51 protein-coding genes (1 of these 51 running past the window's edge) are annotated in these 57,671 nt (G+C 48.7%); 30 read left to right on the plus strand and 21 right to left on the minus strand.

Annotated features, from left to right (window positions below; genetic code table 11):
- Positions 1 to 341: formylglycine-generating enzyme family protein (locus AC6R03_RS06470; RefSeq protein WP_500653650.1), on the plus strand; the 341-nt coding region annotated here is incomplete at its 5' end.
- Between the two features lie 96 nt (positions 342 to 437).
- On the opposite strand, the gene pdxH is transcribed toward AC6R03_RS06470, so the two are convergent.
- The gene (gene pdxH / locus AC6R03_RS06475) at positions 438 to 1,073 is read right to left on the minus strand and encodes a pyridoxamine 5'-phosphate oxidase (RefSeq protein WP_500630220.1); all 636 of its coding nucleotides are present in this window, start codon (positions 1,071 to 1,073) and stop codon (positions 438 to 440) included.
- A gap of 210 nt (positions 1,074 to 1,283) precedes the next feature.
- On the opposite strand from pdxH, the gene AC6R03_RS06480 reads away from it, so the two are divergent.
- The 4 genes from AC6R03_RS06480 to AC6R03_RS06495 are packed head-to-tail and all read left to right on the plus strand — an operon-like array spanning position 1,284 to position 7,429.
- Positions 1,284 to 2,675: an HlyD family type I secretion periplasmic adaptor subunit gene (locus AC6R03_RS06480; protein WP_500630221.1), complete on the plus strand. Its 1,392-nt coding sequence runs from the start codon at positions 1,284 to 1,286 to the stop codon at positions 2,673 to 2,675.
- 42 nt (positions 2,676 to 2,717) lie between these two features.
- Positions 2,718 to 3,380, plus strand: a complete 663-nt coding sequence (locus AC6R03_RS06485) for a transglutaminase-like cysteine peptidase (protein ID WP_334552823.1) — start codon at positions 2,718 to 2,720, stop codon at positions 3,378 to 3,380.
- Positions 3,381 to 3,385: 5 nt separating this feature from the next.
- Positions 3,386 to 5,296 carry a bifunctional diguanylate cyclase/phosphodiesterase gene (locus AC6R03_RS06490; protein ID WP_334552825.1) on the plus strand — a complete coding sequence of 637 codons (1,911 nt, stop codon included), beginning with the start codon at positions 3,386 to 3,388 and terminating at the stop codon, positions 5,294 to 5,296.
- Between the two features lie 15 nt (positions 5,297 to 5,311).
- The gene (locus AC6R03_RS06495) at positions 5,312 to 7,429 is read left to right on the plus strand and encodes a type I secretion system permease/ATPase (RefSeq protein WP_500630222.1); all 2,118 of its coding nucleotides are present in this window, start codon (positions 5,312 to 5,314) and stop codon (positions 7,427 to 7,429) included.
- A 140-nt stretch (positions 7,430 to 7,569) separates the two neighbouring features.
- On the opposite strand, the gene AC6R03_RS06500 is transcribed toward AC6R03_RS06495, so the two are convergent.
- Positions 7,570 to 8,967, minus strand: coding sequence for a tryptophanase (locus AC6R03_RS06500; RefSeq protein ID WP_500630223.1), 1,398 nt, complete (start codon positions 8,965 to 8,967; stop codon positions 7,570 to 7,572).
- A gap of 520 nt (positions 8,968 to 9,487) precedes the next feature.
- On the opposite strand from AC6R03_RS06500, the gene AC6R03_RS06505 reads away from it, so the two are divergent.
- The 6 genes from AC6R03_RS06505 to sstT all read left to right on the plus strand — a co-directional run bounded on the left by AC6R03_RS06505 (position 9,488) and on the right by sstT (position 13,823).
- Positions 9,488 to 10,120: a DUF2057 family protein gene (locus AC6R03_RS06505; protein ID WP_500630224.1), complete on the plus strand. Its 633-nt coding sequence runs from the start codon at positions 9,488 to 9,490 to the stop codon at positions 10,118 to 10,120.
- 51 nt (positions 10,121 to 10,171) lie between these two features.
- A complete protein-coding gene (locus AC6R03_RS06510) occupies positions 10,172 to 10,705 on the plus strand; it encodes a GNAT family N-acetyltransferase (RefSeq protein WP_500630225.1) in 534 nt (177 codons plus the stop codon).
- Positions 10,706 to 10,812: 107 nt separating this feature from the next.
- Complete coding sequence (locus tag AC6R03_RS06515) at positions 10,813 to 11,274, plus strand: hypothetical protein (RefSeq protein ID WP_500630226.1); 462 nt, start codon at positions 10,813 to 10,815, stop codon at positions 11,272 to 11,274.
- Positions 11,271 to 11,882, plus strand: coding sequence for an SCO family protein (locus AC6R03_RS06520; RefSeq protein WP_500630227.1), 612 nt, complete (start codon positions 11,271 to 11,273; stop codon positions 11,880 to 11,882). Before AC6R03_RS06515 ends, AC6R03_RS06520 begins: the two co-directional genes overlap by 4 nt.
- A gap of 22 nt (positions 11,883 to 11,904) precedes the next feature.
- Positions 11,905 to 12,351: a copper chaperone PCu(A)C gene (locus AC6R03_RS06525; protein WP_500630228.1), complete on the plus strand. Its 447-nt coding sequence runs from the start codon at positions 11,905 to 11,907 to the stop codon at positions 12,349 to 12,351.
- A 251-nt stretch (positions 12,352 to 12,602) separates the two neighbouring features.
- Positions 12,603 to 13,823, plus strand: coding sequence for a serine/threonine transporter SstT (gene sstT, locus AC6R03_RS06530; protein WP_500626198.1), 1,221 nt, complete (start codon positions 12,603 to 12,605; stop codon positions 13,821 to 13,823).
- A gap of 84 nt (positions 13,824 to 13,907) precedes the next feature.
- On the opposite strand, the gene AC6R03_RS06535 is transcribed toward sstT, so the two are convergent.
- Positions 13,908 to 15,131, minus strand: a complete 1,224-nt coding sequence (locus tag AC6R03_RS06535; RefSeq protein WP_500630229.1) for a tetratricopeptide repeat protein — start codon at positions 15,129 to 15,131, stop codon at positions 13,908 to 13,910.
- A 536-nt stretch (positions 15,132 to 15,667) separates the two neighbouring features.
- Here AC6R03_RS06535 and AC6R03_RS06540 point away from each other — a divergent pair.
- From AC6R03_RS06540 to AC6R03_RS06555, 4 genes are all read left to right on the plus strand, one after another.
- A complete protein-coding gene (locus AC6R03_RS06540) occupies positions 15,668 to 17,413 on the plus strand; it encodes an ABC transporter substrate-binding protein (RefSeq protein ID WP_500630230.1) in 1,746 nt (581 codons plus the stop codon).
- A gap of 202 nt (positions 17,414 to 17,615) precedes the next feature.
- On the plus strand, positions 17,616 to 18,605 hold the full coding sequence (locus AC6R03_RS06545) for an ABC transporter substrate-binding protein (RefSeq protein ID WP_500630231.1): 990 nt from the start codon (positions 17,616 to 17,618) through the stop codon (positions 18,603 to 18,605).
- Between the two features lie 80 nt (positions 18,606 to 18,685).
- Positions 18,686 to 19,585: an ABC transporter permease gene (locus tag AC6R03_RS06550; protein WP_500630232.1), complete on the plus strand. Its 900-nt coding sequence runs from the start codon at positions 18,686 to 18,688 to the stop codon at positions 19,583 to 19,585.
- Positions 19,578 to 20,810, plus strand: a complete 1,233-nt coding sequence (locus AC6R03_RS06555) for a quaternary amine ABC transporter ATP-binding protein (protein ID WP_500630233.1) — start codon at positions 19,578 to 19,580, stop codon at positions 20,808 to 20,810. The genes AC6R03_RS06550 and AC6R03_RS06555 overlap by 8 nt, the downstream gene beginning before the upstream one ends.
- A 132-nt stretch (positions 20,811 to 20,942) precedes the next feature.
- On the opposite strand, the gene AC6R03_RS06560 is transcribed toward AC6R03_RS06555, so the two are convergent.
- The 3 genes from AC6R03_RS06560 to AC6R03_RS06570 are packed head-to-tail and all read right to left on the minus strand — an operon-like array spanning position 20,943 to position 22,686.
- On the minus strand, positions 20,943 to 21,779 hold the full coding sequence (locus AC6R03_RS06560; RefSeq protein WP_334552853.1) for a CsgG/HfaB family protein: 837 nt from the start codon (positions 21,777 to 21,779) through the stop codon (positions 20,943 to 20,945).
- A 14-nt stretch (positions 21,780 to 21,793) separates the two neighbouring features.
- The gene (locus AC6R03_RS06565) at positions 21,794 to 22,198 is read right to left on the minus strand and encodes a curli assembly protein CsgF (RefSeq protein WP_500630265.1); all 405 of its coding nucleotides are present in this window, start codon (positions 22,196 to 22,198) and stop codon (positions 21,794 to 21,796) included.
- Between the two features lie 23 nt (positions 22,199 to 22,221).
- Positions 22,222 to 22,686, minus strand: a complete 465-nt coding sequence (locus AC6R03_RS06570; RefSeq protein ID WP_500630234.1) for a curli production assembly/transport protein CsgE — start codon at positions 22,684 to 22,686, stop codon at positions 22,222 to 22,224.
- A 409-nt stretch (positions 22,687 to 23,095) separates the two neighbouring features.
- Here AC6R03_RS06570 and AC6R03_RS06575 point away from each other — a divergent pair, with 409 nt between their 5' ends.
- Genes AC6R03_RS06575 through AC6R03_RS06585 form a run of 3 tightly spaced genes read left to right on the plus strand, consistent with a single transcriptional unit; the run spans position 23,096 to position 24,885 of the window.
- A complete protein-coding gene (locus tag AC6R03_RS06575; protein WP_500630235.1) occupies positions 23,096 to 23,713 on the plus strand; it encodes a curlin subunit CsgB in 618 nt (205 codons plus the stop codon).
- A gap of 54 nt (positions 23,714 to 23,767) precedes the next feature.
- Positions 23,768 to 24,526 carry a hypothetical protein gene (locus AC6R03_RS06580; RefSeq protein WP_500630236.1) on the plus strand — a complete coding sequence of 253 codons (759 nt, stop codon included), beginning with the start codon at positions 23,768 to 23,770 and terminating at the stop codon, positions 24,524 to 24,526.
- Between the two features lie 8 nt (positions 24,527 to 24,534).
- On the plus strand, positions 24,535 to 24,885 hold the full coding sequence (locus AC6R03_RS06585; RefSeq protein ID WP_500630237.1) for a hypothetical protein: 351 nt from the start codon (positions 24,535 to 24,537) through the stop codon (positions 24,883 to 24,885).
- Between the two features lie 153 nt (positions 24,886 to 25,038).
- Here AC6R03_RS06585 and pstB read toward each other — a convergent pair whose 3' ends face one another.
- The 4 genes from pstB to AC6R03_RS06605 form a co-directional block, all read right to left on the minus strand.
- Positions 25,039 to 25,788, minus strand: coding sequence for a phosphate ABC transporter ATP-binding protein PstB (gene pstB / locus AC6R03_RS06590; protein ID WP_334552864.1), 750 nt, complete (start codon positions 25,786 to 25,788; stop codon positions 25,039 to 25,041).
- 33 nt (positions 25,789 to 25,821) lie between these two features.
- On the minus strand, positions 25,822 to 26,685 hold the full coding sequence (gene pstA, locus AC6R03_RS06595) for a phosphate ABC transporter permease PstA (RefSeq protein WP_487902911.1): 864 nt from the start codon (positions 26,683 to 26,685) through the stop codon (positions 25,822 to 25,824).
- 16 nt (positions 26,686 to 26,701) lie between these two features.
- On the minus strand, positions 26,702 to 27,634 hold the full coding sequence (gene pstC, locus AC6R03_RS06600; protein WP_500626208.1) for a phosphate ABC transporter permease subunit PstC: 933 nt from the start codon (positions 27,632 to 27,634) through the stop codon (positions 26,702 to 26,704).
- Positions 27,635 to 27,726: 92 nt separating this feature from the next.
- Positions 27,727 to 28,548 carry a phosphate ABC transporter substrate-binding protein gene (locus AC6R03_RS06605; RefSeq protein ID WP_487902909.1) on the minus strand — a complete coding sequence of 274 codons (822 nt, stop codon included), beginning with the start codon at positions 28,546 to 28,548 and terminating at the stop codon, positions 27,727 to 27,729.
- Positions 28,549 to 28,923: 375 nt separating this feature from the next.
- Between AC6R03_RS06605 and AC6R03_RS06610 the strand changes: the two genes are divergently transcribed.
- Complete coding sequence (locus AC6R03_RS06610) at positions 28,924 to 30,567, plus strand: methyl-accepting chemotaxis protein (RefSeq protein ID WP_500630238.1); 1,644 nt, start codon at positions 28,924 to 28,926, stop codon at positions 30,565 to 30,567.
- Positions 30,568 to 30,631: 64 nt separating this feature from the next.
- Here AC6R03_RS06610 and AC6R03_RS06615 read toward each other — a convergent pair whose 3' ends face one another.
- The gene (locus AC6R03_RS06615) at positions 30,632 to 31,975 is read right to left on the minus strand and encodes a DEAD/DEAH box helicase (protein ID WP_500626249.1); all 1,344 of its coding nucleotides are present in this window, start codon (positions 31,973 to 31,975) and stop codon (positions 30,632 to 30,634) included.
- 394 nt (positions 31,976 to 32,369) lie between these two features.
- Here AC6R03_RS06615 and AC6R03_RS06620 point away from each other — a divergent pair, with 394 nt between their 5' ends.
- The gene (locus AC6R03_RS06620; RefSeq protein WP_334552872.1) at positions 32,370 to 32,618 is read left to right on the plus strand and encodes an Lpp/OprI family alanine-zipper lipoprotein; all 249 of its coding nucleotides are present in this window, start codon (positions 32,370 to 32,372) and stop codon (positions 32,616 to 32,618) included.
- A 148-nt stretch (positions 32,619 to 32,766) separates the two neighbouring features.
- Here the strand turns inward: AC6R03_RS06620 and AC6R03_RS06625 are convergent, their stop codons facing one another.
- The 4 genes from AC6R03_RS06625 to AC6R03_RS06640 are packed head-to-tail and all read right to left on the minus strand — an operon-like array spanning position 32,767 to position 36,816.
- Positions 32,767 to 33,672, minus strand: coding sequence for a L,D-transpeptidase family protein (locus AC6R03_RS06625; RefSeq protein WP_500630239.1), 906 nt, complete (start codon positions 33,670 to 33,672; stop codon positions 32,767 to 32,769).
- On the minus strand, positions 33,673 to 35,088 hold the full coding sequence (phrB, locus tag AC6R03_RS06630) for a deoxyribodipyrimidine photo-lyase (RefSeq protein ID WP_500630240.1): 1,416 nt from the start codon (positions 35,086 to 35,088) through the stop codon (positions 33,673 to 33,675).
- The gene (locus AC6R03_RS06635) at positions 35,085 to 35,876 is read right to left on the minus strand and encodes a MerR family transcriptional regulator (RefSeq protein ID WP_500630241.1); all 792 of its coding nucleotides are present in this window, start codon (positions 35,874 to 35,876) and stop codon (positions 35,085 to 35,087) included. The genes phrB and AC6R03_RS06635 overlap by 4 nt, the downstream gene beginning before the upstream one ends.
- Positions 35,866 to 36,816 carry a YbgA family protein gene (locus AC6R03_RS06640; protein ID WP_487903027.1) on the minus strand — a complete coding sequence of 317 codons (951 nt, stop codon included), beginning with the start codon at positions 36,814 to 36,816 and terminating at the stop codon, positions 35,866 to 35,868. Before AC6R03_RS06640 ends, AC6R03_RS06635 begins: the two co-directional genes overlap by 11 nt.
- Before the next feature lie 355 nt (positions 36,817 to 37,171).
- Here AC6R03_RS06640 and deoD point away from each other — a divergent pair, with 355 nt between their 5' ends.
- The 6 genes from deoD (at position 37,172) to AC6R03_RS06670 (ending at position 44,304) form a co-directional block, all read left to right on the plus strand.
- Positions 37,172 to 37,882, plus strand: a complete 711-nt coding sequence (gene deoD / locus AC6R03_RS06645; RefSeq protein ID WP_334552881.1) for a purine-nucleoside phosphorylase — start codon at positions 37,172 to 37,174, stop codon at positions 37,880 to 37,882.
- A gap of 55 nt (positions 37,883 to 37,937) precedes the next feature.
- Entirely contained in the window at positions 37,938 to 39,407 is a 1,470-nt protein-coding gene (locus AC6R03_RS06650; RefSeq protein ID WP_500630242.1) for a transposase, read from the plus strand.
- A gap of 139 nt (positions 39,408 to 39,546) precedes the next feature.
- Positions 39,547 to 41,001 carry a hypothetical protein gene (locus AC6R03_RS06655; protein WP_500626215.1) on the plus strand — a complete coding sequence of 485 codons (1,455 nt, stop codon included), beginning with the start codon at positions 39,547 to 39,549 and terminating at the stop codon, positions 40,999 to 41,001.
- 12 nt (positions 41,002 to 41,013) lie between these two features.
- A complete protein-coding gene (locus AC6R03_RS06660; protein WP_500630243.1) occupies positions 41,014 to 42,594 on the plus strand; it encodes a diguanylate cyclase in 1,581 nt (526 codons plus the stop codon).
- 205 nt (positions 42,595 to 42,799) lie between these two features.
- Entirely contained in the window at positions 42,800 to 43,174 is a 375-nt protein-coding gene (locus AC6R03_RS06665; RefSeq protein WP_500628891.1) for a DUF3302 domain-containing protein, read from the plus strand.
- Complete coding sequence (locus tag AC6R03_RS06670) at positions 43,174 to 44,304, plus strand: HlyD family secretion protein (RefSeq protein WP_334552891.1); 1,131 nt, start codon at positions 43,174 to 43,176, stop codon at positions 44,302 to 44,304. Before AC6R03_RS06665 ends, AC6R03_RS06670 begins: the two co-directional genes overlap by 1 nt.
- A gap of 79 nt (positions 44,305 to 44,383) precedes the next feature.
- Here the strand turns inward: AC6R03_RS06670 and AC6R03_RS06675 are convergent, their stop codons facing one another.
- Complete coding sequence (locus AC6R03_RS06675; RefSeq protein ID WP_334552893.1) at positions 44,384 to 44,740, minus strand: acyl-CoA synthetase; 357 nt, start codon at positions 44,738 to 44,740, stop codon at positions 44,384 to 44,386.
- Between the two features lie 183 nt (positions 44,741 to 44,923).
- Between AC6R03_RS06675 and AC6R03_RS06680 the strand changes: the two genes are divergently transcribed.
- Entirely contained in the window at positions 44,924 to 45,829 is a 906-nt protein-coding gene (locus AC6R03_RS06680) for a DMT family transporter (RefSeq protein WP_500630244.1), read from the plus strand.
- Between the two features lie 45 nt (positions 45,830 to 45,874).
- Here the strand turns inward: AC6R03_RS06680 and AC6R03_RS06685 are convergent, their stop codons facing one another.
- Positions 45,875 to 46,330, minus strand: coding sequence for a GNAT family N-acetyltransferase (locus AC6R03_RS06685; RefSeq protein WP_500626218.1), 456 nt, complete (start codon positions 46,328 to 46,330; stop codon positions 45,875 to 45,877).
- Between the two features lie 346 nt (positions 46,331 to 46,676).
- On the opposite strand from AC6R03_RS06685, the gene AC6R03_RS06690 reads away from it, so the two are divergent.
- The gene (locus AC6R03_RS06690; protein ID WP_500630245.1) at positions 46,677 to 48,110 is read left to right on the plus strand and encodes a methyl-accepting chemotaxis protein; all 1,434 of its coding nucleotides are present in this window, start codon (positions 46,677 to 46,679) and stop codon (positions 48,108 to 48,110) included.
- Between the two features lie 101 nt (positions 48,111 to 48,211).
- Here the strand turns inward: AC6R03_RS06690 and AC6R03_RS06695 are convergent, their stop codons facing one another.
- Complete coding sequence (locus AC6R03_RS06695; RefSeq protein ID WP_500630246.1) at positions 48,212 to 48,976, minus strand: ferredoxin--NADP reductase; 765 nt, start codon at positions 48,974 to 48,976, stop codon at positions 48,212 to 48,214.
- A 173-nt stretch (positions 48,977 to 49,149) separates the two neighbouring features.
- Between AC6R03_RS06695 and AC6R03_RS06700 the strand changes: the two genes are divergently transcribed.
- Positions 49,150 to 49,590, plus strand: coding sequence for an acyl-CoA thioesterase (locus AC6R03_RS06700; RefSeq protein WP_500630247.1), 441 nt, complete (start codon positions 49,150 to 49,152; stop codon positions 49,588 to 49,590).
- A gap of 81 nt (positions 49,591 to 49,671) precedes the next feature.
- Here the strand turns inward: AC6R03_RS06700 and glgB are convergent, their stop codons facing one another.
- The 3 genes from glgB to AC6R03_RS06715 form a co-directional block, all read right to left on the minus strand.
- Positions 49,672 to 51,846 (minus strand): 1,4-alpha-glucan branching protein GlgB, encoded by a 2,175-nt coding sequence (gene glgB / locus AC6R03_RS06705; RefSeq protein ID WP_500653655.1) that lies wholly within the window; start codon positions 51,844 to 51,846, stop codon positions 49,672 to 49,674.
- Between the two features lie 208 nt (positions 51,847 to 52,054).
- Entirely contained in the window at positions 52,055 to 54,235 is a 2,181-nt protein-coding gene (gene malQ / locus AC6R03_RS06710) for a 4-alpha-glucanotransferase (protein WP_500630249.1), read from the minus strand.
- Between the two features lie 100 nt (positions 54,236 to 54,335).
- Positions 54,336 to 56,789, minus strand: a complete 2,454-nt coding sequence (locus tag AC6R03_RS06715; RefSeq protein WP_334552905.1) for a glycogen/starch/alpha-glucan phosphorylase — start codon at positions 56,787 to 56,789, stop codon at positions 54,336 to 54,338.
- Positions 56,790 to 57,345: 556 nt separating this feature from the next.
- Here AC6R03_RS06715 and malT point away from each other — a divergent pair.
- Positions 57,346 to 57,671, plus strand: the beginning of a protein-coding gene (malT, locus tag AC6R03_RS06720; RefSeq protein WP_500630250.1) for an HTH-type transcriptional regulator MalT. 2,383 nt of this gene lie beyond the right edge of the window; 326 of the gene's 2,709 nt are visible here — the first part of the coding sequence; the start codon lies at positions 57,346 to 57,348; its stop codon lies off the right edge, out of view.

Below are 57,671 nucleotides of genomic sequence, written 5' to 3' on the forward strand. Positions count from 1 at the left end.
TGCCAACCGAAGAAGAGTGGGAAGTGGCCGCGAGAGCAGGCAGTCAAGATCGTTACTGGTGGGGAGATAAGTTTGTTCCCGGTCAAGCGAATACCGGCTGGAGTGGCACCCCTTGGGCAAACAAGAGCACGTCACCAGTCAGCGCCTTTAAGCCTAACCCACTCGGTTTGTATGACGCTGTGGGCAACGTATGGCAGTGGACAAACAGCGCTCGTCACATCGCTAAGGGTGGCGCTTGGAACTTTGCTCCGGATATGTCCGCCGCTCATCAGCAGCTTTATTTGTCCGACTCTACCGCCACCAACTATGTCGGCTTTCGAGTGGTGCGAGACATTAACTAACGCTGAAGCCAAGTCTGTTGAGCTCGAGTAGCAATAAAAAATGCCACAATTGTGGCATTTTTTGTGTCTCTTACACTGAATGTTTTGTGTAGACGGCTACGGCGCTAAACGATCCACCAGCCAATTGTCTTGCTGTTTCGAAAACAAGAAACGATCATGCAGACGATGCTCACCCCCCTGCCAAAACTCGATGCTCTCTGGGCGAATGCGGTAACCACCCCAAAAGCTGGGCACCGGAATTTCACCCTTTTCGAACTTCTTTTTTAGCTCTAGGTATTTACCTTCTAGGATGCCGCGTGCCGAAATACGGCTACTCTGCTTACTGGCAATGGCCGCAATTTGACTCTCTTTGGGTCTTGAAGAGAAGTATTTCATGTTCTCCACAACACTCAGCTTCTCCGCCACGCCAGTAACGTGCACTTGGCGCTCGAGTGGGTGCCAAGGAAAGTGGAGGCTGACTCTCGCATTGCCCTCAATGTGCTGAGCTTTGCGACTGCCTAAATTGGTGTAAAAGACAAACCCTTGTTGGTCGACATGCTTAAGCAACACAATGCGCTGAAAAGGTTGGCCGTTGGCATCTACTGTCGCGACGGTCATGGCGGTAGGGTCGGTGAGCTTGGCGTCTACCGCTTGCTTTAACCACAGATCAAATTGCTCAATCGGGTCCGCAGACAAATCTTTACGGCGCAGACCTCCTTTAGTGTACTCACGACGAATGTCTTCCAGTTCCATCTTTTCTCCTCATCGACCGCGACGATAAATTTTTGCTGATTGTGCGCCCATAAATCGTATAACTCAAGTGAAACACCCGATGAAGGAACTAAACTTAATGGCAAGGACTCAAAAAACATATAAAGCACGACATTCTATAAGCATTTTCTTAACATTTTGCTGGTTGAGTAATAAAATCAATTAAATAACCAAGATTGAAAAGGATAGCGAATGAGTAAGAGCGGTTACAACAAGCTCACTCCGGATGAGTTGGATTACGTCGATGATAAAACCGCGGCGCTCCTACTCAACACCCCGAGCAGCGCACGTATTATGCTCTGGGTCATGGTGCTGTTTTTTATTTTGGCCGGTGTGTGGGCCTCTTGGGCACAGATCGATCAAGTGACCGTAGGTCAAGGCAAAGTCGTTCCCTCTTCTCAAGTCCAAATCGTGCAAAACCTTGAAGGCGGCTTGGTGAAAGAAATCCTCGTTCGAGAGGGACAAATTGTCCAAAAAGGCCAACAACTGCTACTCATCGATGACACCCGTTTTCGCTCTGACTTCCGCGAGCGAGAGCAGCAAGTCGCCAACCTGACCGCCAGTGTTCTGCAGCTCTCTGCATCCATTACCAGTGTTGAAGTGAATGAAGAGTTCGACGACAGCAACTGGCAAAGTAACGTTCAACTCGACTTCAGTAAGCTCGCCTTCCCTCCGATTCTGGAAGAGCGTCAGCCTCAACTCGTCGCTCGTCAACGGGCTGAATACCGTCAGGATCTCAATAATCTGCGCAACCAAATTTCTGTCATCGATCAGCAGGTTAAGCAGAAGCAGCAAGACTTAGTGGAAATACAAGCGCGTGTAAGAAACCTGCGAGACAGCTATGACTTTGCACGCAAAGAGCTCGAAATCACCGAACCACTAGCGGAAGAAGGCGTAGTACCTCGCATTGAGCTGCTCAAACTGCAACGCCAGGTAAACGATACGCGCAGAGAGTTGACCTCAAGTGAACTGAAAGTACCTGTTCTACGTTCATCCATTCGCGAGTCGATGTTGGCACGCATAGACGCGGCGCAGAAATTTCGCTCCGAGCAACAAGAAAAACTCAATGAGGCGCAAGACCGACTCTCCTCTTTGACCGAGTCGACCGTTGGCCTCGAAGACCGAGTCAATCGCACCATTGTCACGTCACCCGTTACTGGTACCGTCAAAACGCTCAATATCAACACCGTCGGTGGCGTAATCCAACCCGGCATGGACATCGTTGAAATAGTACCGAGTGAAGATACCTTGTTGGTCGAGGCCAAAATTGCGCCACAAGACATCGCTTTCCTCAGGCCAGACCTCAACGCGATTGTGAAATTTTCTGCTTATGATTTTACCAAGTACGGCGGATTAGAAGGCTCTCTTGAGCACATCAGCGCGGATACCACTACCGACGAAGAAGGCAATAGCTTCTATTTGGTGCGTGTGCGGACCAGTGAAACGTCATTAAACAAAGATGAGTCACTGCCGATCATCCCTGGGATGACAGCGTCGGTCGATATCATTACCGGTAAGCGCACTGTGCTGGAATATCTGCTCAAACCGATCATGAGCGCGAAAAGTAACGCACTAAAGGAATAGTGAATGCACAACTCTAACGCACACAAAAGCGGCCTGTAATCGATGAAGTATTGTTGGGCCTTAGTGCTTATGCTTATAAGCTCCGCCACGTCGTTTGCTCTGAATACATCAGAGCAACGTTGGGTGTCGGCTGTGCATAAAGTCTATGGCCCAAGAGCTGCTAAGCGCGTAGAAACCTGGCGCAACGAAATCTCACAATATCAATCGCTACCGGAGACAGAACAACTTGAAAAAGTAAACAACTTTTTTAATCAGCTTCACTTCGTTAACGATGACAGACTGTGGGGCAAAGCCGACTATTGGGCGACGCCGCTCGAATTTTTAGGCGCGAACGCCGGGGATTGCGAAGATTTCACCATTGCCAAATATTTTTCACTGCTCGAACTTGGCGTCTCAGACAGAAAATTGAGGCTAGTGTATGTTAAAGCCATCGAGCTGAATCAATTTCATATGGTTCTCGCCTACTATTCATCACCCAGTGCGGAACCTTTACTTCTCGACAACATTAACCCGCAGATTCGCCGCGCTTCCACCCGCCGCGATCTACTACCGATCTACAGTTTCAATGGTAAAAACCTCTGGTTAATGAAGTCGAAAAACGGACAGTTAGCAGGAAAATCGTCCCGACTTAGCTTATGGAACGATCTCCGTGCGCGAGAAAAATCGCTCAAACTCAATAAACCAATAGTCAATTATGATGAGTAGGCAATATGACGTTATATAAACAACTTGTCGCGGGAATGATTGCGGTCTTTTTGATGTTAATGATCTCGGTCTTTATCATTGAATTCAACACCACGCGAAACAACTTAGAGCAGCAACAGCGCTCAGAAGTGAATAACACCATCAACACGGTCGGCTTGGCTTTGGCTCCTTATTTGGAGAATAAGGACCAAGTCGCGGTGGAATCCGTTATCAATGCGCTGTTTGATGGCAGTAGCTACTCTATTGTTCGTCTGATTTTCCTCGATACTGGCGATGAGATATTGCGCGCCTACCCTATCAAACCCGTCAATGTTCCAACTTGGTTTACCGATCTTAAGCTGTTCGACACTATTCACGATCGACGTGTGGTCACCAGTGGCTGGATGCAGTTGGCGGAAGTCGAAATTGTCAGCCACCCTGGGGATGCCTACACCCAGCTATGGCTTGCCTTCGAACGTTTGGTTTATGCGTTCTGCTTTATCTTCCTCATTGGCTTGTTTGCGATCTCTTTCATCTTGCGCCGCGCATTAAAGCCGCTCCAGCTCATCGTCACCAAAATGGAGCAAGTGGCGAAGAATCAATTCGGCGAACCTCTTCCCCGCCCAGCGACCAAAGATCTCATCTACGTGGTCGATGGCATCAACAGCATGTCTGCACAAGTAGAAAAATCGTTTAAAGCACAAGCTCAAGAAGCACAGCAATTGAGACAACGTGCCTACATCGATCCCGTGTCTCAATTAGGCAACCGCGCTTACTACATGAGCCAATTAAACGCATGGTTGACCGAAGGCGGAATGGGTGGCGTTGCTATCTTAGAGGCGAGCTTTATCCGTGAACTGTATGAGGAAAAAGGCTATGAAGCGGGTGATGGCATGGTCAGAGAGCTGGCCGATCACCTAAAAGTCTCTATCTCCTCGCCGGAAGCGACATTGGCGCGCATCTCGTCTGAAGAGTTCGGTTTTATCCTTCCGAACATTGATGACAGTGAACTCAAACTGATGGCGGACAGCATCATTACCTTTGTGCAAGATGTCAGTGCCGATCCTACCGGCATGGCGACCGCTAATGTGTCACTGGGTGTGGTGTACAGCAAAACATCGCGCGGTACGTCTGAAATTCTCACCATGCTTGATAACGCGTTGGCAGCGGCCAAAGCAAACCCAGATTCCAATTATGGCTATGTGACCGGTGAAAACACTGAAAATCTCATGGGCAAACAGCAATGGAAAAACTTGGTTGAAGAGGCGATCAGCAACGATTGGTTCTCCTTTAGGTTCCAAGCCGCGAACGACTCCTGGGGACAGACATACCACCGCGAGGTGTTCTCTGCGATTGAGAAAGGCGATGAGCGTTATACCGCCAACCAATACCTGTTTGCGCTTGAACAATTGGGCGCAAGCCACATCTTTGATGAGTACGTCATTCAATCGGTGGTGGACAAGCTAAGCCGCGGCGAATTCAAAGAACCCGTTGCCATCAATATGTCGCAAAGCAGTATTTCCCAGCCAAGCTTCATTCGCTGGATATCTCAATATTTAGCCAAGCACAGCAAAGTCGCCCCTCTGCTCCACTTTGAGATCCCAGAAAACTGCTTTATCAACGCACCACACCACACTGCGCTATTTTGTAATGCCATTCGTACGGCTGGCGCCGACTTTGGTGTCGATAATTACGGCCGGAATTTCCAATCGCTCGATTACATCAACGAGTTCCGTCCTGCGTACGTGAAACTGGATTATCTCTACACTCACCACCTTGATGATGAAAAGCAGAAGTTCACATTGACGTCTATCTCGCGCACTGCGCATAATTTGGGTATCAAGACCATCGCCTCGCGCGTGGAAACACAAACGCAGCTTGATTTCCTATCTGAACACTTTATTGAAGTCTTCCAGGGCTTCATCGTAGATAAATAACGACAAAGGGTTAGCATGCAGGATCCGCTATTAAATTCGCTTATCTACGTCAGTCGCTACTATGGTTTAGCGAACTCTCCAGAGGCACTCATTAATGGGCTGCCTCTTGCTGACGGGAAGCTCACACCTTTCCTATTTCCGCGCTCGGCTGAACGGGCTGGTCTAGTCGCGAAAGAAAACCGCTCAAAGCTGAGCGACATTCCCCAATTGGTATTGCCCGTTGTACTGCTGCTTAAAAGCGGTGACGCTTGCGTTCTCAACAGCATCAATGACGAAGGCAGCGAAGCGGAAATTGTTACGGGTGAATCCGGCCTTGTGCCGATTTCTATCAGCATGGATGAACTCGAAGCGCTCTATATTGGCCGCTACTTCTTAGTCAAAAAGCAATTCCGTTACGATGAGCGCTCACCCGAAGTACTCAATACTAAAAAGGGCCACTGGTTCTGGAGTACCATTTGGCAATCGAAACGTATTTATCGAGATGTGTTAATTGCGTCTATTCTCATTAACCTGTTCGCCGTAGCCGCGCCAATGTTTACCCGCTTGGTGTACGACAAAGTGGTCCCCAACTTGGCGTTTGAAACCTTGTGGGTGTTGGCGAGCGGTATCTTTGTCATCTTCTTGTTTGATTTGGTGCTCAAACTACTTAGAAGTTACTTCATTGATGTAGCGGGTAAAAAGTCGGACATTCTCATCTCCTCCAAACTCTTTAGCAAAGTGATGGGGATCCGAATGGAGTCTCGCCCCCCTTCCGTGGGTGCGTTTGCTCGTCACTTACAAGAGTTTGAATCGATTCGTGAGTTCTTCACCTCTGCAACCATAGGCTCGTTGATTGACTTGCCTTTTGCGCTGCTGTTTTTGCTTCTGATTTGGCTAATGGCCGGTAATTTGGTGCTGGTACCGATTGTCGGGGTGGTGATCCTGGTCATCTACTCACTGCTGATTCAAGGGCCTTTGCGTCATACCATCGAAGAGGGTTCAAGACTCGCATCGCAAAAATACGCGAACTTGATTGAGAGTTTGGCTGGGCTGGAAACCGTGAAATTGTTTGGCGCCCAAAGCCAATTTCAGTTCCGCTGGGAAGAAGCCGTTGCCCACATGGCCAACTGGAACATCAAAAGTCGCCGAATTACCGATGGCATTCAAAACACAGCGGGATTTGTTCAGCAAGCGTCGAACGTTGGGATGATCATTCTTGGCGTTTATTTGATCTCTGAGGGTGAATTGACCATGGGTGGTCTGATTGCTGCCACCATGTTGAGCGGTCGAGCAATTGGCCCTATGGTGCAGCTTTCACTGCTCTCGACTCGATACAACCAAGCCAAATCCTCAATGACCATCATTGAGCAAGTGATGTCGATGCCTGACGAACAAGAAGAAGGTAAACGCTACATTCACCGCCCAATCGTACACGGTAAAATTGAGCTTGATAAAGTCACCTTTCACTACCCTGACTCACCCATCGCGTCGATTCGAGATCTCAGTTTAGTTATCAACCCAGGAGAAAAAGTGGCGATCATAGGTCGAATTGGCTCAGGCAAGACCACACTTGAGCGCTTGATCATGGGCTTGTACAAACCCACTGAAGGACACGTGCGTATCGACGATACGGACATAGACCAAATGCACCACATCGACGTAAGACGCAACATTGGCTGTGTGCCGCAAGACAGTCAGCTATTCTACGGCTCGATTCGCGATAACATTACGCTTGGCAAACCGCTAGCCGATGATCGCGATGTGATGGATGCGGCTAACCGCGCTGGCGTGACCGTGTTTACTCAACAAGACCCTGCCGGGCTAGAAAGGCAAGTGGGTGAAGGAGGAATGCTGCTGTCCGGCGGTCAAAGACAATCCGTCGCCATCGCGCGAGCCTTACTTGGCCGCCCACCCGTTTTGCTGATGGATGAACCCACCAGCGCAATGGATAATCGCTCTGAGATGCATATCAAGCAGCAGCTCTCTCAATTGAAATCGAGCGAGACGCTGATCCTTATCACGCATAAAACCTCAATGCTTGATGTCGTCGATAGAGTCATCGTGATGGAAAAAGGCAATATTATCGCTGACGGCCCTAAAGCTGAGGTACTGAGCAGCTTGAAACAAGGTAAAGTGCGCGCGGTCAATCACTAAACCACGCTCTGATAACGCAACGCGCCACTCGGTGTTAAACCGTTTGGCGCGTTGTTGTTTATGTGAATAGTTACCTAGGCAAATAGTTATCTAAGTGACTAGATCTGTACGCGAATGGCTCTTTAGCCAAATAGACTCCATTACTTAGAGCGAAAACGCGCCGTAAAGTGACGCAGCACTGGCGGCTCGTAATCGAACGTCAATCCTTTGAGTTCATGTGCGCGCTCTTTCAAGGCAATAATCGCATCGGCAATATAATCCATGTGATCATTGGTGTAGACGCGGCGCGGAATGGTCAAACGCATCAACTCCAAATCAGAGGCTTTTTGCTCCACCGTTTGAGGATCTCGACCAAGCAACAAAGAGCCAATCTCAACCGCGCGAATACCCGCTTCTAAATAGAGCGCATTACAGAGCACTTGGGCAGGAAACTCATCCGCTGGAATGTGAGGCAAGATTTTCGCCGCATCGACAAACACCGCATGGCCGCCCGTTGGCGTTTGGATCGGAATACCGCCTTCTTGCAAACGTTCACCAAGATACTCAACCTGAGAGATGCGGTAGTGAAGGAAATCTTCGTCTGCCCCTTCATAGAGACCACGAGCGAGCGCTTCCATGTCACGGCCCGCCATACCACCATAGGTGACAAACCCTTCCATCGGCACACATCGGGTGCGCACTGCTTGGAATAACTCCTCATGATCTCGAATGCAGCATAAACCACCAATGTTCACCATTGGGTCTTTTTTCGCCGACATAGTCAACATGTCCCCGTACTGGTACATCTCACGGATGATCTCAAGTATCGACTTATCTTGATAGCCGGGATCACGTTGCTTAATAAAGTAGGCGTTTTCACAGTAACGCGCGGAATCGATTACCACTGGAATGTCATTTTTCGAAGCAATCTCGTACACCGCGCGCATGTTGGCCATGGAAACAGGTTGCCCACCCGAGCTGTTACACGTCACCGTCGTGATGATCGCACAGATATTGTTGGCACCATGAGCCTCTATGGTGGTTTGCAGTTTATCGAGGTCAAAGTTGCCCTTCCAGTCATACGGCGTGGTAGTATCAAACGCGCGATCATCGACAACGTTAATCGCTTTGCCGCCGTTTAGCTCGATATGACCTGCGGTCGTATCAAAATGGTAGTTGGAGATAAAGACAGGCTCAGTACCACCGCGTACCACTTTCATTCTTTCAATCAACGCGGGGAAGAGGATCTGCTCAGCACCTCTACCTTGGTGTGCGGGAACCGTAAGTTTATAGCCAAAAAAATGCTCTACTGCCGCGCAAAGGTTGTAGTAGTTGCGGCTGCCCGCATAAGACTCATCCCCCAGCATCAAGCCTGCCCATTGGTTGTCACTCATCGCTCCGGTACCGGAGTCGGTGAGCAAGTCGATGTACACATCGTCACTTCTAAGCAAAAACGGGTTAAGTCCAGCCTCATTGAGCGCTTCAACTCGGTCTTGGTAGGTGGTCATTTTAATCGGTTCCACCATCTTAATACGGAACGGTTCTGGAATGCGTTTCATCTTTTGATCCTTTGATTGATCGCCAGCACTCGCGATACGCAAGCGTGCCAGAGCAGCATGCATATGCGGCATCACGCAGTGACGATCTTAAAATGTATTTAACGGTTGTGTTTCTCGCAGCGCATGGCGCTGACAAAGGGGATCAAAGTGATGAGGATTCTTTGCTGAGCAGGGAAAGGCAGTAGTCCAAGTTGTACCACGACGACAACACGAGTTTGCTGTCTAATGCTGATTGTCGCACGAAAAAGTCGACCAGCATGCTGCTTGTCATAGCGTTATCCTCCGGTTGAATTGAACATTCCTACACTATAGCGAAAACCTTTTTGAGATTACCGTGAAGTACGCCGCACAATAAACCATACAGAATCTGGTCTAATCGGTGTGCGACCTTTACGCCAATGAAGATTGTGTTAAATTTTCAAACTTCTCACATAAGGTTATTGAAATCGACGCCCGATACGCGCGATGATGCATGAGTTAAGTGCCTGTTTCATAGGCTACTCTGTAATTAGGGAATACCATGAAAAATCAATTTTGCCTTTTCGCTGCGACCGCATTGATCAGTAGCGCAGCCTTTGCCGATGTCACCCTTTCAATTCCTGATACCATTAATGTATTAGTGGTCAATGACGCTAGCCCTAAACTAGAAGGCGGGTTTTTCTCTGCGTCGAAAACCCTGACCCTACCAGATGGTGAGAACCAAATTTTGTTCCAGTACCAACCCTATTTTGACCAAGGTAATGATCGCGTCATTTTAGAAAGCGATCCGCTCGTTGGCACCTTCAACGCTTCAAACACTAAGCTAGAATTTGCTCTGCCTAAATACCGCAATGAAAACCAGGCGCGCAAGCAAATCAGTCATGTCGAGTGGTCACTTGTAGATGAGAGTGGCAACATGCTGGAGACCAAACAAGATAAATTGGTCAAAGATGGCTTTCAACTTGGGCGCAACCACCAAATCGAACTGGCCGAGTACAACCGCCAAGGTGGTGTCGCAGCACTCTCTACCGTCGCTGCTACGGCTGCAGTTGCCACGCCAGCCCCTACCACACAAGTTGACAGCAATACGGCCGAAGAAATGCTCCATTTTTGGTACAACAAAGCTGACGCAGAAACTCAAGCTCGTTTCAAAGCGCACATCAACAACCAATAATCACCCACGCGCTCAAACGAGCGCGTTATTTCTTTGCAAAGGAGTGCAAGCATGTTTCGTTATGAGGTTGATGACGAAGTCTCATTAGCACTGGTTCATGAGTCGTTCGCGGCCCACTATGCTCAGTTGGTCACAGAGCAACTGCCCTACCTAACACAATGGCTAGCTTGGCCTGCCCATTGCCAAACAGAGCAAGATTTTCGCCTGTTCATTCAACGCTCCTTACATGATTACGCCGATGGCAAATCCATGACCTGCGCCATCCTCTACAATAGCGATATTATTGGTAACTGCAGTTTCAATAGCATCAACCATGACACGAAATGTGTTGAAGTGGGCTACTGGGTAAGCCAACACCATCAAGGTAAGGGGATTGCCACGCGAGTGGTTCAAGCGCTGACGCACATCGCCTTTGACCAATACCAGATGGAAAAAGTCCAACTGAGCGCTGCGGTCGACAATCACGCGAGCCGCGCCGTCGCCACACGTTGCGGTATGACCCTTGAGGGAATCTTAAGCCATCAGGAAAATATTGATGGCCGCTTATTAAGCCACGCTATCTACGGTTTGCTTAAAAAGCCTTGATTTTGCGCACAAATCCTTGCCAGCCATACAGCGTTCACGTTGAGCTGTGGTAACATCCCGCCACTCTTGTTTGTCGATGTGACAATTTTTATGTGAGAGGCGGTTCGATGACATCAAGCTTTTCGATACACGGGAAAGGCCGTTGGCAGTGCCTACTGATCCTCGTAGCGCTCATGGGCGGTTACTTTGCCAGTGACATTTATCATTGGTTGAGCACAGCCCGCCACCAACACACTTCCATTGACTTAAGTGAGTACTGCGCGCTCACCACCTCTTCGTGTCAATTGGGCAAGGTCTCGATTCACGCGGATAAAGACACCAGTAAGCCTCTGCTGCCGACTACCGTCTCTGTCGCCTGGCCAGACAACGATGCTCAATCGCTGGTTCTGTCACTCCAGGGCGTTGAAATGGAGATGGGTTCGCCAAAGTTTTTGCTTACGCGGACAGGGGATGGCCAATATCAAGGCGAACTGCTACTCCCAGTCTGTACGGCAGACGCCATGACTTGGTATGGCACCGTCTCTGACGGTCATACCGACCATAAACTCTCAGTAAGGATGGAAAGATGAGTCGAAATTGGTCCCTGATTTTAGTCGTCGCCTTTGCGCTGGGATTTGGCCTTAAAAGCTATCTCGATCACCAATCGCAGGTCACCCCAACCAATGATAGCCGTGACGCGTCCATATTGTATGGTGAGCAAGGCCAACCCGTTGATATTTTTGACTCGTCCGACGCACGCATCCGTGTGGTTTACTTTGGGTTCACTCGCTGCCCTGATGTCTGCCCCACTTCACTGGCCATGTTGGCTGGCGCTCTAAACCAAGTGGGGGAAGAGGTTCAACACCAATTTAGACCCATGTTTATCTCTTTAGATCCCGAGCGAGATGCCGCTGCCGATGCACATCGCTACGCGCAGTATTTTCATCCGTCAATAGAAGGGCTCTCGGCGCCTCTTGAGATCACCACCCCGCTCGCCCATCGCTATGGCGTAATATTTAGAAAAACCGAACTGGAAAACTCTGAGCTAGGTTACACACTCGATCACAGCTCCTACTTCTACTTTTTAGCGCCGAATGGGACACTGTTGACCAAAGTCCCACACACTCTAACGCCCGCGCCTATTGTTGAGGCTCTGAACACCATGACCAAACAGCCCCAGCAGGCTGATGAAAAATAATTGATTGAGAAAGGATTGCCTGATGAAACTGCCTACACTTCTACTGTCTTCGCTGCTGATGAGCGCTTCAGCCATGGCGAATACCGATGTCATGACGCACCATGCCTACGCTCGTGCCACGCCGCCCGCAGCGGTAACCAGCGCCGTGTTTGTTACCCTAATGAACAAAGGTGATGAGGAGCGAATCATCACCTCGGCCTCCACTAGTGCGGCAGGCAAAGTGGAGCTCCATGATGTGATCAAAGAGGGCGATGTGATGAAAATGCGCCAGATTAAGCGCATCACCGTACCCGCCCACGAGCAAGTGGAACTGAAACCGGGTAGCCTACATATTATGCTGTTTGATTTAACGGCACCTTTGGTCGAGGATGAAGAGATTGAAGTAACTATTGAATACCTAAATGGCGAGTCACAAACCTTTACCGCTCCTGTGAAAAAGGTGATGAGCGGGATGAAACACCACCACTAACGTCGATGCCGAATGCGGCCAATTAAGACAACACTAAGGGAGCGTATGCTCCCTTTTTCTTATCATTCTTTTATTGTAAATAACACCCATCTTGGTAACATATAATTTACAACTTTGATAAAAATTCAATTGTTTCATCTATGTTTCAATTAATTCTAGACACATTATTTCAACACGCTAGTATATCGGCTTCAGCTAGGAATAGCTGGAATAACTATAACCTCAGATAATTATTCATTGCAGGGATACATATGCAACACAACTCTATTTTTGCCCGCTTTGCGCGCGGAAATCTGGTGCTACAGATCCTAGCCGGTATCATCCTTGGTGTTGGACTGGCTACCGTGTCTCCGGAGTCTGCTCAAAGTGTCGGGTTACTTGGAAGCCTATTTGTCGGCGCACTAAAAGCCGTCGCGCCTATCTTGGTTTTCATTTTGGTGGCTGCGTCTATCGCCAACCAAAAGAAAAACCAACACACTTACATGCGTCCTATCGTGGTTTTGTACCTATTTGGTACATTAACCGCCGCCCTAACGGCCGTCGTACTGAGCTTTTTGTTCCCTACCACCTTGACACTGGTATCGGGTGCAGAAGGCGCTACACCACCGCAAGGCATTGGTGAAGTATTAAATACGCTGCTGTTTAAGTTGGTCGACAACCCAGTCAATGCGCTAATGAGTGCAAACTACATCGGTATCCTAGCTTGGGCTGTCGGTCTTGGTTTGGCTCTGCATCATGCTTCAGGTACGACGAAAGCCGTGTTTGAAGATCTTAGCCACGGCGTATCGCAAATCGTTCGTTTCATTATCCGTCTTGCTCCTTTTGGTATTTTCGGTCTCGTTTCTTCAACACTGGCAACCACAGGTTTTGAAGCGCTGGCTGGTTATGCACACCTTCTGGCGGTATTACTTGGTTCGATGGCAATCATCGCATTGGTGGTCAACCCACTGATTGTTTTAGTAAAGACTGGTCAAAACCCATACCCGCTGGTATTCCAATGTCTGCGTGAAAGTGGCGTTACCGCCTTCTTTACCCGTTCAAGTGCAGCCAATATCCCGGTCAACATGGCGTTGTGTGAAAAGCTGGATTTAGATGAAGACACCTACTCCGTGTCCATCCCACTCGGGGCCACCATCAACATGGCAGGTGCAGCTATTACCATCACAACCCTGACGTTGGCGGCGGTTCATACCCTGGGCATTGAAGTTGATCTAATGACAGCCTTGCTTCTAAGCATTGTGGCATCCATTTCTGCCTGCGGCGCGTCGGGCGTGGCCGGTGGTTCATTGCTGCTGATTCCTTTAGCGTGTGGCCTCTTTGGTATTCCAAACGAAGTGGCGATGCAGGTCGTCGCGGTCGGCTTTATCATTGGTGTTGTGCAAGATTCCGCAGAAACCGCGCTAAACAGTTCAACCGACGTTGTGTTTACTGCAGCCGTTTGCAAATCGAAACACAATCAAGAGAACGCATAATCACACATGTATAAACGACAAAGGCTCCCAGTCCAACTGGGAGCCTTTTTTATTGTTGCACATTCAATCATTCGTCGGATCGGTTCAATGACCGGATGATTTAGATGTCGGTGCAAAATGTGACTGGCTAAAGTCTAGAGAATCGCTCGGTGTACTCTCCTCACCTTGACCTTGCGTTTCACCTTGCCGAGAAGGATCTGGCTGGCGCGTCTCTGTTTGCGACTCTGGTAACGCAGAATCGCCTCCGCTTGGCAGCGCTTCTTTGCTCAGTAGCTCTTCTTTATTCAAGACCGATAGATCCTGCTCTAATAACGGGATTTTGCGTTTATAGAGCTTGTTCAACGCACGAATAATCGAATGCTTGCTGACTTTCTTTTCTCGGATCTTCTTTAACATTGGCTTAGATAAGGCTTGCAAGCCCACGACAGTATCCACACCAATATTCAGTGCCACTTGATCGCGTAGCAATCTGGCTTGTTCGTAGCCGAGTTGCGCCGCTAGAAACAGCCAAATATAAGCGATAGAGTTGCCATTGGGGCGGTAATCCATCCAAGCTTCACCGGCACGGTACATCGCTTCAAGGTAACCCTTTTCCGCCGCTCTTTCGAGCCAGTAACACCCTTTTTCGTGGCTGACAGGAACACCACGTCCGTAGATATAATTCAGACCTAACTTCATTCGACCTTCATTGCTTTTCAGCGCCGCAGCGCGACGAAAATAGTCCGTCGATTTTGTTGGATTAGTCTGTGGGTTATCCGGTGCAATATACCAGTCGCCAAGGAAGTTGATCGCATCAACAAAGTTTTGCTTGGCGGCGCTTTCTATCGTCTCTAGCGCTTTCACAATGTCTTTCTCGACACCACGTCCGTGGAACAGCGCCACTCCCATCTCAAAGCGATGAGGAAGACTCCCCTCATGGGCGGCAATGCACGTTTGCCAGTACTTGGCTTGCTCCTTCAAGATCACATCTTGTTTCATGCGATTGCTGATACGCACCACGCCATACATCCCGGTCACATTGTCCTGTTTGGCCGCTTTGGTATACCAATACAAGGCTTCTTGAATGTTATGGCGCTCCGCTTCTTTCGCTAAATACAGAATCGTCGGGACATGGCCAGACTCTGCTTTATACAAGCGTTCCTCTTTTTCCTGCTTACGATTCTTCTCGATGGCTTTTCGTAGCGCCATATCGCGCGCTTTACGCTCATTCTCTAAACGCTTTTTACGCAGTGAGAGTGCCAGCATCCAAAGAAACAGGCACAGTAACAATAATCCGGTCGCGCCAATCGCGATACCCACTATATTCATGATGGTCTTAGCTTCAGCTCTGTTACGGCTTATATCGGCGATAAGCCCACTTTCTTAAGGCTTCCATCATACCATTCATTCCCAACACAGCGATGATTATTGGCGACGATAGCGAGACCCTTTGGGTAAAAACATAAAATTCTCTCACAATACACAGCAAATTTGGTATTGAAAAATGCGGCGCTGAAGAATCTTCTGTGGGGGTAGGAGCATTAATCAGCAGCGCCGCGTATCGAGGGCTCGGGTTAATTCTCGATGAGAAAAAGAAGCGCCATGATCGCGGTGCGCTCGAGCGAAGAGTGGGTGATCATTAAACGCTGATAATAATATTCGATGATGGGGTGAGTCATTGGGTTCATTCATGCCTCCTTAGTACAGCGTCAGTGTGCGACTTAATAAGGAAAGAAAAAAGAGTCTAAATTTTTCTTGGTCTTTCCCATATAATCGAGATATCGGCTTTATACCGGCCAATAAGCGTGAATTTCGCCAAAACACGGAAGTCACATTTACTTTCTGTTCTCATTATTGGAGGCCTAGTGTCTGACATCAATTTACTGCGTTATTATTCTCGCCTTGAGCCGCTAGGAACAAGCGCAATGATTAAGATTGCGCTACCAACGGTGGCAGAACATTTGTGTACGACACCCCGGCACGCTCGCAATTTAATTGGTCAGATGCAAACACTGAACTGGTTGAGTTGGGCACCAAAGGCGGGGCGTAATCAACGCTCCTCGTTGACACTTCACTGCGCCCTATCTGATTTGAAATCGCAACTTGCCGCTGCCCGCATCAGTCAAGGCCAATACGAGAAAGCACTCCAGATCCTCGATGACGACCAAATAGAGTTTGGCCGCCTCCTACAACACACCTCCGGTGCGACGCTACGTGAAGGAAGGCTGCATATACAGTTGACTTACAAACGTGCTTTTGAGCGGTTAGTGCCCCATCAACTGCAGCGCTCAAGTGAGCGCTATCTGATTCGCCAGATCTACTGTTGCCTGGTTGGCTGTACCAATGACGGAGTGCTTACTCCTCAACTGGCTCATCATTGGCACTATGATGAAGACGCACTAACATGGACGTTTTATTTGCGCCCTAGGCTAACGTTTCACAACGGTGCGCCAATCGACGCAAACAGTGTTGTGGCACTGTTTAAGCAATTGCGTGAGCTTGGCCATTACCGCAGTGAATTATCCCATTTAAAATCCGTGCACACGCCCGGGCACAATAAAGTGATGTTCGAACTCTCCCTTCCCGACCAAGGATTTGGTGGCTTACTCTCTGGCGTGAAGTATTCCATTCAACCGCCGAGCCAAGTCCACGACACCAAACAATCACAAGTTGTCGGGTCCGGCCCCTTTGAAGTGAGTGAACATTCCAGTGCCAAACTGAACCTTCAAGCGTTCGAGCGCTTCTATGCCTGCCGCGCGCTTACCGACCAAGTGACCATTTGGCAAATTGAAGAGCCCACTGCCCACAAAAAACAAATCGAGACCAACCAACCGGGTGCGCAAGATCCCTGTCATCACTATCTCTCACATGCGGTGAGTCATGAACCGCACACCGACATCAAGCGTTCTCGGGTTGAAGATGGCTGTATGTTTGTCCTATTTAATCAAACGGCCTGCAATACGCTCAATGATGCTCAACGCCGTTTTCTTTCGACCTTTATCACCCCTGAGCAAGTGCTCAAGCAGTTACAAGAGAACGGACGTGCGTTCGGTTGTGAGGTCGCGCAAAACTTACTGCCGATGTGGCATAAAGTGATTCGACCCACGATGCCTCGTGTACCGCTGCCCAATCACATCAGCATTGCCGTTTACGACTACACCGCGCTGCAAAGCTGCGCACTCGCTATTCAGTCGTTACTCGAAACCCTTGGCGTTGAAGTCACTGTTCACTCCTATTCTTATCGTGAGCTGACTGCGCTCGCTGAAAGTGGTCAGTTACAAGCGTCTCTGATCGTCACCAATATCAACCTCGATGACAATCGCCACGCCTCAGCGTTCAACAGCCTCTACCACAACCCGATTGTCCAAGCTTGCATTGGCGAAGACTCCAAACGCTGGCTGCTGAGCACGCTAGATGATCTACGCAGCACGACACCACTGGCGAACTACTTAGAGGCGCTAGAGCCCATCGCCTCTGCGCTCATCAATCAGTTTTGGCTGTCGCCACTGTTCCATCATCGGCAAACACTCAGATTTGAGGGGGTGCTCAAAGACGTCGAGCTCACCAACTGGGGCTGGCCAGACATTAAAAACGTTTGGTCCACGGACTAATTCATTTGAACTCAAACCAAAACAAGACATTCATCACACTAACTTTATGCAAATTTATTGGGCAACATGCATACAAATGCGATTTCTCTCACGTTAACGAGCGAAAAATTACTAACGACAAGCACACTGCGTGCCACTTTTATTTGAACTCTAACCATTAATTCACTATTCTATTGATGGATTCATTTAGAAGGGAATTATAATGAAACTCAAATCCGCGACTCTAATTGCGCTTTCCGCCGCCACATTTCACACACAGGCAAGTGAATGTGGCTCTGTTACCATCGCTGATATGAACTGGAACTCAGCCAGTTTGATGGCCAACATCGACAAATTTATTTTAGAACATGGTTACGGCTGCGATGCCGAACTTATCCCAGGGGACACCATGCCTACTGGCACCTCAATGATTGAAAAAGGTCAACCTGATGTGGCTCCAGAGCTTTGGAGTAACGCACTAAAAGATGCGCTAGACAAAGGGGTTGAGGAAAAACGTCTGCGCTACGCAGGTAAATCCCTCGTTGATGGCGGTGAAGAAGGTTTTTGGGTACCTGCGTACTTGGTGGAACAGCATCCAGAACTTGCAACAATCGAAGGGGTGAAAAAACACGCGAAGCTGTTTGAGCACCCTGAAGATGACGAATTAGGCGCTTTTTACAGCTGTCCTGCGGGCTGGAACTGTCAAATCAGCGCTGGGAACCTATTCCGCGCACTGAAATTAGAAGAAGCGGGATTTGCCATCATTGATCCAGGCTCAAGTGCCGGTCTATCTGGCTCTATCGCCAAAGCCTATGAGCGTGAACAAGGTTGGTTCGGTTACTACTGGGCCCCGACGGCCGTTTTGGGTAAATACAACATGGTCAAAGTCGATTTTGGTAGTGGTGTTGACTTAGATGAGTTCGTCAACTGTACTTCGCAACCGGAATGTGCGGAGCCTAAAGCGACGATGTACCCACCTTCACCCGTCCACACCATCACGACAGAAGAGTTCGCTACTCGCTCACCAGAAGCGTATGACTACTTCACAAAGCGTGGCTTTACTAACGCTGACATGAACCAGTTGCTCGCTTGGATGGAAGACAACCAAGCAGACAGTGAGGAAGCTATGTTCCACTTCTTAGAGTCCTACCCACAGATCTGGCAAGCTTGGGTACCTGCAGACGTTGCGGACAAAGTGACCAAAGCACTCTAACCCCCCTCCTCCCTTAACTCTGTTATAAGTTGTACTCCTTCACGCGCGACGCGTGAAGGAGAATAAAAGGAATAAACACGATGTCTAGTGATAGTTGGTTTAGCAGCTTTCCAGAAATGGAACGCTCAGATTTGCGAGCGATTCGCAAAACACTCGATGGTGCCTACCGCGAGTTTTCTCGCGAATACGGTGAAATGATCGAGTCTTTCTTTGACCCACTGCTCTCATTTTTAATTTGGTTTGAAAAACTGCTCCTCTCCACGCCTTGGGTTATTGTTCTTGCGGTCTGTACCGCGCTTGTTTATCTGGCCAGTCGCTCTTGGAAATTGGGTGTCGGGTGTTTTATCTCACTGATTTTCATTGGCTATTTTGGTATGTGGGAAGATACTATGCGAACGCTGAGTATCATCACTGTCTGCACCATGCTATCTATTGTGCTTGGTATCCCTATTGGTATTGCGATGGCGCGTTCAAATCGAGTCCAATCGATCGTCACGCCGATGTTGGACATCATGCAAACCATGCCCGCGTTTGTGTATCTCATTCCGGTCGTGATGCTACTCGGCATCGGTAAAATACCGGGGCTCATTGCCGTGGTGATTTATGCGATCCCTCCGGTTATTCGCCTAACCAACCTCGGTATCCGCTTGGTCGACAAAGAGGTGCTCGAAGCCGCCACGGCCTTCGGCGCCAGCGCCAAACAACGGCTGTTTGGCGTGCAACTCCCACTGGCGATGCCCACCATCATGGCAGGCATCAACCAAACCATCATGATGGCGCTATCGATGGTGGTCATTGCCTCTATGATTGGGGTAAAAGGCCTAGGGCAACCCGTTCTTAAATCCATCACCAACCAATACTTTACGTTAGGCCTACTTAACGGATTTGCCATCGTCGTGCTGGCTATTTTGTTTGACCGAGCCTCACAAGCGTACGCTAAGCGCACCCAAGCTCATCTAGGAGATCTGAAACATGACTAAACCACTTATTGAAATCAGTGGCTTGTACAAGGTCTTCGGCGCCAAGCCACACTCTGTCATGGAGCGAGTCAAGCAGGGTCAAAGCAAAGACGACGTACTCGCTGAAACTGGCCACACTGTCGGGCTTAAAGAGATCAATCTCCAAATTAATAAAGGGGAGATTTTTGTGATCATGGGCCTGTCAGGCTCTGGAAAATCCACCTTGATTCGACACTTTAATCGACTCATCGACCCTACCGAAGGCCAGATTTTGGTCGAAGGGACCGATGTGATGAAGCTCAGTCAAAGCGAGCTTGAAGAGTTCCGCCGTCACAAAATGTCGATGGTATTTCAGCGCTTTGGCCTGCTCCCTCACCGTACGGTTGTCGACAATGTCGCGTACGGGTTAGAAATTCAGGGCATCGCAAAACCAGAGCGCTTAAAAAAAGCCAATGAGTGGCTCGATACCGTTGGGCTGTCAGGCTATCAAAACCAATACCCTTCTCAGCTATCTGGAGGACAACAGCAACGTGTCGGTTTAGCACGTGCCCTATGTACCGATGCCGAAATCCTGCTTATGGATGAAGCCTTCTCGGCGCTCGACCCTCTCATCCGCAGTGAAATGCAAGATCAGCTTATCGAGCTGCAAGAAAAGCTGCACAAAACCATCGTGTTTATTACTCACGATCTGGATGAAGCTCTGAGATTGGGCGACAGAATTGCCATCCTCAAAGATGGCGAGTTAGTTCAGCAAGGCACACCGGACGATATCCTCTTGAACCCTGCTGATGATTACGTTGAGGCGTTTGTCAAAGACGTCAATCGTGCTCGCGCGCTCACGGTGGAAACCGTGATGAACCCACCCGCGTATCGCATTACCGCCACCACAATTCAAGACGCCATCAAACAGATGAAAGGCTTCAAACAAGATTACGCCTATCATGTCACTGAAGAGGGGTATCAGGGCGTGTTGACCAAAGAGGGTCTGATGGATGCCGCCAAAGAACATGGCGAAGACGCAATCAATCAGGAAATCTATGAGGAAGTGCCGACGGTCTCTGCCGATTCTGCCATCGAAGAGGTGCTGGTCGACACCATGTCGTACGACTACTCTCTACCCGTCGTTGATGACGAAGGGAATCTGCAAGGCGAGTTAGAGCGCAGCGCAGTAGCGGAGATATTTGCCGACACGGGCGAGGACGCCTCTCAGGATGACAAGGATAAACCCGCCAACACTCCCTCCTAGGTGATAGTAAACACCACTCGCCCTCAATCACGATTCAGCACTTAAGTGATACGAGCAGACAGAAAAACGCCTATACGATCTGTATAGGCGTGACTTTTCTGAATAGACAGGCTTTTGGCCTTAGGTTTACTTTTATAAAATCTGATGTGTCTGTTTGGCGTATTTTTGTAGCAACGCGTTGTTTCTGTCTTCTGGGTTAGCCGGTTGCCAAAGTCCTTGACTGATACCTCGAACAATGACGTGAATGACCGCCGCATCTATCGCAGACATCACAGCGACGTTCACTGGCTCGTTGTTCGTGTACCCCGCTTCGACTTCAAGTAAATCTTGGTAGTCAATAAAACGAAACGCCCCTGCCGTCAGTTCATGGGAAAATATCGTCTTGCTCGTAGTGACACTAAGCAGAATCTGCCCCGTACGAACATTCACCGCACGCAAGTTGACTGTGACTTGGTCTGTTCGGTATGTCCCCGATGAGCCGATGCCAAGATAGCGTGCCCCGGCACCACCCGTTTTAATGTTTGAATCATAGGCGACGATACCGCCCTCAATCACGACATTAGCAGAGCTCAGTGCACTCAAATCATCACCGTGGTTTTCTGCACCTGAGCCCTTATTTTGTGCCGCTCGAATGATCTTTCGCTCGGTCAACAAGTTTTGTAGGCCTTCTCGCTCAAGCGGTACAAACCATTTGGAGTCAAGCAAAGACGCAGTCAACAGCGCCGTACCACCTTGGGGGACCGCCGTCGAGAAGTTACTGTTAGGTTGAGGCTTATATTGACCGGTTTGATCGCGGAAGTCGTAGACAGAAACCAAAATCTTACCTCGAGGTTCAGGTAAGTTGACCAAGTCTTGGTAAGTTGCTCCGCGTGGCATCAAAGTCGGTGCTTCGTCGGTATCAGGCATATCCATAGAAATGGCACAACCGGATAATAAACCACAGAGTAAAGTGAGAGTAATCAGGCGCATGGGCAGTCTCCGTTCTAATTATTATCCGGGTTTAAGCCCGCAACTTTTATCTCGGTTGATTCACCGGAGATTTTATCCACAATTTGCACCGTCAATGTGCCACCGTTGTCGACAATATTGAGATAAAAGTCGTCCGTCTCTAACTGACCCGTATTCCCATTCCCTACGTCTGATAACAGTTGGCTAATCAAGCGTGATTCTAAGCTATTCGCTAGTCGATCGAGCGCCGATTCCTCTTCAAAATCTAGCCCGTTGTCTGGACCTTCATAACCATTGATCGCATTCGCTACACCAAACAAATGTGAACTGTTGAGAGGGTTACCACCAAAGCTAGGATTCACTGGCGTATACACCAGCTCCGTTGCGTAAAGACTGCCAGTAAAGAGGCAGGCTAACGTTACACACTGCCGAATCATCATCTTTATTTTCATCATTCTTCCCTTCAGAACTCATCACGTTCGAGATCAAAAGTATCTTGATACTCACGCTGAGCTTTCCATCTCAATAAATAGTTAGTGACTGCACTAAGTGCATCTTTGGCTTTGTCCTGTGCTGTTTTTCTTCCTGGGGACAACGCCGTACGATAAATAACTTTGTCGCGATGAAGAACGCTGATAATACTGCCAGACAACGCAGTAGGGCGCTCCTTGACCACTAAGTTTTCTTGTAATGAACCATGGCGATCATTCATGTACTGAGTGAAGAAAAAATAAAAATCATCTCCTAGCCGCGTCATTGTTCTATCCACGATCAGCCCTTCAACCTCAGCATAAAATTCGTTGCTTTCTATATGTTGACTGCCACTCGAATTCTTCACATCTTCTATCTCTTCTGCAAAGCCCAAGTGGTTAACTAAGCAAAGAAAAAAACCAATACACATAGACGTAAAGGTGTTTATTCGATTCATTCTAATTGTCCACTTTTGCATGAGAAGTATGATCATGTTTAAAACTTATATGATCTTTAAAAAAGATAAAAGGATACTATTCAAACAATCCTACCCATCTCAATATTGAGACTAAACCAGCCATCTATGTAGAAGACAATCGCTAACCCTCTAACTCATAGCCCATTGCACATCAATTAAATTTATTAAATATCAATGACTTAAATATAAAATAAACGAAATAACCAGTTATGAAACAAGTTTAGTTAAACTTTAGATTGCCCATTACAAGAAACCGTCTCATTAAAAAGAAAATTGATCTGATTAATTTTCAATTTTAAGTTCATTGTATTTAGTGGTAGTGCGAGCATAATTAATCGTGAGTTATGGAGACAGCAACTCGCTGAACACCTAAATAACGGAGGTTAGGGTGCAAAATCTCAACTATATCAAGAAAGGTTTTGTCGTCTTATCTTTATTATCCATGGCTCATGCATATGGTGGTACACGACATGATTTCGACGAAATGTCGAAGGTCTTTGGAGAGTTTAATAATTCAGATAGCTTTATTGAATTTGATGAATTAAACACCTCTCCAGGTAATTATGCAGAGGTCATTCTGAATAACAGTGCTGATTCAAATGTTTTTATTAACCAACATCACATTGGGAACGGAAAAAATAAGGCCAAGGTAATACAAGATAAAACTGATTCGAGTACAGCCATTGTATCTCAGACAGGCTCAGATAACACCGGGATGGTGGAGCAATCTGGACGACACAATGTGGCCGTGCTAGTACAAAATGGTCAAGACCACACTGGCTATATCAAACAAGATGGGGATTTCAATCTGGCGTATCTAGAACAATGCAGCGGTCGAAAATGCTTGTCTAGTTATGGCAGTGATATCAGCATTTCACAAGTCAATGATAACAACATGGCTATTGTGATTGATAAAAGTAATGCCAGTTATGGAATTAACCAGGATGGAGATGACTTTATCTTCATAAAGAACTCTATGCATCGCAGTATTTACGTTGAGCAATGATGCGCAATGTAAAGGATAACACTACTATAAATGGACAAAAGTAAGGATCTATTCATGAAAAAGTTAGCAATTACAATCACAGCTATTTTGGCATCATCTGCAGTTTATGCAGGTAACGAAGCTGATGTTTCCATGCAAACCAGTTATGTCGAAAACGTGAACATTACTCAAAACACCGCTCATGCGAATGCCTACCTCGGTAATTATGCGGAAGTCGATCTTCAAAACACCGAGTACACAACTGTCGATATTACACAAACTGGAAATAGCAATGCCGCCGACGTTGATGTAACGGGCGTATACTGGGGTGGTCGAGCCTACGAGAATGATATTGATATTCAACAAACTGGCGATGATAACAGTTCAACCGTAAATATCACGGGCGTAGCAGGAGACAATACTGTTGATGTAGAGATCAATGGTGACGGAAATACAACCGTAGCTCAGGTGTTACGCGGTGCTGATCGAAATACTATCGAAAATTACATTTCAGACAGCGATGGCAATACCGTCAAAAATTTAGTTCGTCGCGGCGACGACAACGATGTTTTGGTTGAGATAACGAATGCAAGCCATGATAACGAAGTGTTCACAGAGCAACGCGGTGATGACAACGAAGCTTATGTTTACCTAGATACAAGTAGTGAAGACAACTTGGTTGACATCGATCAAATGGGTAGTGATTCTACTGCCACTGTAGACATGTTCCATGCTTCGTGGAACGATGTGATCATTGATCAAACTAGTAACGATATGGCAACGGTTACCGCTGGCTTTACCTACGCATCGAACGTTACTATCATTCAAAACTAATGTTTCAAATGAATATATATAGCAATAAAGCGATACCTCCGGGTATCGCTTTCCTATTCTCCTTCCAAACACTGGCCTTTCCCGCCCTTCACACGCTCCCTCCGTATGTGACACTTCACTGTGAGCACAATCCTACCTCTATCTATCTCACCATCACTGCTCTGCCCACAATCCCCTCTGGCAGCAGGATTAAACTGCAAGGTACAAACACGATTCAAAGCTCTTTAAACCCAGGTTCGCGCGTCACGGTTTCCCTCGATACGCTTCCTGTCACACTGTTACTGAGCGCCCCTCAAGGGGCAACGCTTCACTTGTCCTTACATCAAGACTGCACATTGTCAGAAAACCAATCACGTTAGTTAAAAAATCTCACTCTTCACTCATAACATGAGTAAAAGACTGTCATGAGTAAAAGACGGGCACAAAAAAGCCCCTCTAAAAGAGGGGCAAAGTACCATCGCATATTATTATAGTGATATTGCCAGTAAATTCTGTTAGTTAGCCGCTAAGCATTAACCAAAGTCGCCGTTCACGTAACCTTTGGTGCGATCGTCTTTAGGGTCGCTGAAGATAACTTGTGTATCGTCATGCTCAACTAACTCACCCATTAAGAAAAACGCCGTGCGATCCGAGATGCGACGTGCTTGTTGCATGGAGTGCGTCACAATCACGATCGTGTAGTTCTTTTTCAGCTCTTCCATCAGTTCTTCGATTTTGTGAGTCGCGATTGGGTCAAGCGCGGACGTCGGTTCGTCCATCAAAATCACATCCGGTTCCATCGCAATCGTACGCGCGATACATAGACGCTGCTGCTGACCACCCGACAAACCAAAGGCATGCGATTTCAGGCGATCTTTGACTTCATCCCACAGAGCTGCGCCACGCAGTGAGCGCTCTACCACTTCATCGATGTGCTTTTTATCTTTGATACCCTGAGCGCGCAAACCGTAAGCCACGTTTTCATAAATGCTCATAGGGAAAGGGTTAGGTTTTTGGAACACCATCCCAACACGAATGCGCAAATCCGCCACGTCAATGTTGCCGTAGATGTCTGTGCCGTCCATCTCAAGCGAGCCTTTGATGGTCACACCTTCAATCAAGTCATTCATGCGGTTTAGGCAACGCAACAGCGTCGATTTACCACAGCCTGAAGGCCCAATCAACGCCGTCACCTGACGGGTTGGGATCGGAAGGTTGATCGATTTAAGGGCTTGGTTCTCACCGTAAAACAGGTCTAGATTTTCAATGTTGAATTTGTTCATGGTCTTAATCTCTTAAATTTGGTCAGTCAGCGATCAGTAAGTCGCGGTATTGAAGCGGCGAGCAATCAGTTTAGTGATCATGTTGATCAATAGAACAACCACAATCAGCACTGTCGCAGTTCCATAGGCCTGATTCCACTCATCTATCGTGAAGAGCTCGGTAGTGAGCTTGTACAGGTGTACCGTCAGCGTTCTGCCTGAATCGAATAACGAATCAGGAATACGCGCGACCATACCTGCGGTGAGAAATACAGGGGCAGACTCACCAATCACACGACCAATACTTAGAATGACCGAGGTTAAGATACCTGGCATTGCGCTTGGCAAAATTAGGCGCCAGATAGTGTAAATTTTCGATGCGCCAAGGCCATATGAGCCTTCGCGGTATGTTTGTGGTACTGACATCAACGCCTCTTCCGTGGTACGGATGATCACGGGAAGAATTAAGATACTCAGCGTCAATGCACCCGACAGGATAGAGAAGCCCAGTCCCAAAATCGCCACAAAGAATGTCATACCAAACAGACCAAAGATGATCGACGGGATACCCGCCAGTGACTCAGTACAGAAACGGATCACTTTGACCAGTTTACTGCCCACTTTGGCGTATTCTGTTAGGTAGATGGCGGTCATGATGCCCATTGGGGCCGCAACCGCAATTGATGCGATAACCATGTAAATGGTCGATACAATCATCGGAAAGATACCTTGCTCATCACCGGTTCGAGTGTAATCGCCAGAGATAAATTTCCAATCAACATGCTGTAGGCCATTCGAAAGAATGTACCAGATAATCCAAAATAGGAAGCCAACTGTCAGCGCAGCGGACAACCAAACAAACGCATTGAGGATCTGATCCTTACGCTCTCGAGACTGTTTTAATTTCACGCGGTCCATAATCTTCACCTATCGCTTATTTCGCTTTTTCGCGGTTTAAGTACAACAATGCACCGTTTAACATCATGATAAACGCCAACAGTACCACGCCCGTTGCGTAGAGAGCGTTCGCATGTACACCGCTTGCGTAGGACATTTCAATGGCAATGTTAGCGGTCAGCGTACGTGCGGAATCTAAAATACCTTGTGGCATCGCCGGTGCGTTACCCATGACCATAATGATCGCCATCGTTTCGCCCAATGCGCGACCAATGCCTAAGATAACCCCAGTCATGATACCGCTTCGTGCCGCTGGAACGAGAAGCTTAAAGATGGTGTAGATTTTTGACGCCCCCAGCGCTAACGACCCTTCTTTGTAGGCGCGAGGCACAGCGCGAATCGAGGTTTCAGACACGGTAATGACCGTAGGAAGAATCATCACCCCGAGTACAATGATACCGGCCAAAATGGTGTTACCCGCAGGCACATTGAAGATGTTTTGAATCAGCGGAACAATGATGACTAGGCCAAAGAAGCCATAGACGACCGAAGGGATACCCGCTAACAGCTCAACCGCTGGTCGAATCACATCCGCTAAACGTTTGGGCGCGATTTCCGCGATAAAGATGGCTGTTAATACACCAATCGGCACACCCACAATCACTGCGCCAAAGGTGGACACAATCGAAGCGACAATCATGGTCGCCACACCATACAGTGCCGGTGGCAACCAGTCTTGGCCTAAAACAATGCCGGTAATCCCCGCTTCTTGAAAGGCAGGAATGGATTCTCTAAAAATGAAGTAAGCAATGATGGCGAGAGAAACAATGCCGATAATAGCACTGGTTAAGAATAAGCCATGGAAGATGCGCTCTTTCCAATCAACGCGCTTTTTGGCACGAAGACTTGGCTTAGATACTTGAGTCGCTTGAGTATTCATAAGCTTTTCACTACTTGTTGCGATGGTCATAAAATCTTACCGAGATAACGAGTGAAACACTCGTTTCAGAGTGAGAAAAGGCTCAGCCCAAAGGGGGCTGAGCAATTAAAATCTTACTGGCGTTACTTAACTGAGATGTAACCTTTTTGGTCAACAAGCGCTTGCGCGTCGTCAGACACCATCCAGTCTAGGAATTTCTGTGTTGCCGCAGTAGGTTGACCTTCACGGTAAAGAACTAGGAAAGGACGCGCCACTTTGTAAGAACCGCCTTTCACGTTGTCAACCGTTGCATCGACACCGTCAATCGCTAGTGCGTGAACCGACTCGTCAACGGTACCTAGAGAGATGTAACCAATCGCGTATGGGTTAGAGGCAACCATGGTTTTAAGAGCACCGTTACCGTTGGCCACTTGAGCACGCTGAGAAATCGCTGACACAGTTTTGCCCGAGATCTTCTTCTTAAGGCTCATGATGTCTTCGAACGCGCCACGCGTACCTGATGCAGTATCGCGAGTGATCGCTACGATAGGCTTGTCTGCACCGCCTACGTCTTTCCAGTTCGTCACTTCACCCGTGTAGATAGCCGTTACTTGCTCAGCAGTTAGACCTTTTAGATCGTTCTTAGGGTTCACCACAACAGCGATACCGTCGAGTGCAACTGTTAGCTCTTTCAATGTTGGCTCTTTCTCAGACTCTTTCAGGTTACGAGAAGACATGCCAAGGTCAGCACTGCCGTTCTTCGCCGCTTTCACGCCCGCAGAAGAACCTGGTCCTTGAACTTCGATAAACACATCAGAGTTTGACTTCATGTATGTTTCAGAGAAAACTTCCATCAGTGGAGTTACGCTGCTAGAACCTACAGCAGAGATTGTTTCTTTAGCAGAAACAGGAGTCACTGCCATGGCGCCTAGAAGTGCGATTGCACCGATTACTGTCTTTTTCATCACAATTTCCTTAAGTTGGCTTTATTGCCGTTGTGTTTCACTTGAACGCTGCTCACTTTAGGACTCAAATGTGACAGTTGTGTTTCACTTCGTTGAAGCCTATATGACACATTGGTCTTATTTCTCAACGTCAGCACATTACTGACGCCCTTACCACTTTATCCGCTCTCGGTGTGCCCTTGTCTTTATCACCAATCTAGTGGGCAAGAATTAACCATCTGATATTAATGTAAATATAAGTTGCATAACGTGGGGTCAAACTTATCTATGTAAGATAAATTTGATTATTGAAATAAATCAGAGACAAATTAGAATCATTCTCCTTAACTATAAAAATAATAGATCTTATTCAGTTTCGTATGTAGAGGACCACTAATGCGCCAGTTACTCAGTAACCTTTCTATCAAGGTACAAGTTGTTGTACCTGTGATATTCACTCTGATCTTGCTCATCGCAGGCATCACTTACAGCTCAAATAGCCTGACTCACGCGTTTGGCACCGTCAAAAGCTCCACTGAACATCTCGTCAATCACAAAGAAGAACTCACTGACATTATCGACAATACCTACGGTATGCGCATCAAAGCTATCTACAGCTTGTTTCGCGCAGAAGATGTTGATGGACTCGCCAGCACCTTGTTAGAAAAACAGAGCGAAAATCAACGTCTGCTGGACTCACTCAATACTGTAGAGGGCTTGCAAAAAGAAGTCTCGGCTATGAAAGAGGCCATCGAGCACTACGTTCGCTACTCCATCAACACTATGGTGCCGCTCCTCAATCAGAAACATCAACAGACCCAATCCAGTGCGGCGTTTAACCAACGTTTTGAGCAAGCTTCGGCAGTCTACCGCCAGGCCGGGCAAGAGATGGTATCAGCCATTGACCATCTCTCCACCAAGCTCAATGAACTGGCATTGGATGACTTGCATCGCAGTGAGGCAACCCACTCTTCGGTGATGAACAGCAGTATCATCGGTCTTGTCGCTGTGCTCGCCATCGCGTTGATATTAAGTTGGTTGCTGGCCGGAATCATCGTCACGCCGATTCAGCGCCTACAACAAGCCATGACACAATTGGCGCACGGCAATCTACTCGTTAGCGTGCAAGAAGAAGGCAACAACGAGATCACTGCACTCTCTAAAGACTTCAACAGTACCGTGAGCAAACTCCAGCAAACCGTCGACTCATTGGTTCGAATCAGCGTGGATGTCGCGTCCGCCTCGACGGAGTTAGCGGCGGTGATGACACAATCGAGCGTCAACTCCGACCAAGAGAAGAACGAAGTGGAACAAGTGGCGTCAGCGATCAACCAGATGGAAGGCACGGCAACGGAAGTGACCCAAAACGCCAATCTGGCCGACTCTGCCGCGCTGAAAGCAGATAAACTGGCAAAAGAGAGTTTGGCAGTCTTTGATGAGAATACCCGCGAGAGCGAGAAAATGGCGCGTCAACTATCGGATGCGGCGCAAGTGGTTCACTCGCTCAAAGATCAATCTGAGCAAATTGGCAAAGTGATTGAAGTGATTGAGAGTATTTCTGAGCAAACCAACTTGCTTGCCCTAAACGCAGCGATTGAAGCGGCGCGTGCAGGTGAAAGTGGTCGTGGTTTTGCTGTAGTCGCCGATGAAGTTCGCATGCTGGCTGCACGCACACAGGAGTCGACAAAAGAGATCCAGACTATTATCGAAGAGTTGCAAAAACAGTCGGGCAGTGCCAATGACAGCGTGAATTCAAGCCTTGAGATGATCACTCGCAGTCAAGAGCAAGCAAAGTTGGTCAGTGTCTCGCTGCGTGATATTTCCACATCGATTTCCGACCTGTCGAGCATTAACGCTCAAGTCGCTATCGCGTCTGAAGAGCAAGGGCAAGTTACCTCGGACGTCAACAACAACCTCAGCAACATCTATGAGTTAGTGAGCCAAAACGTCACTGGTATCACTCAAGCCGCCGCCGCCAGCCAAGAGCTCTCGGCACTGGCTGAAAATCAAAAGCAGCAGCTTGGATTCTTTAAAGTCTAAAGCGTGAGATAGACAAAGGGACTGCCTCGGCAGTCCCTAATTATTTTGTGCGTTTTCGCTAAGATTATTCGTCGTCGCTACTCGGCGCGACTTTCTTCTTAGGAATAAACACTGAATCGCCCACCGCCACGTTTTGGTAGAAACCTTTATCACGCTTAACAGGCTTAGTTGACGCCTTTTTCTTAGTCGTGGTGGCTTTCTTGTTCGGTTTGGGTTTGTTACGAAAATCGGGCTTACGCGGCTTCAAACCTTTGAACTTGCCTTTCAAACCTTCCAGCTCAGAAAAGGCAATGTCTTGCTGCAGATAAGCTTCCACACGCTTAAAGCTGTCCCAATCTTTTGGTCCTACTAGCGAAATGGCATCACCCTTGTTACCCGCTCGACCCGTGCGGCCCACTCGGTGCACATACTCTTCAGTATGCTTAGGCATATCAAAGTTGACCACGTGGGTCACGTTGGCAATATCAAGACCACGTGACGCCACATCGGTGGTCACTAGAATCTTAAACACGGCACGTTCAAACTGACTCATGATGGTGTTGCGTTGAGTTTGATTCAGATTCCCGCTCAGCGCTACCGCTTTGAGCTTGCGCTCGTTCAGCTTGTCAGTCAAACGCTCAGTGTCGACACGTGTTGCAGTGAAGATGATCAGCTGCTTGTACTGCGCCTCTTCAAGAATGCGATCTAAAATCGCTTCTTTATGATCAAGATGGTCACACAGGTAGAACTTCTGTGTGATGTCCTTGTGCTCTTCATTGGCCACGCCTACAGCGATCCGCTTAGGCGCATTAAGCATTTCAAAAGCGATGTTGTTGACTTCTGCGTGATCTAACGTGGCCGAGAACATCAAGGTTTGACGACGACGATGCTTGGCTGCATTGTGGATACGACGTAGCTCAGGCGCGAAACCCAAGTCCAACATACGATCCGCTTCATCCAGTACCAAGGTTTCCAAGCCATCAAGGAACAAGGATTTGTGTTGCAAGTGGTCGGCTAAACGCCCTGGTGTCGCCACAATGAATTTAGGGTAGCGCTTAAGCGCTTTGACTTGGTCGTTAAAGTTTTCACCGCCTAAAATCAGGGTGGCGTCGTACGTTAAACCGCCCAACATAGAACGCAATTCACCGTACACCTGCTTCGCCAATTCACGGGTCGGCGCTAGAATCAATGCGCGTGGGTCTTTGGCGGAAAACGATTTATTTTTTAGAGACTTGTGCAAAATCGGCAGAACAAACGCCAGTGTCTTTCCTGAACCAGTCTTCGAGGAGGCGAGTAAATCCTTACCAGCAATCGCCACGGGGATCGCTTGCTTTTGAATGTCAGTCGCCTTGGTAAAATTAAAATGGTTCAAGTTTTTTAATAAGCGATTATCTAAACCTAAATCTTTGAACTGCAATGTTGTCTCCAATAAATCCACATTGAACGGTAAACAGTGACGCCCGCTACATCGAGCGACGAAATCAAAACGGTACATGATACCTAGAATAGACGGTGATGGGTAGAGTATGGTCAAAATATCGATCAAACCCTCTTGACTCTCAATCGCAAGCGTACTTTCTCACTGGATGAGTTTCAGCAGCCCTACTATTGATAGATGCTCATTATTGACTTCACTTGCATTATTTACTCTCACGAATGAGACATTCGTCAACAAATTCGATAATTACCTAAATTCTTGGGTTTTTTTGACTTTTCTCTACTTTTGGAAGTTAATATTTAGCACTACACTGTGGAATGTCACTATATGATGAAGAATGTATAGGGCAATCTAAATGATACTCATATAAGCAAGGAGTTCTAATATGAACAAAATGTTGATCGCAGCTGCAGCCTCTTCTGTTCTTCTACTAGCAGGTTGTGCTTCTGGTCCAGACGAAGCAACAACAGCGAAACTGGACGAGCTAAGCAATCAAGTTAGCCAGCTAAGCCAAGACGTTTCAGCACTGCAAGCAGACGTTCGTAAGTCAGGCGACGCAGCAATGGCAGCGCAAGAAGAAGCCGCTCGTGCAAACGAACGCATCGACAACATTGCTCAGTCTTACACTAAGTAATTCAGTCAAGTTTTAAAGAAAGGGTCTGCATATGCAGACCCTTTCTCTTTTCTCATCATTAAGCGTATCAGCACATTGAAAACCCTGCACTCACGCTGACCATTCTAGCTACCACGCTATCGTTCATTCTCGATAAGCAAGTCATTACCTACAAATAATCTGGCGCGACGATCTCTACCGGCACACCATTTTGCGCAAGGATAGCAGCTTTCGCTTTGGAATCAGAATGCTGAAACTCATCGAGCCACCAAGTGAGCTCTTGCGGAATAGTCAGCAACGTCTTGCTGCCATCACTTCGTGTCAGGGGCTCATGCGCTTCAATAAAGACGCTTCTGTCTGGCTCCAACGCCACTTTCACTGGGTCATTGATGACTTGCACCTTAGTGCCTACATTGACTTGAGAGAAAAGCCACTCAATGTCTTTGGGCTCCATTCGAATACAACCAGCGCTAACACGTAGACCGATGCCAAAGTCTTTGTTGGTTCCGTGGATCAGATAGTCTCCGACACCATAGGCCAAGCGGAGCGCGTACTCACCAAGCGGGTTTTCAGGGCCAGCGGACACCACAGGCGGCAACTCAATCCCCTTCGCCAAATACTCTTTACGAATGGAAGCCGGCGGCGTCCAAGTTGGGTTGGCGCGCTTTTGGCTAATGCTGGTTGTCATGGTGGGTGTATCGCGGCCGACTCGGCCAATCCCAACCGGGAAGATGTGCACTAAGCCTTTTTCAGGTTCGAAATAGTACAACCTCAGCTCCGCGAGATTGATCACTACGCCCTGTCTCTCGACATTGGGCAAGATCACTTGCGTGGGAATCGTCAACACATGGTCGGCGGCGGGCAAAAAGGGATCAACCCCTTTATTCGCGGCCATCAAGGAGAGAAAACCAACATCATAACGTTTAGCAATTTCCGCCAATGTTTCACCTTCAACCACTTGGTGATACTGAGTACGCCCGACAAGACGACTCTCTTCACCGGGTAATTCGTAGGTCGCAGAAAACGCAAACCAGGGTGTGACTAGGGCACACAAAGACACCCATTTACGCAGCATTTAGTTTCCCTTTGCTTCTTTGTAGATCTCTAAGGTTATCGCTCTTGCGCTCTTATGATCAACTATTGGTTGAGGATATTGACGACAATTTAACCCCGGTTCAGACCAAGGTGTGTGAATGTATTTGTCTGGAACTGAACTCAACTCTGGCACCCAGCGGCGAATAAACGCGCCACGAGCATCAAAGCGCTCACCTTGAGAAGTCGGGTTGAAAATACGAAAGTAAGGCTGACCATCACACCCCGTTGACGCACACCACTGCCATCCACCGTTGTTTGCGGCGTAATCACCATCAATCAGTTGACGCATAAAATAGCGCTCGCCAATACGCCAATCGACGTGCAGATCTTTAACCAAAAAGCTCGCCACAACCATGCGAAGTCGATTGTGCATCCAGCCCGTTTCGTTCAGTTGCCTCATCGCGGCATCGACAATAGGGTAGCCTGTCTCACCGCGCTTCCAGGCCTCAATGTGTTTGGGGTTATTTTGCCACCTCAGCTCCTCTCCCCAAGCATTGAAACTCTCCCCTCTCGACAGTTTGGGTTCAAAGTGGAGCAGGTGCTGATAAAACTCTCGCCATACGAGCTCGCTTTGCCACACTTCTCGCCCACCACTGAGTGGCAGCGTTTGCTGATACATTAAGCGCGCCATGCATTGACGCACCGACAGCGCTCCAATCGCCAGATACGGCGACAGCTGGCTGGTATTATCCAACGCCGGGAAATCCCGCTTGTCACCATACTCATCCGCTTTGCTCTGCACAAACTCTCTCAAGGTAGCGATGATGTCTCGAGTCTTGACACTGTATCGCTCGCTCGATTCACGCGGGTAACTGAACGGACTCGCCTCATCCAACAAGGCGACATCTTGGTGTTGCAACGCCCCTGCACACGGCGTCGCTTTGAAGGTCTGGATGTGGAATCCTTCACTATAGAGTTTACTTAAATAAGCGCGCTTGTAAGGGGTGAAGACTTTGAAATAGTCGCCTTGCTTGTTGCGCACTGAGCCCGGCGGAAAAATACACTTGTCATCAAAGCGATGCACCTCCACAGAACTTGAACTCAACGCCTCCTCCAGCGCTTCATCGCGGCGACGTTCATTCAGCTCATACTCATTATTTAGATACAGACCCGTTGCTTTGGCTTGCAGTGCCAACTCAACCACCAGCGCTGCGCTGTCTGCGAAGGTCTCGACTTGCGCGTAATAAAACGGGATGTCGAGTTCGGCTAATTCCGTCTTTAACTCGTGCAAGCGACGGTAGATGAGATCCGCTTGCCTTGGACTATGATCATGGGTTTGCCAGGTACCAGGCGTTGCGATGTATAACGCCACGACCGGTTGACCTCGATTCACGGCGCTCACTAAGGCATGATTGTCTTCAACACGTAAATCACGGCGAAACCATACAATATTCAAAACCTTCTCCTTACCAATTCGATCATTTCTGACAGCGAGACTTGCCCATGCTGCGCTTCTAACTCTTTGATCACACTAAGCTGAGATTCACTCGGTTTCGTGGCACTGTAAAACGCCAGTTGTTCAAAGCGGTGAACGGCGGTGTGCTCTAAGAGGCCCGACAGATCCTCGACGCCATCAATCATGAAGACTCGATAGCCTTGACTGACCAGACTCAGGGCCCACAGTTGAGTGTGAATATCGCGCGCCGCATCGAGATTAATTACCAAACATTTACCGCGATGGGCCACCTTGTTTTCCGCCTCAATGATCTGGTTGAGCTTGGTGACCATCAAGGTATTAAACAGACCAAGATGCAAAGATCGCAGGCTTTGTTTCACTAGAGCGAGCGCATTGAGCGTTGGCGTGATGAACTGACGCTCAACCAACTCAAGAGGATACTCTTTTAGCACACCATTAATCACACTCTCTGCACGCTTGGTGTTGAGGTTGGTCAGCGCTTCAAGCACCTCCTCTACTGCCTCTAAACTGCCGACATCTAGCGCTTCATCTGGCAAATCAGACCCAAGCAGGGCTTTCACTTTACCAATCGAAATCCCTTTCGCGAGCCAGCCTTGAATCTCATTGATGAGTGCAATGTGCTCATCCGTGTAGAGTCTGTGGCCTTTTTCAGTGCGCTCCGGTTGGATCAAGTTATAGCGACGCTGCCACGCTCGCAGCGTCACAGGCTTAACTCCGGTTAAATCCGAGACCTCTCGAATCGCATACCAATTTTTTTCACAGACCATAACGCAGTCTTAACTCCTGTGGGTGTGGCTGCAGAAACTTTTGCTTCGCCAAGTATTCATCGGGATGAGTGGATAGATAATGTTTGATGAGCGTTAGCGGCGCCAACAAAGGCAGCAAACCCACACGGTATTCGTCGATCACGCGGCGCAGCTCAGACTTTTGTTCTTTGTCGAGATGCCGCTTAAAGTAACCTTGGATGTGCATCAGCACGTTAGTGTTGTTTTTACGACTGGCGCGATTGGCCACCGCTTGCATCAGCGCGGTACGGTACAAGTGGTAAAACTCTTCGATGTCGTACTCTTTGATGTTGGCAACCATGCGCCCAAGCTCTTTGTACGCTTCAGGGTGATGAGCCATTAAGGTCAACTTGTAGCGCGAGTGGAAAGCGATGATTTTGCCACGGGTCGGCGTCTCTCCCATTGAGTCATAAAAATCACGCAGGGTATAGACGCGGGTAATGAAGTTCTCTTTCAACACAGGATCATTGAGCCGTCCATCTTCCTCAACGGGTAGCCATGGCATCTGCTCCATCAACTGCTGTGTATACAGCCCAACCCCAATATTTTCCGCACCAGCTTTACGGTACACTTTAACGCGCTCCATTCCACAGGTGGGCGATTTAGCACAAACGATGTAACCGCATAGCTCTTCATCGACTAAACTGGCAACCTTCTCTTGGGAATAGCGAATCATGGCGTCCGTGTGATCTTTGCTCGAATCTTTGGTCTCTACCAACGCAATGCGCTCATCGTTTGACATCAATCGAATCGTCGGCCTAGGAACCGGCATCCCCATTCCCACTTCAGGGCATATCGGCATAAATTCAAAAAACGGTGCCAACTCTTTCGTGACAAACTTGCTAATCTTATGACCCGAGTCGAAACGGACTTTTTCTCCCAGCACACAAGAACTGATACCGATCGTAATTTGCTTTTCCATGTTGAGCTCCCATCACCATCAAATGTGTACAACTTAATTTCTTGTATAACTTAATTTCTCATATAAGTAGTAGCACAGCACTTGAAACATGTACAAAAAAATTATTTGTACAATGTTACGCAAACACAACCATTTTGGTTCACTCCCCAAGCAAACGTTTTTGCAAATCGATTGCCAAATCACTTTCAACACATTTGGTTATCAATACCTCGAAATTGTCATAGCACACCCTATTTTGTGAGCAACCTCTCAAGGAACAATGGCTGACAAGGCTAGTATTGCCTCAACACAGAATTGAAGTTCAACATAATTGGTAATCAGCTCAGCGATTACTGACTCATTTGGAGTAATGACTATGGCAACCCCACACATTAATGCTCAGCCAGGCGACTTTGCAGAAACCGTATTGATGCCAGGCGATCCGCTACGCGCTAAATACATCGCAGAGACATTCCTTGATGACGTCAAACAAGTTTGTGACGTTCGCAACATGTTTGGCTACACAGGCACCTACAAAGGCAAAAAAGTGTCGGTGATGGGTCACGGCATGGGCATCCCATCTTGCTGTATCTACGTTCATGAGTTGATTGCCGAGTTCGGTGTGAAGAACGTGATTCGTGTCGGTAGCTGTGGCGCGGTACGTGACGACGTAAAATTGATGGACGTCGTGATTGGTATGGGCGCCTCCACAGACTCAAAAGTCAACCGAATCCGTTTTAACGATCACGATTTCGCGGCCATTGCGGACTTCGGTCTTCTTGAAACCGCCGTTGCTCAAGCTCGCGCGCAAAACGTGCCAGTCAAAGTCGGTAACGTATTCTCAGCGGATCTCTTCTACACACCAGAAGCAGACATCTTCGAGAAGATGGAAAAACTCGGCATCCTTGGTGTGGATATGGAAGCTGCAGGCATCTACGGCGTTGCCGCTGACCTTGGTGCAAAAGCGCTCACCATTCTGACTGTCTCTGATCACATCATCCGTGGTGAAAAGCTGAGCTCAGAAGAGCGTCAAAAATCGTTCAATGACATGATGAAAGTGGCGCTAGAAACCGCCATCAACCTGTAACGATATTGCAGCCAAGTGACCGCTTGGCTGCTCAGATAGTCCCGAGGGGGAGAGAGTGACAACTGGCAAACTGCCAAAGGAAGCAGATGGGTTACAGCTCAATTTTTGTAAAACATTGGCGTGTGACAACTTTGGATTGAGTGATGCGCATCGTTACGTTGTGCAGCACGCTAACCCTAAACGACCTGCGATGGTATGTCGGGAGTGCGGTGCTTTCCCCCCCTTACTTAACAATCAAGATGTGCTGACTGAACTGCAACGTTTACGCCAGCTACACAGCGATGGGCTGCCCGCTTGTCGCCAACCTGATTGTCCCAACATGGGCCTTTCGGTCCACACACATAAACACCTCTACCACGCGTTTGGCTACAGTGGTGATAGGCAACGCTATCGTTGCAAAGCGTGCCAATCGACCTTTGTCGATAAGTGGTCAGGGGCGAACAAAAAACGTCAATTTCAAGAAAACCTGCTTGGATTACTGTTTACGGGTTATTCCGTGCGTGAAATCTGCCGCAAGCTTTCCATCAACCCCAAAACCTTTTATGACCATGTTGACCATATCGCCAGCCGCTGCCGACGCAAGCTTGCCATGATTGACGCTCGTTGGGTCAACCACGCTAAACACTACGAACTCGCATCTCACTACGTCACCCTGCAACCGAAAAGTAATAACGGCGTATTGTGGTTTGCCACGGGTGAAGCCCACAGCGGCTACATTTTGTGCCAACACGTCAACTACTCGGCCAATGAAGAACCCGTTGGTGGTATCGATCATGACCCGTACCAAACGCCTGCGCGTTTTGTCTCACGCGATCACTGCTCTGAGGCCAACCTGCCCGTGCCAACGCCACCGAGCGATCTTCGCGAGCGCATCGACCAGCAGTACCAAACCATTTTGGCGCGAGGCAATGTGGAAGACCCCATGGGCAACCTCACCGTCTTCCATTACCCCTCTAAAGGGGCATTAATCAGAGCACCGTACACCTCGTACGCCCATTTCTTACATGTGCTGGATTTGTGTCAGGGCGACCGCCAAGTTTCCATCTATCTACCGCAAGACCCAGTGCTTCGATCTGCAGCACTTAGCATATGCCTACCTAGAATTCAGCGTCAAAATATCGACCTTATGTATGTGGAAGAAGATCCACAGTGGTCTCTGAACCACAGTTTGGACAAAATCGACATCGTGCACATGGGTTGGTGGCGCGATCGCTGGGCGATTACTTCCGATGGTCAATACGCCAAGGGCATTTGCTATCTCGCAGGACAAGATAATCGACCTAACTACTGGCTGCGCAGGGCTTCCATTCGTCAAACGGCGTTTTTCCAGTCTCGTTTTCAAACGCTCTTTAGCGGTTTTATCAATGAGCCGCGTCGCAAACTCAGACCGGGTGGTCTGCTGCCTATGTTGGATATTTTTAGAGCGTGGCATAATTTGTGCTACCAAGACAAACAAGGCATGACCGCAGCGCAACGGCTTGAATTGACTCAATCCCCTTTGACACTGCGTGAGCTGCTTTCATAATAAATAGAAGTGTGACGCATCCCTGTAAAAGGTGGAATGTTTGATGCTTTTGATAGTCGTAAACCCGTCAATGTTCATATTATACTGGGGTTTAGTACTAAAGTTTGATAGGTTTACTTAGCGGTAAGGGATTGACTCATTGGAAAAAAGCCAACGCCTACTCGACACTGAGCTTGAACAGCTAAAAAGTAAGATTGAATCCGATCCGGACAAAGTCTTCGCTTCCGCTGAGCAGTGCTTAGCGCGCGCCGCCCAAATCCTCTACCCACCCGCCGAGGTGAAAAGCCTCATCGTAATGGCGCGATGCGCGTGGGCATCGATGGACTACCGCAAAGGACTTCGCTACATCAAAGAGGCGCACACTAAACACAACGCCCTCGATACCGATGACCTGCTTCCTGAAATTCTGCACGTCTATGCGCTCCAATATTGGGGCCAAGCCAAATACTACTCTGCTCAACAATACTGGATTAACTGCCTTGAGCAGTCCGCACTGGTGGATGAAATTGAGTATCAAATCGAATCTTTGATTGGGTTGGGCAACATTTGGCGCATTACCCAAGAGTACGGCCTTGCCCAAAGTACTCACGAATTAGCGGTCATGGTGGCCAACCATAATCGCATCGCTTGGCTTGAGGGCAAATCGCGTATTTTGCTCGCTTGGGATCTCTACCTACTCAACAACTACGTTGAAATGCTTTCTGTTTTGGATGGCGCATCAGACTTACTCTATGATCACGAAGACAAAACCTGGCTGGCAGAGATTTGGGATTTCCGCGGACTTGCGCTGCTGGGGCTTGAGCGTATTGAAGACGCAGAAGAAGCCACGCGAAAAGCCCACGATCTTGCGGTGAAACACGATTTGGTGTGGATGAAGTCTCACTCCTACATTAGCCGAGCGAGACTCGAACTACTACGAAAAAATCCACAAAAAGCGACAGAGTTACTGATTCAAGCTGAGCAGTCCGCCAAGTCGTTTGATAATGGCGAGCTGTTATCACAAATCTGTTTCCAGCAGTCGCGCGTCGCAGAAGAGAGCGGTCAATATCAAGCGGCACTCGCATCATTCAAAAAATACCGTGACCACTCCATTAACATGCTGCGCGAGCAAACCGCACGCGTATCAAACGATAAAGCACGCGCATCAAAGCGTCAGCTAGAGCAACGAGCGCGCAAACTGATCAACCGCATCAGACGTCAACACGAGTACGACCCAGAAAAACACCTCACACAAATGGTGTCTGAGACGTTTTGGTGGGAACAATTGGTGCTGTTTAAGACCGAGTTGAAGCACGCCAATCACGCGGTGATTATGATCCAGCACGACGATCCGCTCTATTTGGATGTGTGCGCCGAAATCGCCCATTCACTGTGTAATAACCGCGATTTGTTGTCTCGCTTGAGCAGTCAACGCCTTGGCTTATTGATTGCCGAAAAAGGCAGTGACGCCATCAGCGTTTTTCAGGTTCTCACCAAAATGATAGAAATGTACCCTTGGCATCGACGCGGATTGAGCCAATCGCTGCCAAAAGTTGTGTTCAGCGACATTCTCTCCTTCCCGTTCACACTAGAACAGCTCGAAGAAAACGTGTAGGAGGAAAACAGCATGGAAAGACTCCTCAATAAAATTTCAGATTCTGGCCTTGATCCCTCCTCCGTCTCTGGCGAAGAAGCGCTGATTTTTTGGGACCACGTTCGCCGACATATCGCCACCACACCCCAAGAAAAAGCCCAGGCCTTATTCATTAGCGCCGAATACCGCAGCGAGCTCAAGCAATTGCAGGCGAGTATTGATGAGCTGCAAACCTCGCTGAAGTTTCTCGCTCTGCCCAAAGATGCCGAGATGGTGCTCGAAGTGCGCAATAATTTGGCTGAGCGTTTGGTGGAAAACGGCGATTACTATGGCGCGTTAAACCAATACGCCAGTGCCACAACGATCGCAGTAGAGAGCAGTAACATTGATGCGTATGTACTCGCGGTATTGGGGATGGGCAATCTGTGTGATGCCTATGGCGATCACAATCGCGCGCTGCGCTACTACCAAAAAATCGACAGTATTGACCATGCAATCCAAAGTCGCTCGCTACGATTGCGCTATAAGCTCTATATGCTGGCTTGCTATATCGAGCTTAACCGTCTCACCGCGGCCACCGATTTGATCAAAGAGTGTGAAGAGCTCAGTATCTTGGTCAGCGACAAAGTGTTAGCGGGGCAGATTTTGCTCTATCAAGCTAAGCTATATAGACAAAGCGACGAAGCAGAATTGGCGCTTAAATCACTGGGCAACGTACAATACTCAGCGGGCAACATTCACTCCGCCTGGCTCTCTACCATGATCAAAATCGAGCTTGCTTGTTGCCTCAATGACTTTGGCAAAGGCCACTTGGCCAGTTGGGTACTGCACCAAGCGCATCGCCGTATCGAGCGTCAACCCTCACCGTTATTAAACCTTAAGCTATCCAACTCGATGGCTCATGTCTCCGAGCAGCAAGGCGACTTTAAACGCGCCCTCGAATTTCAAAAACGCGCGTATCGCATCGAAAGCGATTTGATGAAAAAAATCCCTATTGGTGAGTTGGGCGCGAGTCAGCTGCGCAAATTGTCACGCTTTGAATTGCAGCTCAAACTGATCCTCTCTGAGCTTGAGAATCGAGAGCTCAAAGAGACCACTGAGAGCCAAAAACACACTGTGGCTCAGCTTCAGCAAGACGTGTTTACCGATCCGCTCACCTCCTTGCATAACCGTCGCTGGCTCGACGTTAAGCTGAAAGATCTGCTATTACACGAAACCCCCTTTGCCCTGTTAGTCGTCGATATCGATCACTTTAAGTCCATCAATGATGAGCTCAGTCACCTAGTCGGTGACAAAGCGATCGTCAATGTGTCTCACGAACTGGCGGCCTACTTTAAGTTTCGTGGCGCCTCCTGTGTGCGATTTGGTGGCGAGGAGTTTTTGGTGATTCTGGAAAACGCTTCCCTTGAACAAGCTGCCCTGCATGCCGAAAATTACCGCGAAAAAATCTACCAGTTTGGCTGGCATGAAATCCTCGGAGAGCGTGGCCTCACCGTCAGTATCGGCATTACTTTGCACCGAGAAGGGGAAAACACGCAGCGTACCTTCTACCGAGCTGATAAAGCGCTCTACCGCGCTAAAGCCAACGGCCGAAACCAAGTCTGCACCGAATAACTCTCTTCAGCGCGAATAGCGGCACTACCACGGCCTTGTTCGCGCAGTCCATCCTCTTGCTCTGCTCTTTTTGTCTGAATATTCTGATGTTAATAATCGTGAGCGAGTTTGCATCTAATTTGTTGTTTTTATTTCTATACTTTGTAGATAACTGACAGTACCCTGTATGGATTGTTTTCATTAATAAAGAGATAAGGACGTTGCCATGTTTTTAGACTACTTCGCACTTGGTCTACTCGTCTTTGTTGCCTTAGTGATTTTCTACGGCATCATCGTCATTCATGACATTCCCTACGAAATCGCCAAAGAGCGCGAACATCCCCATCAAGATGCGATTCACTACGCGGGTTGGGTGAGCCTATTCACACTCCATGCGTTGTGGCCATTTCTATGGATTTGGGCCACGCTGTGGCGCAAAGAACGTGGTTGGGGTTTTCAGAAATTGGAAGCCGAACAGCATGATATGCACCACCGCGTCGATGCGCTGATCGACCAAGTCACTCAACTGCAAAAAGAAGTGGCTGAGCTGAAAAAACAACAATCTGACCCAGTCGCATCAACGGATGAGGAGCGTAGCTAATGGATCTCTTACTGATATTAACCTACGCGGCTATTTGTATTACCATCTTCAAAGTCTTCAAGATTCCGTTGAACAAGTGGACCGTACCGACAGCGGTATTAGGCGGCGTAGTACTGATTGGCACCTTGATCTTGTTGATGAACTACAACCACCCGTTTACCCAAATTGGTAACCAAGTTTTCTCTAGCACGCCGATTGTTTCCGGTGTACGCGGTCGAGTCATTGACGTTCCAGTAGAGCCAAACGAGCCATTGAAACAAGGGGATGTCCTGTTCCGCATTGATCCCATCCCTTACCAAGCGGAAGTCGACAAGATCAAAGCGCAGATCAAAGAAGCGAGCCAAGACGCATTGGGTCTTGAATCAAATCTACAAGAAGCCGTGGCAGACAGAGAACGAGCCATTGCTGATCGAGATAAAGCGGAGCGCGAGTTTAGCCGTTATCAACGTGGGTTTGACAGAGGCGCGTTCACCGAGCAACAACTCGATACCCGTCGCCAAGCGTTTAAAGCCGCACAAGCCGCTGTCGCTGCCGCCGAAGCAAACGTTCAGCAAGCTCAAATCTCGCTCGATTCAGAGATCGGTGGTGAGAACACCACAGTCGCGCGCTTGTTGGCCGAACTTCGCCAAGCCGAATTTAACTTAGAGCAAACGGTCGTGCGTGCGCCAACTGATGGTTTTGCCACTCAATTGGCTCTGCGCCCAGGGGTCATGGCTGTGCCGCTTCCGCTGGCGCCCGTGATGACGTTTGTCCATACCGAAGAGATCATCTACACCGCGGCATTTCGCCAGAACTCGTTGCAACGTTTAGAGCCTGGATACGAAGCCGAGTTTCTCTTCCGCGCCTTACCGGGCAAAGTGTTTAAAGGGGAAGTGGTGGATGTGCTACCAGCGATTGGTGAAAGCCAGTTCCAAGCGCGTGGCGCCCTACTAGGGACAGATGCACTGCGCACCAGCGGCCGTGTGTTTGTCACCCTGCGTATTACCGATGATTTATCGGATTACCATCTGCCACTGGGTACCGCTGTCGAAGTTGCGGTCTACTCAGATCGATTTGAGCACGTGTCTATTATGCGGAAGGTTTTGATTCGCATGAAGAGTTGGCAAAACTACCTCTATCTCGATCACTAACCGTCAATAACGATTCAGGGGCCAATTGGCCCCTGAATTTTTTGCTCTGTCCGTCATTAAAAGCGACGTGTAGACATCGCTAGGCAATATTGAGAAATAGCTCATCGTCTGTCATGTATTTATGTCGACTACCGCTGTTTCTAAGATGCATGAACATAAACTCTGGAAAGCCTGGTGCCAACAGATCATTGGGTTCCCATACTATGCCGCCGACAAACACGTAGCGGCCTTGTTTTTCTTCTTCATGCAGTGGATTGTTTAACGGCGTCGAAAGTTCCGGTCTTACGCCCTCAATCACACACACCACCTGCCCCTTCGCAATACCAATCACTCGCTTAACCAAGTTTGCTTTCACGCCACATTTCCATGCTTGGCGAGTGGCCATCTCAAAGCCTTGCTTTTTCACGCCTTTTTGAATGTTTACGATGAGGTTCATAGTGGGGAGTCTCTTTGTCATACTGCGATCACGCTCTGAGCATATAGCAACCGCAGCGCGTCACCTAATAGTATTTCTTCCCGTGTCGATAGAATTGGCCAGAATCGGAACCTGCATTCACTATTTCATTGCCTTATTCAGTCACTTGCGTCACATTGAGTTGACCAATGGAAGGAATCGACAATGAGTTATGCCAGTTTTATCCGTCTAATGATGCTTGCTGCTATTTGGGGTGGCTCATTTCTTTTTATGCGCATTGCGGCCAATACGTTTGGCCCCGCCTATTTGATTGAATGCCGCGTCGGCTTTGCGGCGCTGAGCTTATTGTTGGTCTCTTATTCTCTCAAGCGTTCTCTGCCCTTTCGCCAATACTTTCATCACTTTATGATCATTGGCCTGTTTAATACCGCGTTACCGTTTCTACTGTTTGCCTATTCAGCACAAACGCTCAATGCATCGACGCTTTCTGTTCTCAACTCAACCGCTGTCATTTGGGGCGCGCTTATTGGTGTGGTCTGGCATAAAGCACCGCTGACCAAACGTGTGGTTCTAGGCATGGCACTTGGCATCTTAGGCGTAACCGTGTTGGTCGGCGTTGACACAATTCAGATTGGTACACAAGCGCGTCTACCCGTTATGGCCGCAATATTGGCAGCGTTCAGCTATGGGATCGCCACCAACTACACCAAATCGGCGCCAAACGTCGCCTCCTTCGACAATGCACATGGCAACATGTGGGCTGCGGTGATCTGGATACTACCTTTGCTGCCTTTCATCCCGATGCGCGGGGCACCGACGGAAGTTGAGATGGTGTCGGTGGTAGCGTTAGGCGTCGTCTGTACTGGGGCGGCGTACCTACTCTACTTTCGCCTGGTTGCCGACGAGGGTGCGACCTCTGCCCTCTCGGTTACTTTTCTTATTCCGGTATTCGGGATTTTGTGGGGCGCGTTGATTCTCGATGAGCCAGTCGGCTGGTCTACCCTACTCGGCACTGGTTTAGTGCTAAGCGGCACCATGTTGGTGACTCATTTTTCACCCCTCTCCTTGCTGAAAAAAAGGACCTTAGATCAAGATCTCGCCGCCAAATGACGGCGGGACATAAGTTGCCATGACACCTATCCCATAGACATAACATCATAGGGTTAAAGTCATAAAGCGGCTATTCGGATCGGGGGTATACTCAGCAAACGGTTCGCAATAGTGAAAACCAAACTTCTCATATAAGCGGCGAGCGGGCTCAAAGAACGCCATGGATCCAGTCTCTAAACTGACGCGATGCAACCCAATGTCACGCGAGTAATCCAGTACGTGCACCAATAAACGAGACGCGACGCCCTGTTTGCGAGCTTGATCGCTCGTGCGCATCGATTTCAGCTCACCGTGTGTGTCATCAAGCTGTTTCAATGCTGCACAGCCGAGTAAAACGTCTCCGTGCCAAGCCGTCCAAAAGGTCACTTCTGGCGACCGCAAGCGGCTCACATCCAATGCGTGAACGCTGTCTGGCGGCGATGTCGCGTTCATATCCTCAAGATGTTGGGCAAGCAAGGTGATAACCGATTCGTGCTCCAACTGACCTATCATTATTTTCATTGACGTTCCTACTCACTTCAATCGTGTGTTTTTATCCTGATGCCGAAGACCTATCGGCATAAGCACAGATAAAGCAAGTTTAGAGCCAGATATACGACGTCTATCGTTCGCAATCGACCAACACTCGCAGTGATGAATTGCTTGCAGTGATAAATAGGGATCCAAGTCTCAATAAACGAAAAGTTCACTAAACATTTTTCAAAAATACGCGATGATACTCACATAAATATACGTTCATTGCTTATTATTTACATGGATTTGCCGATGCAGTGGTAACCCACTCACCACCGGGTGGCTAGGTAGTAGCAGAGCAAACCGTGCGACGAACAAGAATAGGAAGTCACGAATGAAAGAAGTTGATTTTAGAACCATTGATAGGCTCTTCATCAAAATGTCTATCAACGACAAGATGTGGACGATTTTCGCCATTTTTCTTGTTGCCTTAACTGCGATTGCAGGTGGACGTTACTACGCGACAATTGACGCGCTAGAGCACAACGCCATCTACGCCGCAGAGCAAAGATTGGCCGGGATACTCGCTGCGGGCACCCCTGAGAGCATTAGTGCACAGAAAAATGTGTCTAAATCGACTTCGATGGCGCCTGCTAGCCTCAATAATGGTGTCGTGAAGGTCACCGCGCGAGCCGCGGATGGCAGCCACTATCAACTGACGGTCAATGCCACTCAAAGCCTTGAGCAAGGCAAATCTGCCGCACTGACCAGTTTCGCATTGAGCTACCTTTGGGTCATCCCGTTTGCGGTGTTCAGCTATTGGGTCGCTACGTTTATTGGTGGCGCGCTTTGGGTGCTCTATACCACTACCGAGCGTATCGGTGAAGGCGATTTAACGTCGCGCTTAGGCTTCCACCCTGGTCGTGATGAATTCGGTACCATTGGCTGCGCGCTGGATAAAGCCATGGATACCCTGACTGAACTCGTGGTAACGGTGAAAGAAAATGCGACCACTCTCAGTGAAACCTCTGCCTCCTTCGAGCAAGAGATGAAATTGAGCGAGTCACAAATTTCAAGCCAGTACGCCTCACTTGATTCGGTGGCAACCGCGATGGAAGAGATGACGGCATCAGCGAAAGAGGTATCGAACATTTCTCAGCAGGCGACGTCGCAAACCGAGAACGATACCCAACACATTGATGGTAGCCACAAGCGTGTCTTGTCTGCGATTCAAGAGATCGACAAGCTTTCTAGCTACATTGAGCAAGCGTCTTCTTCTGTATCTAGCCTGAATGAGAACACCACACAGATTAATGAGGTGATCACCACCATCAATGCCATTTCTGAGCAGACCAACCTCCTCGCGCTCAACGCGGCGATCGAAGCGGCGCGTGCCGGTGAACAAGGTCGCGGCTTTGCGGTAGTGGCCGATGAAGTTCGGACACTCGCCAGTCGTACTCAAGCGGCGACCGTTGAAATTCAATCAATGATTGAGAAGCTGCAATCAGAAAGCCACAACATCGCCAATATTACTGAGCAAACCGTTGCCCAAGCTAAAACTAGCAGCGATTTGATTGCCGAACTAGGCAGCGATGTCCAATCCATCGCCGACTCAGCCCGCTCTCTCATGGATATGAGTATTCAGATCTCGACCTCAGCAGAAGAGCAAAGCGCCGTGGCGAACGACATCGCCTCAGAGCTCAGTGATATTCGCACCCAATCGAATACCATTCGTAGTGTCGCAGAGCAAAGCTCAATGGGCGTCGCGAACCTGACCAAAGCGTCGTCATCACTGGCAAGCATTCTCAAGCAGTATCGTACGCAGTAAACCTTCGCGTATTACACTGCCTAAACATCGAAAGCCGAGCGCAGTTTTCTGCCGCTCGGCTTTCTTTATCCTTATTCTGCTGTTTATACTTACCTGCGTTGCTACCAATACCGCTCGAAGATGATGTTGCCACCCGTGGCGCGTCGATACTTATTCAGCCCCATCTCCACCAGCGTTTGTTGAGTATCTTTAATCATTTCAGGATTACCACACAGCATCACAAAACTCTGTTCGGGCGCCAAAGAAACATCCGCACTGCGGAGCAGCGCACCACTTTGCAGCAGTTGAGGAATTCGGCCGCTAAGGTGTGTGGTGTCAGGGTCTCTTGATACGACCGGCAAGTAGCGCAGACGCCCTTCGTATTGCTGTACCAATTGATCAATCAAGTAGCGATAGACCAACTCTTTCTCATGACGCACCGCATGAACCAGCACAATCTCATCACAATTGGGGCGAAAATTCATGTCATCCAACAGAGAGAGAAACGGTCCGATGCCGGTACCTGTCGAGAGCAGCCAGAGGTTTTGAGTCTGTTTGGGTATGATGTCAAACGTCAGGTCGCCATAGGCCTCTTTGCCCACGTAGACGCCATCACCGGTTTGCAGCTGTTGCAGTTTCGGCGTCAGTTTACCTTCTGGATGCGCGACGATTAAGAACTCCAGCATATCACTGGTATTGAGCGGTGCATTCACCAATGAGTAGGCGCGCGAAATCATGTTGCCTTCGTCATCAAGCAGTCCCAATTTAGTAAACTGCCCAGCCTTGAAGGTCAGGGGGGCGCCGGTTAATCGTAAGCTAAATACGTTCGCCGTCCAGTCAGTCCGACGTTCTAATCGCGCTAAGTTGAAACCATCAAGTACCGCCATGCTACGCACCTCTTCTGGTTAACATTCCATTAACTTACTCTTTCGCACCTTTGAAGTAAAACTGGAACATGATTTAACCATCTAAGATCACAAATAAATAACAAAATAAAAACAACCCGACGCTGAAGTTCTAGAATATTTACTCCATCCACAATAAAAATTAAGAGAACCCTATGAGTGATCTGTTGAACGATTTTCCTGTCATCACTGAAATTCCCGTCGCATGGGGAGAGATGGATGCCTTGCAACACGTCAACAATGCGGTCTATTTTCGCTACTTTGAAACAGCGCGATTGGAGTATTTTGCCAAGATTGACTTGCTCGTGAACATCCAAAAAACCCAGGTTGGGCCCGTACTGAGTGAGACACAGTGTCGCTATAAACTGCCCGTCACTTACCCGGACACACTGTTGGTAGGCTCGCGCGTCATCGACCTCCAACAAGACCGCTTTACGATGGAATACCAAATCGTGAGCAAAAAACTGGGTAAAATTACCACCACCGGACGCGCCACCTGCGTCATGTTCGACTTCAAACACAACACCAAGGCCACCTTGCCAAGTCATGTTGCGCAGTTGATTCTCGCCAAACAAGAATCGCATCCCGCCCCATAAACGGCAAAAAGCCCGCCACAAAGGCGGGCAAGATCAATAACAGGAATGGCGGTGAATTCAACGAATCACCGTTTATCGACGTTACTGCAGTTTGTAGAACACCGTCGAAAGCGGCGGCAAACTTAGAAGAAGTGAGTGATCCAACCCTTCGCTGCTGACCTTCTCTGTCTTCACTTTGCTTTTCACCTCAAAACCACTTCCATGGTACTTATCATCGTCGGTGTTGAGCAACAACGCATACTCACCCTTGATTGGTACGCCCAAACGGAATCGCTCATGCGGCACTGGTGTAAAGTTCGTCACCACCAAGATTCGCTCGCCGTTTTCGCTTAAGCGTTCGTGCGCCAAAATGGAGGCGTCCGCCGCATCTTGCAAGCGCCATTCAAAGCCTTTTGGCTCACAATCCCACTCATGCATCGCCGCTTCATGCTTGTAAAGCAAGTTGAGGTCACGCGTGAGAGCTTGTACTCCTTGATGGCGCTCAAAATCGAGCAAGAACCATTGCAGTTGATCATCATGATTCCACTCACCGGTCTGACCAAACTCTGCGCCCATAAAGTTGAGTTTCTTTCCAGGCTGACCGTACATGTAGCCTAGGTAGGCACGCAGGTTTGCGGTTTGCTGCCACTCATCACCGGGCATTTTGTTATGGATTGAACCTTTGCCGTACACGACCTCGTCGTGAGACAGCGACAGCACGTAGTTTTCACTGTGCGCGTAAATCAACGGGAAGGTAATGGTGTTGTGATGGTATTTGCGGTGCACAGGGTCTTGTTGAATGTAAGAGAGCGAATCGTGCATCCAACCCATATTCCACTTAAAACCAAAGCCGAGTCCACCCATAAAGGTCGGTGCTGAGACGCCCGGAAACGCCGTCGACTCTTCCGCGATGGTCATGGCGTTCGGGAAGTGTTTGTAGACTTCTTCGTTCATCCATTTCAGCGTCGCGATAGCATCGTAGTTTTCGTTGCCACCATCGACGTTCGGAATCCACTGATCGTGACTGCGCGAATAATCGAGGTAAAGCATCGAGGCTACTGCATCAACGCGGATACCATCAATATGGAATTGCTCAAACCAGTACAAGGCGTTGGAGACCAAGAAACGACGGACATGCTCGCGACCCAAATCGTAAATGAACGAGTTCCAATCTTGGTGCCAACCGCGACGCGGATCTGGATCGTGGTAAAGAGGCGTACCATCAAAATTCGCCAGACCATGATCGTCAGAAGGGAAATGGGCGGGCACCCAGTCAAGCACGACACCTAGACCTGCAAGGTGACACTGCTCAACAAAATATTTGAAATCATCGGGCGAGCCAAAACGGCTGGTTGGCGCAAACAGACCAACAGGTTGATAACCCCAAGAGCCATAGAATGGGTGCTCGGAAACGGGCATCAATTCAACGTGGGTGTAGCCCATATCAACAAGGTAAGGGACTAGCTGATCGGCGAGTTCTCGGTAATTAAGGAAATCACCGTTGTCATCTCGGCGCCAAGAACCGGCATGCAACTCATAAAATGACAGCGCTTCAGTGCGTTTTTGCGTGACAGGGCGCCGCTGCCACTCACTGTCTTGCCACTCATAGCGAGAGTGATCGTAGGTGACGGAGGCAAAAGAGGGGTATTGCTCTGCGTACGCGCCCCACGGATCGGCTTTGTGCGGTAAGCCTTCGCCATTTGGCCCTTTGAGTTCAAACTTGTAGCTGGTGCCTTCAGGTAGATTAGGCACAAACAAGCCCCAAATACCGTAATCTAAGCGCTGCATAGGATGACGGCGGCCATCCCACTGGTTGAACTCACCGACCAAACTGCACGCAGATGCGTGCGGTGCATAAACAAGAAAACGCGTCCCAGAGATGGACTTGCCGTCACGCTCTAAGGTGACAAACTGCGCGCCCATGTGGTGATACATCTGCTTGGGGGTATGCAGTTCTTCGTATTCTGCATAAATGGTGTGATATTGGTATGGATCATCCACCCATTGCTCTGTCCCCTGCCAATCGACCACGAGTTGGTAGTGGGTAAAGCGCAAATCTTTAGCCACGGTTAATACAAAGCCTGAATCTTCTTCTCGCTGCAACTCAATGCGCGGTTCACCATCAATCACTAACTCGACTTTATCGGCTCCCGGCATCCAAACGCGCAAACTTGACGTTTTATCCTCAATAAAAGGCCCTAGAAATGAAAATGGGTCTGCAAATTGAGCGTGAGAAAGTTGGTTATATTTTTGTGTTTTTTTGTCAATCTTGGTCACTTTTTTCAAGTTATTCTCTCCCTAACCTAACCTTCCGACTGCAAGTATCATTGGTATCAATCATCCCATTATTAGCTGGGGGTACCACTAATATAAACAAAGCCCGCGGGAATAATGCGGGCTTAGATAGCTTAATGAAAGTTTACCGAATTGCTACCTTACATAGAGTGACGCATTCGATACTTTTTTACGTAACTTAAGCAAGTCCTTACTTACTCACCTTAGCACGTACTTCCGTAAGTTTACGAGCGATACGGTTTACCCCATCATTGGCGAATACTTCGTCGAGATTCATTGATAATTTACGACGCCAGTTCGGGTATTCGTTCACGGTTCCTGGGATGTTAACCGGCTTATCCATCTCTAACCAATCTTCCAACTGCACGCTGAGCAGAGTCGAAGAACCCGCAGCGACATGCAGTTGCAACGCTTCAGCTAGGTAAGAATCCATCGGTACGTACTGCGCATCTCGACCAACGCCTTCAGGCAGATAACCGTGCCATGCGACCGAGTCTAAAATCCCTTGCTTGCACTCCAAACGATCCGCAAACAGACCTTGTAGCTGCGCTTCGTTCGGATACAAACCCAACTCTTTACCCAGTTTCAAGTCATCACAGTGCCAGAAACCACGAAGCGTCGGCATGTCATGAGTACACAACGCAGACATTGACTGCTCAGCGTAGTGCTTAGGTGAGATAAAGCCGCCATCCTCTTCTGAAGTTTCGAAGAAGAACACTTTGTATGAGTGCACGCCCGCATCGCGCAACAACTCAACGATTTCGTCTGGCACCGTACCTAAGTCTTCACCAATCACACTACATTGATGACGATGTGATTCGAGCGCAAGGATCGCCAACATATCTTGGACAGGGTAGTAGATGTACGCCCCTTTCGTTGCGTTCTCACCCTTAGGGATCCACCACAGGCGCAGCAGCCCAAGCACGTGGTCAATACGCAGAGCGCCACAATGCTTCATATTGGCGCGCAGAAGCTTAACGTAAGCGTCATACCCCGTTGCTTGCAACACTTGTGGATTGAGCGGTGGTAAGCCCCAGTTTTGACCAAGCGGCCCTAGTACATCCGGCGGCGCACCAATGCTGGCATCTAAGATCAGGTTGCCATTGTCGGCCCAGGTTTCTGCACCTGAATCGGCCACACCGACCGCCAAGTCGCGGTATAGACCCACCGACATGCCTTTTTCTTCTGCTAGAGCCTGAGCTTCGTTAATCTGTGTGTCCGCGACCCATTGCAGATACATGTACAAATGGACTTTGTCTTGATTTTGCTTGATGAAGGCTTGCACCGCACTGTTATCAAAGTGGCGGTACTGCTCAGGGAACACCGGCCAGCCCCAGACGTTGCTGTCTTTAGCGTGCAGTTCACTGTGCAAGGCATCAAACGCGGCTTGGTGAAGTAGGCTGTCTCCACCCTCTTCGACAAACGATAAAAACTGCTGAGCGCGCTCAGTGTTCTTATCGAGATGGCGCTTTTTAAATTCCGCAAACAGCAGCGGTAACACGCTCAGTTTGAGCTCCGCGACTTCGCTGTAGTTTACCCAGTGAGACTCGCGCGCTTTTTGCAGGCGTTGCTGGAACTGAGCACTGCCCACTTGCTGCTGCGCCTCAACACTGAGCGCAAACTCAGGCACCGAGCTCACATCGATGTATAGGATGTTCAACCAGCGGCGAGAGGACGGGCTGTAAGGACTTGCCCCCTCAGGGTTGGCTGGGAACAAGGAGTGAATAGGGTTAAGACCCACAAAATCACCACCGCGCGAGGCGATATCGGCCACCAGCTGTTTTAGATCGCCAAAGTCACCCATTCCCCAGTTGTGTTGGGTACGCAGTGTGTAGAGTTGAACACTCGGGCCCCACATCTTCTTGCCCGACAGAATCGAATCTTGCTTGTAACACGCGCTTGGCGTCACAATTAAGGTCGCCTCATACGGGGCTTTACGACGCTTACGTACGATCGTGAGTTTATGGTAACCCCACGCTAAATCGTTCGGTAAGGCAAACACTAAAGGGCCACCCTCACTGCGCTCATCTCGCACGATTTGCGATTGAAGATAGCCTTCAAGTACCTCTCCTTGCTCAGTATCCAAACGCCAACTGAACTCACTTTCACGTGCGCTCGCGCCTAGATTCAAAGCCACTTCAAATGGGTCGCCATCGCGCACCACGGTCACAGGGTCCAACACATCTTTCTTGTGTTTACGCTCTGCGGACTTAAGAAGAGTCTCGTCGTTGGTTGTGTCATAGCCTAAAGAGTTTAGTAAGTGGAGAATGGTAGCCTCTTCCACTTTTGCCTCATCTCCCCACGCGCTCACGTAGCTGTCGGCAATTCTAGCCATTTCAGCGACTTGTTTTAATGCATTGTGATGTTTCATCGCTCTCTCCGAAGGACTGCTTATACCTTCAAATGTAGGGTTATTAAATCGTTATAAAGAATTGAGCCAAGGCGCGAACACCTTGGCTTTTTGAGTCGTTTTAGCGTTTAACCGCTTCCAACTTCCAAATATTATTAACGTAATCTCGAATCGAGCGGTCGGAGGTAAACTTACCGACCAGCGCCGTGTTCAAGATGGCTTTCTTCGCCCAGCCCGCTTGGTCTAGGTACTGTTTGCCCATCGCCTCGTGCGCTTCCACGTAAGACGCGAAGTCCGCTAGACAGAGGTACGGGTCACCGCCGTCGAGTAGGCTGTCATAGGTCGCGCGCAGTAGTCCCGGTTGACCCGGCGTGAACTCTTCACCCGCCAGTAGATCCAGTGACGCTTTGAGCAGTGGGTCTGCGTGGTAGTAATCGTATGGGTTGTAGCCAGCTTTCTTCAGTGCAACCACTTCGTCGACTTCAAGACCGAAGATGTAGATGTTGTCGTCGCCGACTTCTTCACGGATTTCGACGTTTGCCCCATCCATAGTACCGATAGTCAGCGCACCGTTGAGTGCCATCTTCATGTTACCCGTACCGGACGCTTCTTTACCGGCCAACGAGATTTGCTGAGACACGTCCGCCGCTGGGATGATGATCTCTGCCATGCTCACGCGGTAGTCAGGGATGAAGACGACTTTCAGCTTGTTGCCGATGCGTGGGTCGTTGTTGATCTTCTCAGCAATCTTGTTCACTGCGAAGATGATCTCTTTCGCCAAGTGGTAACCCGGCGCCGCTTTTGCCGCGAAGAAGCAGACGCGTGGCGTACACTCAAAACCCGGCTCATTAATGATGCGGTGGTAGAGAGACAAGATGTGCAGCAAATCAAGGTGCTGACGCTTGTACTCGTGCAGACGTTTGATTTGCACATCGAAAATCGCGTTGGTATCGAGCTCGATGCCCATGTTGTCTGATACCCACTTAGCCAAGCGCTCTTTGTTCTCTTTCTTCACCGCCATAAACGCTTGTTGGAACTCGGCGTCATCGGCGTATTTCGCGATACCTTCAAGTTGCTCAAGCTTCGCTGGCCATTCACTGCCGATTTTGTCGGTGATCAGCGCGGATAAACCTGGGTTACAGAACTTCAGCCAACGACGAGGCGTAATACCATTGGTCACATTGTGCAGACGCGTTGGGAACATCGCGTGGAACTCTGGGAAGAGATCTTTTTTCACCAACTCTGAGTGCAGCGCCGCTACACCGTTCACCGCGTAAGAACCGATCACACACAGGTTTGCCATGCGAACCATACGGTTGAAGCCTTCTTCGATGATCGACAGCTTCGCTTGCTTCTCACCATCACCCGGCCACATTGCGCGTACTTCTTGTAGGAAGCGATGGTTGATCTCAAAAATGATCTCCATATGACGCGGTAGCAGACGTTGAATCAAAGACTCTGGCCACGTTTCCAATGCCTCTGGTAGAAGTGTGTGGTTAGTGTACGCGAAGGTTTGCGAACTGATTTCCCACGCTTTATCCCAAGATAGCCCTTTTTCATCGAGCAAAATGCGCATCAATTCAGGGATAGCAATCGTTGGGTGAGTATCGTTGAGCTGAATCGTTTCTTGCTTTGGAAGATCCGCAAGTGCAAAACCCGCTGCTTCGTGACGACGTAAAATGTCACGTACCGATGCTGCTGAGTGGAAGTACTGCTGCATCAAACGCAGTGTTTTGCCTTTCTCATGGTTGTCATTCGGGTACAGCACTTTAGTAATGTTGCCGGCGTCAATCAGCGCGTGCTGCGCTTCGAAGTAATCGCCGTTGTTGAAACTTGCCAATGAGAATGGCGCAATCGCCTGACATTCCCACAAACGCAGCGGGTATACCGTGTCAGATTCATAACCGACAATCGGTAAGTCCCAAGGCATCGCTTTCACGCTCATGCCCGGTACCCATTTGCGTACTTCTTTGCCGTTCTCGTAACTCACTTCAACGCGGCCGTAGAAACCAATTTCTTGCGCTAATTCTGGGCGCGCGACTTCCCACGGGTAGCCTTCGACACCACGCCAAGCATCCGGTGCTTCTTGCTGACGTCCGTCAACAAAAGATTGCTTGAACAGACCGTATTCGTAGTGCAAACCGTAACCAACGGTTGGGAACTCTTGCGCTGCACAAGAATCCATAAAACACGCCGCCAAACGACCTAGACCACCGTTACCCAGAGACGGGTCGCGCTCTTCTTCCAACAAGTCGGTCAGGTTTTGGCCCAGTTCGGCCATTGCATCTGTGATCTGCTCGTAGAGACCTAAGCTGATTAGGTTGTTACCGGTTAAACGACCGATAAGAAATTCAAGAGATAGGTAGTTGACGCTTTTCGCGTTCTTGATGCGTGGGTCTTGCTCTGTTTTCAAAAGATCCAGCGTTGTGATCTCTGCCAGGGCTTTACCCATAGCAAGGTACCATTCACGCGGAGTTGCGGTGTCTACGGTTTTCGCGTAGGTCGCAGAAAGGTGCATTTTAACGTCAGCTTGAAAGCTGGCTTTATCAAATTTTTTCTGTTGAGTAGGTTTCATTAGAGAAATCTCACTTATCGGTTTCAATCCATCTGAGACATATCGTGCAATGCTCTGTCTTGCAAAACATCCTCCTACTTAGGTAGCGATTTAGGAGGAGGAGTCAGGGCGTAGAGGGCGTAATTCACAACAAGCAGTGATCCAACTCGCAATAAACCGATGAGTGAACTGGACTCTGTTGATTAAGATCACACCATGACCCTAAACGACCTTACCTAAGGTGTATGAAACTTCGTCGAAATCAAAAACTGGCAAATGAAAAATATGCAGCGTGAATCACAGAATGTTTTCATCCTGAGTGCAAATTACACGATTTTTCGTGCAAAGCATGAGTTGAGACAAGTTTTATCGAACAGGTTTATGTGATTTAAATCACAAAACAAGGGCGTAGAGACGCACAAAATGTGAAATATGCGAAAAAGTCGCTCTCCTCACATAACAATCCCACCAACTCTTAAGTAACATCCCACTCAACAACAAAGATCGAACAAAAAACAACCCATCTTGCCGTCGTGCTCGCTGACACGTTCACTGACAATAAGATAAGGATGAGAAGATGTGGATTCCTTCGAAACTCACGCGTCCTGGCCGTTTACACAACGCCATCGTACGCCCAAGAGTTCTTGATTTACTTCAGCAAGCACCCTGCTACAAACTGGTGCTGTTTCGCTCGCCTGCCGGATACGGTAAAACCACCATGGCCGCCCAGTGGCTCGCCGACAAACCTAATGTCGGCTGGTACAGCATCGATGAAAGCGATAATGACCCGTTCCGCTTCATGAACTACCTGCTGCAAGCCCTAAACAAAGCGACCAATCAGGCTTGTCCGAATTCGCAGAAATTGGCCGAAAAGCGTCAATTTTCCTCACTTCACTCCTTGTT

This window comes from Vibrio sp. R10-SG-ISO4 (assembly GCF_059834135.1).

What these genes read in the sequence shown, in the direction of transcription:
- pdxH (WP_500630220.1), bottom strand. Translation starts at nt 1,073, where the DNA reads ATGGAACTGGAAGACATTCGTCGTGAGTACACTAAAGGAGGTCTGCGC.
- AC6R03_RS06480 (WP_500630221.1), top strand. Translation starts at nt 1,284, where the DNA reads ATGAGTAAGAGCGGTTACAACAAGCTCACTCCGGATGAGTTGGATTAC.
- AC6R03_RS06485 (WP_334552823.1), top strand. Translation starts at nt 2,718, where the DNA reads ATGAAGTATTGTTGGGCCTTAGTGCTTATGCTTATAAGCTCCGCCACG.
- AC6R03_RS06490 (WP_334552825.1), top strand. Translation starts at nt 3,386, where the DNA reads ATGACGTTATATAAACAACTTGTCGCGGGAATGATTGCGGTCTTTTTG.
- AC6R03_RS06495 (WP_500630222.1), top strand. Translation starts at nt 5,312, where the DNA reads ATGCAGGATCCGCTATTAAATTCGCTTATCTACGTCAGTCGCTACTAT.
- AC6R03_RS06500 (WP_500630223.1), bottom strand. Translation starts at nt 8,967, where the DNA reads ATGAAACGCATTCCAGAACCGTTCCGTATTAAGATGGTGGAACCGATT.
- AC6R03_RS06505 (WP_500630224.1), top strand. Translation starts at nt 9,488, where the DNA reads ATGAAAAATCAATTTTGCCTTTTCGCTGCGACCGCATTGATCAGTAGC.
- AC6R03_RS06510 (WP_500630225.1), top strand. Translation starts at nt 10,172, where the DNA reads ATGTTTCGTTATGAGGTTGATGACGAAGTCTCATTAGCACTGGTTCAT.
- AC6R03_RS06515 (WP_500630226.1), top strand. Translation starts at nt 10,813, where the DNA reads ATGACATCAAGCTTTTCGATACACGGGAAAGGCCGTTGGCAGTGCCTA.
- AC6R03_RS06520 (WP_500630227.1), top strand. Translation starts at nt 11,271, where the DNA reads ATGAGTCGAAATTGGTCCCTGATTTTAGTCGTCGCCTTTGCGCTGGGA.
- AC6R03_RS06525 (WP_500630228.1), top strand. Translation starts at nt 11,905, where the DNA reads ATGAAACTGCCTACACTTCTACTGTCTTCGCTGCTGATGAGCGCTTCA.
- sstT (WP_500626198.1), top strand. Translation starts at nt 12,603, where the DNA reads ATGCAACACAACTCTATTTTTGCCCGCTTTGCGCGCGGAAATCTGGTG.
- AC6R03_RS06535 (WP_500630229.1), bottom strand. Translation starts at nt 15,131, where the DNA reads ATGAATATAGTGGGTATCGCGATTGGCGCGACCGGATTATTGTTACTG.
- AC6R03_RS06545 (WP_500630231.1), top strand. Translation starts at nt 17,616, where the DNA reads ATGAAACTCAAATCCGCGACTCTAATTGCGCTTTCCGCCGCCACATTT.
- AC6R03_RS06550 (WP_500630232.1), top strand. Translation starts at nt 18,686, where the DNA reads ATGTCTAGTGATAGTTGGTTTAGCAGCTTTCCAGAAATGGAACGCTCA.
- AC6R03_RS06555 (WP_500630233.1), top strand. Translation starts at nt 19,578, where the DNA reads ATGACTAAACCACTTATTGAAATCAGTGGCTTGTACAAGGTCTTCGGC.
- AC6R03_RS06560 (WP_334552853.1), bottom strand. Translation starts at nt 21,779, where the DNA reads ATGCGCCTGATTACTCTCACTTTACTCTGTGGTTTATTATCCGGTTGT.
- AC6R03_RS06565 (WP_500630265.1), bottom strand. Translation starts at nt 22,198, where the DNA reads ATGATGATTCGGCAGTGTGTAACGTTAGCCTGCCTCTTTACTGGCAGT.
- AC6R03_RS06570 (WP_500630234.1), bottom strand. Translation starts at nt 22,686, where the DNA reads ATGAATCGAATAAACACCTTTACGTCTATGTGTATTGGTTTTTTTCTT.
- AC6R03_RS06580 (WP_500630236.1), top strand. Translation starts at nt 23,768, where the DNA reads ATGAAAAAGTTAGCAATTACAATCACAGCTATTTTGGCATCATCTGCA.
- AC6R03_RS06585 (WP_500630237.1), top strand. Translation starts at nt 24,535, where the DNA reads ATGAATATATATAGCAATAAAGCGATACCTCCGGGTATCGCTTTCCTA.
- pstB (WP_334552864.1), bottom strand. Translation starts at nt 25,788, where the DNA reads ATGAACAAATTCAACATTGAAAATCTAGACCTGTTTTACGGTGAGAAC.
- pstA (WP_487902911.1), bottom strand. Translation starts at nt 26,685, where the DNA reads ATGGACCGCGTGAAATTAAAACAGTCTCGAGAGCGTAAGGATCAGATC.
- pstC (WP_500626208.1), bottom strand. Translation starts at nt 27,634, where the DNA reads ATGACCATCGCAACAAGTAGTGAAAAGCTTATGAATACTCAAGCGACT.
- AC6R03_RS06605 (WP_487902909.1), bottom strand. Translation starts at nt 28,548, where the DNA reads ATGAAAAAGACAGTAATCGGTGCAATCGCACTTCTAGGCGCCATGGCA.
- AC6R03_RS06610 (WP_500630238.1), top strand. Translation starts at nt 28,924, where the DNA reads ATGCGCCAGTTACTCAGTAACCTTTCTATCAAGGTACAAGTTGTTGTA.
- AC6R03_RS06620 (WP_334552872.1), top strand. Translation starts at nt 32,370, where the DNA reads ATGAACAAAATGTTGATCGCAGCTGCAGCCTCTTCTGTTCTTCTACTA.
- AC6R03_RS06625 (WP_500630239.1), bottom strand. Translation starts at nt 33,672, where the DNA reads ATGCTGCGTAAATGGGTGTCTTTGTGTGCCCTAGTCACACCCTGGTTT.
- AC6R03_RS06635 (WP_500630241.1), bottom strand. Translation starts at nt 35,876, where the DNA reads ATGGTCTGTGAAAAAAATTGGTATGCGATTCGAGAGGTCTCGGATTTA.
- AC6R03_RS06640 (WP_487903027.1), bottom strand. Translation starts at nt 36,816, where the DNA reads ATGGAAAAGCAAATTACGATCGGTATCAGTTCTTGTGTGCTGGGAGAA.
- deoD (WP_334552881.1), top strand. Translation starts at nt 37,172, where the DNA reads ATGGCAACCCCACACATTAATGCTCAGCCAGGCGACTTTGCAGAAACC.
- AC6R03_RS06660 (WP_500630243.1), top strand. Translation starts at nt 41,014, where the DNA reads ATGGAAAGACTCCTCAATAAAATTTCAGATTCTGGCCTTGATCCCTCC.
- AC6R03_RS06665 (WP_500628891.1), top strand. Translation starts at nt 42,800, where the DNA reads ATGTTTTTAGACTACTTCGCACTTGGTCTACTCGTCTTTGTTGCCTTA.
- AC6R03_RS06670 (WP_334552891.1), top strand. Translation starts at nt 43,174, where the DNA reads ATGGATCTCTTACTGATATTAACCTACGCGGCTATTTGTATTACCATC.
- AC6R03_RS06675 (WP_334552893.1), bottom strand. Translation starts at nt 44,740, where the DNA reads ATGAACCTCATCGTAAACATTCAAAAAGGCGTGAAAAAGCAAGGCTTT.
- AC6R03_RS06680 (WP_500630244.1), top strand. Translation starts at nt 44,924, where the DNA reads ATGAGTTATGCCAGTTTTATCCGTCTAATGATGCTTGCTGCTATTTGG.
- AC6R03_RS06685 (WP_500626218.1), bottom strand. Translation starts at nt 46,330, where the DNA reads ATGAAAATAATGATAGGTCAGTTGGAGCACGAATCGGTTATCACCTTG.
- AC6R03_RS06690 (WP_500630245.1), top strand. Translation starts at nt 46,677, where the DNA reads ATGAAAGAAGTTGATTTTAGAACCATTGATAGGCTCTTCATCAAAATG.
- AC6R03_RS06695 (WP_500630246.1), bottom strand. Translation starts at nt 48,976, where the DNA reads ATGGCGGTACTTGATGGTTTCAACTTAGCGCGATTAGAACGTCGGACT.
- AC6R03_RS06700 (WP_500630247.1), top strand. Translation starts at nt 49,150, where the DNA reads ATGAGTGATCTGTTGAACGATTTTCCTGTCATCACTGAAATTCCCGTC.
- malQ (WP_500630249.1), bottom strand. Translation starts at nt 54,235, where the DNA reads ATGAAACATCACAATGCATTAAAACAAGTCGCTGAAATGGCTAGAATT.
- AC6R03_RS06715 (WP_334552905.1), bottom strand. Translation starts at nt 56,789, where the DNA reads ATGAAACCTACTCAACAGAAAAAATTTGATAAAGCCAGCTTTCAAGCT.